The organism is Mesorhizobium sp. WSM3873, assembly GCF_001672445.1.
Lineage (GTDB): Bacteria > Pseudomonadota > Alphaproteobacteria > Rhizobiales > Rhizobiaceae > Mesorhizobium.
Genome location: NZ_LYTM01000002.1, coordinates 108983 through 165473 on the forward strand (window position 1 = coordinate 108983; position 56491 = coordinate 165473).

General features: G+C 63.3%; 53 protein-coding genes (2 of these 53 cut by a window edge). 38 read left to right on the forward strand and 15 right to left on the reverse strand.

Features of this window, described 5'->3' with window-relative positions; genetic code table 11:
- Nucleotides 1-1851: the 3' portion of an MFS transporter gene (locus A9K71_RS02085; RefSeq protein WP_066989625.1), read on the forward strand. Its footprint begins 39 nt before the window's first position; 1851 of the gene's 1890 nt are visible here — the last part of the coding sequence; its start codon lies beyond the left edge, outside the window; it ends in the stop codon at nt 1849-1851.
- Between the two features lie 77 nt (nt 1852-1928).
- On the opposite strand, the gene A9K71_RS02090 is transcribed toward A9K71_RS02085, so the two are convergent.
- A complete protein-coding gene (locus tag A9K71_RS02090) occupies nt 1929-2123 on the reverse strand; it encodes a DUF2735 domain-containing protein (protein ID WP_066989627.1) in 195 nt (64 codons plus the stop codon).
- 308 nt (nt 2124-2431) lie between these two features.
- On the opposite strand from A9K71_RS02090, the gene A9K71_RS02095 reads away from it, so the two are divergent.
- Nucleotides 2432-3472: a glutamine synthetase beta-grasp domain-containing protein gene (locus A9K71_RS02095; RefSeq protein WP_066989630.1), complete on the forward strand. Its 1041-nt coding sequence runs from the start codon at nt 2432-2434 to the stop codon at nt 3470-3472.
- Between the two features lie 238 nt (nt 3473-3710).
- Here the strand turns inward: A9K71_RS02095 and glnA are convergent, their stop codons facing one another.
- Together glnA and A9K71_RS02105 are read right to left on the reverse strand one after the other, a co-directional pair.
- Complete coding sequence (gene glnA, locus A9K71_RS02100) at nt 3711-5120, reverse strand: type I glutamate--ammonia ligase (protein WP_066989632.1); 1410 nt, start codon at nt 5118-5120, stop codon at nt 3711-3713.
- Nucleotides 5121-5181: 61 nt separating this feature from the next.
- Complete coding sequence (locus tag A9K71_RS02105; protein WP_006205430.1) at nt 5182-5520, reverse strand: P-II family nitrogen regulator; 339 nt, start codon at nt 5518-5520, stop codon at nt 5182-5184.
- A gap of 345 nt (nt 5521-5865) precedes the next feature.
- Between A9K71_RS02105 and A9K71_RS02110 the strand changes: the two genes are divergently transcribed.
- Together A9K71_RS02110 and A9K71_RS02115 are read left to right on the forward strand one after the other, a co-directional pair.
- On the forward strand, nt 5866-7392 hold the full coding sequence (locus A9K71_RS02110; RefSeq protein WP_066989913.1) for a bifunctional ADP-dependent NAD(P)H-hydrate dehydratase/NAD(P)H-hydrate epimerase: 1527 nt from the start codon (nt 5866-5868) through the stop codon (nt 7390-7392).
- On the forward strand, nt 7389-9395 hold the full coding sequence (locus A9K71_RS02115; protein ID WP_066989634.1) for a hypothetical protein: 2007 nt from the start codon (nt 7389-7391) through the stop codon (nt 9393-9395). Before A9K71_RS02110 ends, A9K71_RS02115 begins: the two co-directional genes overlap by 4 nt.
- Nucleotides 9396-9397: 2 nt before the next feature.
- Here A9K71_RS02115 and waaF read toward each other — a convergent pair whose 3' ends face one another.
- The 3 genes from waaF to A9K71_RS02130 all read right to left on the reverse strand — a co-directional run bounded on the left by waaF (nt 9398) and on the right by A9K71_RS02130 (nt 13197).
- Complete coding sequence (waaF, locus tag A9K71_RS02120; RefSeq protein ID WP_245299505.1) at nt 9398-10465, reverse strand: lipopolysaccharide heptosyltransferase II; 1068 nt, start codon at nt 10463-10465, stop codon at nt 9398-9400.
- A 12-nt stretch (nt 10466-10477) separates the two neighbouring features.
- The gene (locus A9K71_RS02125) at nt 10478-11254 is read right to left on the reverse strand and encodes a glycosyltransferase (protein ID WP_245299506.1); all 777 of its coding nucleotides are present in this window, start codon (nt 11252-11254) and stop codon (nt 10478-10480) included.
- Nucleotides 11255-11664: 410 nt separating this feature from the next.
- Complete coding sequence (locus A9K71_RS02130) at nt 11665-13197, reverse strand: acyl-CoA carboxylase subunit beta (protein WP_066989638.1); 1533 nt, start codon at nt 13195-13197, stop codon at nt 11665-11667.
- A gap of 397 nt (nt 13198-13594) precedes the next feature.
- Here A9K71_RS02130 and A9K71_RS02135 point away from each other — a divergent pair, with 397 nt between their 5' ends.
- Nucleotides 13595-15043, forward strand: a complete 1449-nt coding sequence (locus tag A9K71_RS02135; protein ID WP_066989639.1) for a DEAD/DEAH box helicase — start codon at nt 13595-13597, stop codon at nt 15041-15043.
- Between the two features lie 65 nt (nt 15044-15108).
- Here the strand turns inward: A9K71_RS02135 and A9K71_RS02140 are convergent, their stop codons facing one another.
- Both A9K71_RS02140 and A9K71_RS02145 read right to left on the reverse strand, forming a co-directional pair.
- The gene (locus A9K71_RS02140) at nt 15109-16098 is read right to left on the reverse strand and encodes an alpha/beta fold hydrolase (RefSeq protein WP_066989641.1); all 990 of its coding nucleotides are present in this window, start codon (nt 16096-16098) and stop codon (nt 15109-15111) included.
- A 163-nt stretch (nt 16099-16261) separates the two neighbouring features.
- Nucleotides 16262-17107: an SDR family oxidoreductase gene (locus A9K71_RS02145; protein WP_066989643.1), complete on the reverse strand. Its 846-nt coding sequence runs from the start codon at nt 17105-17107 to the stop codon at nt 16262-16264.
- 194 nt (nt 17108-17301) lie between these two features.
- Between A9K71_RS02145 and A9K71_RS02150 the strand changes: the two genes are divergently transcribed.
- From A9K71_RS02150 to A9K71_RS02170, 5 genes are all read left to right on the forward strand, one after another.
- A complete protein-coding gene (locus tag A9K71_RS02150; protein WP_066989645.1) occupies nt 17302-18336 on the forward strand; it encodes a cysteine synthase A in 1035 nt (344 codons plus the stop codon).
- Nucleotides 18336-19076, forward strand: coding sequence for an alanyl-tRNA editing protein (locus tag A9K71_RS02155; RefSeq protein ID WP_066989647.1), 741 nt, complete (start codon nt 18336-18338; stop codon nt 19074-19076). The genes A9K71_RS02150 and A9K71_RS02155 overlap by 1 nt, the downstream gene beginning before the upstream one ends.
- 46 nt (nt 19077-19122) lie before the next feature.
- A complete protein-coding gene (gene sseA, locus A9K71_RS02160) occupies nt 19123-19974 on the forward strand; it encodes a 3-mercaptopyruvate sulfurtransferase (RefSeq protein WP_066989648.1) in 852 nt (283 codons plus the stop codon).
- A gap of 5 nt (nt 19975-19979) precedes the next feature.
- Complete coding sequence (locus tag A9K71_RS02165) at nt 19980-20543, forward strand: GNAT family N-acetyltransferase (protein ID WP_066989919.1); 564 nt, start codon at nt 19980-19982, stop codon at nt 20541-20543.
- A gap of 369 nt (nt 20544-20912) precedes the next feature.
- Nucleotides 20913-21380, forward strand: coding sequence for a DUF1203 domain-containing protein (locus A9K71_RS02170; protein WP_066989650.1), 468 nt, complete (start codon nt 20913-20915; stop codon nt 21378-21380).
- A gap of 505 nt (nt 21381-21885) precedes the next feature.
- Here A9K71_RS02170 and ald read toward each other — a convergent pair.
- The gene (gene ald / locus A9K71_RS02175) at nt 21886-23001 is read right to left on the reverse strand and encodes an alanine dehydrogenase (RefSeq protein ID WP_066989922.1); all 1116 of its coding nucleotides are present in this window, start codon (nt 22999-23001) and stop codon (nt 21886-21888) included.
- Between the two features lie 213 nt (nt 23002-23214).
- Between ald and A9K71_RS02180 the strand changes: the two genes are divergently transcribed.
- Nucleotides 23215-23688: an Lrp/AsnC family transcriptional regulator gene (locus A9K71_RS02180; RefSeq protein ID WP_059188527.1), complete on the forward strand. Its 474-nt coding sequence runs from the start codon at nt 23215-23217 to the stop codon at nt 23686-23688.
- 105 nt (nt 23689-23793) lie between these two features.
- On the opposite strand, the gene A9K71_RS02185 is transcribed toward A9K71_RS02180, so the two are convergent.
- The gene (locus A9K71_RS02185; RefSeq protein WP_082980300.1) at nt 23794-24453 is read right to left on the reverse strand and encodes a 5-formyltetrahydrofolate cyclo-ligase; all 660 of its coding nucleotides are present in this window, start codon (nt 24451-24453) and stop codon (nt 23794-23796) included.
- A gap of 174 nt (nt 24454-24627) precedes the next feature.
- Between A9K71_RS02185 and A9K71_RS02190 the strand changes: the two genes are divergently transcribed.
- The gene (locus A9K71_RS02190; RefSeq protein ID WP_066989653.1) at nt 24628-25893 is read left to right on the forward strand and encodes an NAD(P)/FAD-dependent oxidoreductase; all 1266 of its coding nucleotides are present in this window, start codon (nt 24628-24630) and stop codon (nt 25891-25893) included.
- Between the two features lie 128 nt (nt 25894-26021).
- Nucleotides 26022-27995, forward strand: a complete 1974-nt coding sequence (locus A9K71_RS02195; protein WP_066989655.1) for a bifunctional 2',3'-cyclic-nucleotide 2'-phosphodiesterase/3'-nucleotidase — start codon at nt 26022-26024, stop codon at nt 27993-27995.
- A gap of 29 nt (nt 27996-28024) precedes the next feature.
- On the opposite strand, the gene A9K71_RS02200 is transcribed toward A9K71_RS02195, so the two are convergent.
- Nucleotides 28025-28321: a hypothetical protein gene (locus A9K71_RS02200; protein ID WP_095827660.1), complete on the reverse strand. Its 297-nt coding sequence runs from the start codon at nt 28319-28321 to the stop codon at nt 28025-28027.
- Nucleotides 28322-28580: 259 nt separating this feature from the next.
- Here A9K71_RS02200 and A9K71_RS32820 point away from each other — a divergent pair, with 259 nt between their 5' ends.
- The 16 genes from A9K71_RS32820 to A9K71_RS02275 all read left to right on the forward strand — a co-directional run bounded on the left by A9K71_RS32820 (nt 28581) and on the right by A9K71_RS02275 (nt 41999).
- Nucleotides 28581-28715 carry a hypothetical protein gene (locus tag A9K71_RS32820; RefSeq protein WP_259979787.1) on the forward strand — a complete coding sequence of 45 codons (135 nt, stop codon included), beginning with the start codon at nt 28581-28583 and terminating at the stop codon, nt 28713-28715.
- Between the two features lie 104 nt (nt 28716-28819).
- The gene (locus A9K71_RS02205) at nt 28820-29110 is read left to right on the forward strand and encodes a Dabb family protein (protein WP_066989660.1); all 291 of its coding nucleotides are present in this window, start codon (nt 28820-28822) and stop codon (nt 29108-29110) included.
- A gap of 70 nt (nt 29111-29180) precedes the next feature.
- A complete protein-coding gene (locus A9K71_RS02210) occupies nt 29181-30056 on the forward strand; it encodes a VOC family protein (protein ID WP_066989662.1) in 876 nt (291 codons plus the stop codon).
- On the forward strand, nt 30053-30895 hold the full coding sequence (gene kdsA / locus A9K71_RS02215) for a 3-deoxy-8-phosphooctulonate synthase (protein ID WP_066989664.1): 843 nt from the start codon (nt 30053-30055) through the stop codon (nt 30893-30895). Before A9K71_RS02210 ends, kdsA begins: the two co-directional genes overlap by 4 nt.
- Before the next feature lie 79 nt (nt 30896-30974).
- Nucleotides 30975-31340 (forward strand): PRC-barrel domain-containing protein, encoded by a 366-nt coding sequence (locus A9K71_RS02220; RefSeq protein ID WP_066989666.1) that lies wholly within the window; start codon nt 30975-30977, stop codon nt 31338-31340.
- 391 nt (nt 31341-31731) lie between these two features.
- A complete protein-coding gene (gene eno, locus A9K71_RS02225) occupies nt 31732-33006 on the forward strand; it encodes a phosphopyruvate hydratase (RefSeq protein WP_066989668.1) in 1275 nt (424 codons plus the stop codon).
- A 167-nt stretch (nt 33007-33173) separates the two neighbouring features.
- Nucleotides 33174-33497 carry a septum formation initiator family protein gene (locus A9K71_RS02230; protein ID WP_066989670.1) on the forward strand — a complete coding sequence of 108 codons (324 nt, stop codon included), beginning with the start codon at nt 33174-33176 and terminating at the stop codon, nt 33495-33497.
- Between the two features lie 178 nt (nt 33498-33675).
- On the forward strand, nt 33676-34722 hold the full coding sequence (gene pdhA, locus A9K71_RS02235) for a pyruvate dehydrogenase (acetyl-transferring) E1 component subunit alpha (RefSeq protein WP_066989672.1): 1047 nt from the start codon (nt 33676-33678) through the stop codon (nt 34720-34722).
- Between the two features lie 13 nt (nt 34723-34735).
- Nucleotides 34736-36127, forward strand: coding sequence for a pyruvate dehydrogenase complex E1 component subunit beta (locus A9K71_RS02240; RefSeq protein WP_066989674.1), 1392 nt, complete (start codon nt 34736-34738; stop codon nt 36125-36127).
- 18 nt (nt 36128-36145) lie between these two features.
- Complete coding sequence (locus A9K71_RS02245; RefSeq protein ID WP_066989676.1) at nt 36146-37510, forward strand: pyruvate dehydrogenase complex dihydrolipoamide acetyltransferase; 1365 nt, start codon at nt 36146-36148, stop codon at nt 37508-37510.
- A 16-nt stretch (nt 37511-37526) separates the two neighbouring features.
- Nucleotides 37527-37952 (forward strand): hypothetical protein, encoded by a 426-nt coding sequence (locus A9K71_RS02250; RefSeq protein WP_066989679.1) that lies wholly within the window; start codon nt 37527-37529, stop codon nt 37950-37952.
- On the forward strand, nt 37949-38587 hold the full coding sequence (locus A9K71_RS02255; protein WP_066989681.1) for an SGNH/GDSL hydrolase family protein: 639 nt from the start codon (nt 37949-37951) through the stop codon (nt 38585-38587). The genes A9K71_RS02250 and A9K71_RS02255 overlap by 4 nt, the downstream gene beginning before the upstream one ends.
- 26 nt (nt 38588-38613) lie before the next feature.
- A complete protein-coding gene (gene lpdA, locus A9K71_RS02260) occupies nt 38614-40059 on the forward strand; it encodes a dihydrolipoyl dehydrogenase (protein ID WP_066989683.1) in 1446 nt (481 codons plus the stop codon).
- A gap of 102 nt (nt 40060-40161) precedes the next feature.
- On the forward strand, nt 40162-40419 hold the full coding sequence (locus A9K71_RS02265; protein WP_066989685.1) for a GlsB/YeaQ/YmgE family stress response membrane protein: 258 nt from the start codon (nt 40162-40164) through the stop codon (nt 40417-40419).
- 130 nt (nt 40420-40549) lie between these two features.
- Nucleotides 40550-41515 carry a lipoyl synthase gene (gene lipA, locus A9K71_RS02270; RefSeq protein ID WP_066989925.1) on the forward strand — a complete coding sequence of 322 codons (966 nt, stop codon included), beginning with the start codon at nt 40550-40552 and terminating at the stop codon, nt 41513-41515.
- Nucleotides 41516-41522: 7 nt separating this feature from the next.
- Entirely contained in the window at nt 41523-41999 is a 477-nt protein-coding gene (locus tag A9K71_RS02275; protein WP_066989693.1) for a type II toxin-antitoxin system RatA family toxin, read from the forward strand.
- On the opposite strand, the gene A9K71_RS02280 is transcribed toward A9K71_RS02275, so the two are convergent.
- Together A9K71_RS02280 and A9K71_RS02285 are read right to left on the reverse strand one after the other, a co-directional pair.
- Nucleotides 41996-42478 carry a CinA family protein gene (locus tag A9K71_RS02280; RefSeq protein WP_066989696.1) on the reverse strand — a complete coding sequence of 161 codons (483 nt, stop codon included), beginning with the start codon at nt 42476-42478 and terminating at the stop codon, nt 41996-41998. The two genes, A9K71_RS02275 and A9K71_RS02280, sit on opposite strands and share 4 nt — an antisense overlap.
- The gene (locus tag A9K71_RS02285; protein ID WP_066989699.1) at nt 42475-43692 is read right to left on the reverse strand and encodes a bifunctional 2-C-methyl-D-erythritol 4-phosphate cytidylyltransferase/2-C-methyl-D-erythritol 2,4-cyclodiphosphate synthase; all 1218 of its coding nucleotides are present in this window, start codon (nt 43690-43692) and stop codon (nt 42475-42477) included. Before A9K71_RS02285 ends, A9K71_RS02280 begins: the two co-directional genes overlap by 4 nt.
- A 138-nt stretch (nt 43693-43830) precedes the next feature.
- Here A9K71_RS02285 and dusB point away from each other — a divergent pair, with 138 nt between their 5' ends.
- The 8 genes from dusB (at nt 43831) to hflX (ending at nt 54015) form a co-directional block, all read left to right on the forward strand.
- Nucleotides 43831-44859 carry a tRNA dihydrouridine synthase DusB gene (dusB, locus tag A9K71_RS02290; protein ID WP_066989702.1) on the forward strand — a complete coding sequence of 343 codons (1029 nt, stop codon included), beginning with the start codon at nt 43831-43833 and terminating at the stop codon, nt 44857-44859.
- Nucleotides 44856-45998 carry a nitrogen regulation protein NR(II) gene (locus A9K71_RS02295; RefSeq protein ID WP_066989706.1) on the forward strand — a complete coding sequence of 381 codons (1143 nt, stop codon included), beginning with the start codon at nt 44856-44858 and terminating at the stop codon, nt 45996-45998. The genes dusB and A9K71_RS02295 overlap by 4 nt, the downstream gene beginning before the upstream one ends.
- Entirely contained in the window at nt 45995-47455 is a 1461-nt protein-coding gene (gene ntrC, locus A9K71_RS02300; protein ID WP_066989709.1) for a nitrogen regulation protein NR(I), read from the forward strand. Before A9K71_RS02295 ends, ntrC begins: the two co-directional genes overlap by 4 nt.
- A gap of 119 nt (nt 47456-47574) precedes the next feature.
- On the forward strand, nt 47575-49866 hold the full coding sequence (locus A9K71_RS02305) for a PAS domain-containing sensor histidine kinase (protein WP_066989713.1): 2292 nt from the start codon (nt 47575-47577) through the stop codon (nt 49864-49866).
- A complete protein-coding gene (locus A9K71_RS02310) occupies nt 49856-51217 on the forward strand; it encodes a sigma-54 dependent transcriptional regulator (RefSeq protein WP_066989715.1) in 1362 nt (453 codons plus the stop codon). The genes A9K71_RS02305 and A9K71_RS02310 overlap by 11 nt, the downstream gene beginning before the upstream one ends.
- A 156-nt stretch (nt 51218-51373) precedes the next feature.
- The gene (locus A9K71_RS02315; protein ID WP_066989718.1) at nt 51374-52237 is read left to right on the forward strand and encodes a D-amino-acid transaminase; all 864 of its coding nucleotides are present in this window, start codon (nt 51374-51376) and stop codon (nt 52235-52237) included.
- A gap of 143 nt (nt 52238-52380) precedes the next feature.
- Complete coding sequence (gene hfq, locus A9K71_RS02320) at nt 52381-52626, forward strand: RNA chaperone Hfq (protein ID WP_066989720.1); 246 nt, start codon at nt 52381-52383, stop codon at nt 52624-52626.
- A complete protein-coding gene (gene hflX / locus A9K71_RS02325; protein ID WP_066989724.1) occupies nt 52627-54015 on the forward strand; it encodes a GTPase HflX in 1389 nt (462 codons plus the stop codon). It abuts the gene before it with no gap.
- Here the strand turns inward: hflX and mazG are convergent.
- Nucleotides 54012-54848, reverse strand: coding sequence for a nucleoside triphosphate pyrophosphohydrolase (gene mazG, locus A9K71_RS02330; protein WP_066989727.1), 837 nt, complete (start codon nt 54846-54848; stop codon nt 54012-54014). The genes hflX and mazG overlap by 4 nt on opposite strands.
- An 82-nt stretch (nt 54849-54930) precedes the next feature.
- Nucleotides 54931-56115, reverse strand: coding sequence for an amino acid aminotransferase (locus tag A9K71_RS02335; protein WP_066989729.1), 1185 nt, complete (start codon nt 56113-56115; stop codon nt 54931-54933).
- Nucleotides 56116-56384: 269 nt separating this feature from the next.
- Here A9K71_RS02335 and A9K71_RS02340 point away from each other — a divergent pair, with 269 nt between their 5' ends.
- Nucleotides 56385-56491 carry the 5' portion of a hypothetical protein gene (locus A9K71_RS02340; protein ID WP_156752568.1) on the forward strand. 742 nt of this gene lie beyond the right edge of the window, so only the first 107 of its 849 coding nucleotides appear in the window; its start codon is at nt 56385-56387; its stop codon lies off the right edge, out of view.

Sequence of the window (56491 nt, forward strand, 5' to 3'; positions counted from 1 at the left end):
ATGACGCGGGAGGAAAAGAAGGTCATCTTCGCCTCCTCGCTCGGTACCGTTTTCGAATGGTACGATTTCTATCTTTACGGTTCGCTGGCCGCCTTCATCGGCGCGACCTTCTTCAGCCCGACCATCCCCGAGGCGACGCGCAACATCTTCGCGCTGCTGGCTTTCGCCGCCGGCTTCCTCGTCCGTCCCTTCGGCGCGCTTGTGTTCGGCCGCATCGGCGACCTCGTCGGCCGCAAATACACCTTCCTCGTCACCATGACGATCATGGGCCTGTCGACCTTCCTGGTCGGCCTGCTGCCCGGCTATGCCAGCTGGGGCATCGCGGCGCCGGTGATACTGATCGGGCTGCGCATGCTGCAGGGGCTGGCGCTTGGCGGCGAATATGGCGGTGCCGCAACCTATGTCGCAGAGCACGCGCCGGACGATCGCCGCGGCTTCTACACCTCCTGGATCCAGACGACGGCAACGCTCGGCCTATTCCTGTCGCTGATCGTCATCCTCATCGTCCAGGGTTCGCTCAGCAAGGAAACCTACGCTGCCTGGGGCTGGCGCATTCCCTTCATCGTCTCCTTCCTGCTGCTTGCCATTTCGATCTGGATCCGGCTGTCGCTTTCGGAGTCGCCGACCTTCCAGCGCATGAAGGAGGAGGGCAAGGGCTCCAAGGCGCCGCTGTCAGAAGCATTCGGCCAGTGGAAGAATGCCAAGATCGCGCTTTTGGCGCTGCTCGGCCTCACCGCAGGCCAGGCCGTGATCTGGTACAACGGCCAGTTCTACGCGCTGTTCTTCCTGCAGAACGTACTGAAGGTCGACGCGTGGTCGGTCAACGTCATGATCGCGATCGCGCTTGCCGTCGGCTCGATCTTCTTCGTCGTGTTCGGCTGGCTGTCCGACAAGATCGGCCGCAAGCCGATCATCATGGCCGGCCTTGCTTTGGGAATCGTCTGCACCTTCCCGCTGTTCAAGGCGCTGACCTGGGCCGCCAATCCGGCGCTGGCCACCGCACAGCAAAACACGCGCGCGACGGTGACCGCGGCACCCGGCGACTGCAGGTTCCAGTTCAATCCGGTCGGCACGGCGAAGTTCACGACATCCTGCGATATCGCGACCTCGTTCCTGACCAAGAACTCGGTGCCTTACGACGTCGTTTCGACGGCGGCACCCGGCACCGCCGCCACGGTCAAGATCGGCAACGAGACGGTGCAGTCCTATGACGCCGTCGCCGCCGGCGATCAGGCCAAGGCCAAGGAGGCCGCCTTCCAAAAGGCAGTCAACATGTCTCTGCAGGATGGCGGTTATCCGCTGAAGCGGGCCGCGGCCAAGGTGCCGGACCAGAAGCTCGACGCCTTCGTCGGAGCCAATCCGGAATTGAAGCTCGATGCGGCGGCGATCCGCGGCGGCGAGAAGACGACCGTTCCGACCGACAAGGCGGTGGCCGACAAGCTGCTGACCAAGGAGGAAGCGGCCGGCGCCCCCGAGGTCACCGTATACAACATTCCGGGTGGTGGTGCCTTTGCCATGGTCGCCGATCCGGAGGCGGTGAATTGGCCGGTGACGATCGGCATCCTGTTCATCCTGGTCGTGTTCGTGACCATGGTCTACGGGCCGATCGCCGCGATCCTGGTCGAGATGTTCCCGACCCGTATCCGCTATACCGGCATGTCGCTGCCTTACCATATCGGCAATGGCTGGTTCGGCGGCCTGCTGCCGGCAACGGTGTTCGCACTCAGCGCCTATAAGGGCGACATCTATTACGGCCTCTGGTACCCGGTGGTGATCGCCGCGATGTCGCTGATCATCGGCATGATCTTCGTCAGGGATACGCTGGGCACCGATCTGGACGCCAAGCAGTAGCCGATCCTCGGCAAATGAAGAGCCCGGCGCGAGCGATCGCGCCGGGCTTTTTCTCGTCTCGAGCTGGAAAGAATTGGTCAGCTCTTGCGCTGCTTGTGTTCTTCCTCGATTGCCGCCTGATGGTACCAGCCGTCGAAATCTGCGTGCGTATTGCGCAACGAGGCAAGCTCTGCCGCGAATTTCGCCTTCGCGCCTAAATTTGAGGCAGACGCCCGGCCTGCAAGCGGGAACATCAGGATCTTTGCCGACGGACGGGACGTGGTGACTTCCATTGGCGGCCTCCTACCTCTTCAGGAGCAAGTCGATTCAAATCTGTTCCCAAGATAGGTTCTGCGATTCATTTAGGCAATATGCTCACAAAAAGATCAATCGTTGCACAATATTTATGCAGAAAGCGCGCCTGAACGATCGCCGCGCATTGCTGCGCAGGCTCAGCAAAATCAACGCTTTGCGATGACCATTTTGCCGCACCCTGGACGAGGAGAGTGGCATATGAATTGCATTTTAGCGCACGGCAGGCCGGCTCGGTCCGGCCATGCGTTGATGCCGCCCCGGCGTCCAAGCAACGAGAGGCACTGGAATGACCAAATACAAACTCGAGTATATTTGGCTCGACGGCTACACCCCGACCCCCAATCTGCGCGGCAAGACCCAGATCAAGGAGTTTGCCGAGTTCCCGACGCTTGAGCAGCTGCCACTGTGGGGCTTCGACGGCTCTTCCACGAACCAGGCCGAAGGCCGCAGCTCCGACTGCGTGCTGAAGCCGGTCGCGCTCTATCCGGATCCGGCGCGCACCAACGGCGTTCTCGTCATGTGCGAAGTCATGATGCCCGATGGCGTCACCCCGCATGCATCGAACAGCCGCGCGACCATCCTCGACGACGAGGACGCCTGGTTCGGCTTCGAGCAGGAATATTTCTTCTACAAGGATGGCCGCCCGCTCGGCTTCCCCGAGAGCGGCTATCCGGCGCCGCAGGGACCCTATTACACCGGCGTCGGCTACAAGAATGTCGGCGATGTCGCGCGCCAGATCGTCGAGGAGCATCTCGACCTCTGTCTCGCCGCCGGCATCAATCATGAAGGCATCAACGCCGAAGTGGCCAAGGGCCAGTGGGAGTTCCAGATCTTCGGCAAGGGTTCCAAGAAAGCCGCCGACCAGATCTGGATGGCGCGCTACCTGCTGCTGCGCCTTACCGAAAAGTACGGCATCGACATCGAGTTCCACTGCAAGCCGCTTGGCGATACCGACTGGAACGGCTCGGGCATGCACTGCAACTTCTCGACCAAGTACATGCGCGAAGTCGGCGGCAAGGCCTATTTCGAGGCGCTGATGGCCCAGTTCGAAAAGAACCTGATGGATCACATCGCCGTCTATGGTCCGGACAACGACAAGCGCCTGACTGGCAAGCATGAGACTGCGCCGTGGAACAAGTTCTCCTATGGCGTTGCCGACCGCGGCGCCTCGATCCGCGTGCCGCACTCCTTCATCAAGAACGACTACAAGGGCTATCTGGAAGACCGCCGCCCGAACTCGCAGGGCGACCCCTACCAGATCGCCTCGCAGGTCTTGAAGACGATCTCGGAGGTCGCGACCGACGCGAAGGTCTCGGCTGCGGCGTGATGCCTTAACTGCGTGGGCGGCATTCCCCGCCAGACCATCGAAGATTAAAAAGCCCTGGCGAAATGCCGGGGCTTTTTTAGTCCTGGCTTGCTTGGCGGCGATGAGATCCGCGCTCTCGCGACAGTGCTGGCCTGCTGTTCTGACGAGGCCCGTCCTGCGGCCTTCCGCCCTCTGGCGAGCTGTTCACGAAAAAACCCCGGCTTTCGCCGGGGTTGTTTTCTGTCGGGAATGCAGTCGCTTACACCGAATAGTACATGTCGTATTCGACCGGGTGCGGGGTCATTTCGAAGCGCATCACCTCGGCCATCTTGAGCTCGATGTAAGAGTCGATCTGGTCGTCGTCGAACACGCCGCCTGCCTTCAGGAAGCCGCGGTCCTTGTCGAGGTTCTGCAACGCTTCGCGCAGGGAGCCGCAGACCGTCGGGATCTTCTTCAATTCCTTCGGCGGCAGGTCGTAGAGATCCTTGTCCATCGGCTGTCCGGGATGAATCTTGTTCTTGATGCCGTCGAGACCCGCCATCAGCATGGCGGCAAAGCCGAGATAGGGGTTCGCGCCCGGATCGGGGAAGCGGACCTCGACGCGCTTCGACTTCGGCGAGGAGCCGAAAGGAATGCGGCAGGAGGCCGAACGGTTGCGCGCCGAATAGGCGAGCAGCACCGGCGCTTCGTAACCCGGCACCAGACGCTTATAGGAGTTGGTGAGCGGGTTGGTGAAGGCGTTGATCGCCTTGGCGTGCCTGATGATGCCGCCGATGTAGAAGAGGCAGGTTTCCGACAAGCCGGCGTATTCGTTGCCGGCGAAGGTCGGCTTGCCGCCCTTCCAGATCGACTGGTGCACGTGCATGCCCGAGCCGTTGTCGCCGAACACCGGCTTCGGCATGAAAGTCGCCGTCTTGCCATAGGCATTGGCGACCTGGTGCACGACATACTTATAGATCAGCATCTTGTCGGCGTTGCGCACCAGCGTGTCGAACTTGATGCCGAGTTCGTGCTGGGCGGCCGCGACCTCGTGGTGATGCTTTTCGACGCGCACGCCCATTTCGGCGAGCACTGTCAGCATCTCGGAACGCATGTCCTGGCAGGAGTCGATCGGCGGCACAGGGAAGTAGCCGCCCTTGATGCGCGGCCGATGGCCGAGATTGCCGGTCTCATAGTCGGTGTCGTCGTTGGACGGAAGCTCGGTCGAGTCCAGGCGGAACCCGGTGTTGTAGGGGTCGGCCTTGTACTTGACGTCATCGAACACGAAGAACTCGGCTTCGGGGCCGACATAGATGGTGTCGCCGATGCCTTCCGACTTCATGTAGGCTTCGGCCTTCTTGGCGGTGCCGCGCGGGTCGCGATTGTAGGCCTCGCCCGAGATCGGATCGAGGATGTCGCACAGGATGACCATGGTCGACTGGGCGAAGAACGGATCCATGTGGACCGTATCCGTGTCCGGCATCAGCACCATGTCGGACTCGTTGATCGCCTTCCAGCCCGCGATCGAGGAGCCGTCGAACATGACGCCGTCGGCGAACATGTCTTCCTCGACCTCGACGACGTCCATCGTCACATGCTGCAGCTTGCCCCTCGGATCGGTGAAGCGCAGGTCGACGAATTTTACATCGTTGTCCTTGATCTGCTTCATGATGTCTTTGGCTGTCGTCATGTCATGTATCCCTGTGTGCTGACGTTTTTTTGATGATGACGGTTCAGGAAGACGGGCGGACTCAGACCGCGTCCATGCCGGTCTCGCCGGTGCGGATGCGAACGACTTCCTCGATGTTGGAGACGAAGATCTTGCCGTCGCCGATGCGGCCGGTCTGCGCCGCCTTGCGTATGGCTTCGATCGCGCCTTCGACGGCGTCGTCGCCGAGCACGACCTCGATCTTCACCTTGGGCAGGAAGTCGACGACATATTCGGCGCCCCGATAAAGCTCGGTATGGCCCTTCTGCCGACCGAAACCCTTGGCCTCGGTGACGGTGATGCCTTGCAGCCCGGCCTCCTGAAGCGCTTCCTTCACTTCGTCGAGCTTGAATGGCTTGATGATCGCTTCGATCTTTTTCATGTAGAAAGTGGCCTCCACTGCCAAAGAGACGGGTTGCGCGCCCCGCTTGCGCCTTCAGCAAGCACGAAGCGTGCCAATTACCAGAGGTTGAGGGCGGTATCGGGCGATTTCCATGCCTTGCCGCACCCGAATGCAAATCCGCGTCATCCGCTGCATCGGATGCGTCATCGACGCCCAAAGCCTATACATCGCTCCTCCATCCGTCTGCGCAAAACTTGAGCAGATAGCGCAATTTGCAGGCAGATTCCCCTCCGGGCGCCACCGCTTTGGGATGCATTCGGCCGCCGCTGTTTGCTTCGAGCCGCAAATCGGACAATGCTTGATCGGATGGAGATCGGCAATCCCATGCGCAATGAACTTCTGTCGCCGTCCGAAATGGCCGAAGCCGATCGGCTGGCGATCGCACAAGGCCCGCTCGACGGCTACGGATTGATGCGCCGGGCCGGCGAGGCCGTGGCGGCCGTGCTGCTGGCACGCTATCCGGCGGCGGCACGGGTGCACGTGCTTTGCGGACCCGGCAACAATGGCGGCGACGGCTATGTCGTGGCGAGCCTGCTCCGGAAGAGCGGTGTCGACGTTGCGTTGTGGAGATCGGGCGAACTGCGCGCGGGCAGCGATGCCGCGCTGGCTGCAGCTGATTGCCCGTTGGAGCCACGACCGCTATCTGCCTTCGCGGCCGAACCGGGATCGCTGGTGATCGACGCGCTGTACGGAGCGGGGCTCTCGAAGGCACTGTCGGGCGATGCCGCCCGGGCCGTCCAGGTCGTTACGGATCTCGGCTTGCCGGTCGTCGCCGTGGACCTGCCCTCGGGCGTTTCCGGCGAAAGCGGCGCCATCCTCGGCAGCGCATTTCGCGCGGTCGTTACCGTGACGTTCGCACGAAAGAAGCCGGGGCATCTGCTGCTGCCGGGGCGGGAAATGAGCGGCGAGATCGTGCTCGCCGATATCGGCATCGGTGACGACATCATCGCTCGAGTCGCGCCGCGCAGTTTCGAGAATGCGCCGGCGCCCTGGCTGCCTGTCTTTCCGGTTCCGGCCGTCGATGCGCACAAATACAAGCGCGGTCATGTCAGTGTCTTTTCGGGCGGTCCTGCGGCCACCGGTGCCGCGCGCCTGTCGGCGCTCGCAGCCGCAAGAAGCGGGGCAGGGGCGGTGACGGTGCTGTCGCCGGCGAACGCCATGCAGGTCAATGCCGCGCATCTGACATCGATCATGCTGCGCAAGGTCGACGCGGTTGCCGATCTCGGTGCGTTCCTTGCCGACCGCCGCCCCTCGTCCTTTGTGCTCGGCCCGGGGTTTGGCATCGGCGAAAAGGCGCGCGATTTTGCCGTTGCGCTGCTCGGCGCCGGGCACGCGCAGGACACCGGCGTTGAAGGGCTGGTGCTCGACGCCGACGGCATCACCTCGTTTCGCGACGAGCCTGAGACGCTTTTCCAGGCTGCCCGAAAGTCCGGCGCCCCGGCGCTGGTGATGACGCCGCATGAAGGCGAGTTCGGCAGGCTGTTTCCTGAGATCGCGGGCGACAAGGCTCTGTCCAAACTCGGCAAGGCCCGCGCGGCGGCGGCGCGAGCCAACGCCGTCATCGTCTACAAAGGCGCCGACACGGTGATCGCAGCACCAGACGGCCGCGCCGCGATCAACGGCAATGGCGCGCCGTGGCTTGCCACCGCGGGTTCGGGCGACGTGCTGGCGGGCATCATCGCCGGGCTCCTGGCACAAGGCATGCCGGCGTTCGAAGCGGCCTGCGCGGCTGTCTGGATACACGCCGAAGCCGGCAGCCGGTTCGGACCCGGCCTGATCGCCGAGGATTTGCCTTTGGCGATGGTGCCTGTGCTGCACGCGTTGGTCGAGAATGGGATGGCTGCCCGATGATGAGGCTGGCGATCCTTGTCGCGGTCGCTGCCATCGCTGTTCTTGGCCTGCGGGCGGCTGATGCTGCCGGTCGTCCGGTCACGGTCGTGGACGATCCGCAGGTGCTCGCCAAGCTCGACGCCGATGGCTTCGGATTCGCCGGTATTTTTGGCATCAGCGGCAAGGACGATCTGAAAACGCTCTATGACGCGGCGCCGGCCTACCACGCCATCGTCGAAACCGTAGCGGCCGATGTCGCGGCACTGCGCGCCGACATGAAAGCAGGCGGCCGGTCGCTCTATGAGGTGACCGACGGCAATGTCGGCCGCATCATCGACATGCGCTGGCTGAAGACCGACGCGGCGCGTTTCCGGCTGGTCGGCGTCGTCAACCGGCTCGACCGGCGTGACTTCGCAAAGCTCGGTGGGGAAGCGGGCTGCGGCGAGGTGCGCTTCATCTACCGCCTTGCCTATAGTTTCAGGAAGAACGGCAAGGTGTTGGCCTCGAGGCTGCCGTTCAATTTCAGTGCCATCTACCGCGCAGCTCCCGACGCCGACGGCGGCTGTACCGGCGTCGCCGGGCGCTGGACGCCGCAGATCGACGAAGCGGCGGATGCCGGGTGGCTGTCCGGCGGACCGCTGGATAAAGCGAGCCTCTCCTTCAAGCAGCTCGAACTCAACGCTCAGGTGGTGCGCTTTCCTTCCGGCCAGGAGACCGAATTTGGCGGTCAGGCCGCCTATCTCATGCGCATCTTCGGTATCGACGGCGCCACAATCAGCCAGAAACCGCTCGATAATACGCCGGACACCATCCGCCTTGCGCAAGACGCGCGGTTGAAGGCCAGGCTTACGGACTATGTCCGTGCCAACGCCGGTGCAATCGATCTCGGCGTTTACGAAATCCCGGATGAATTCCTGGCGAAGAAGGTCATCTCCTGGTCGACCTTCGGCAGTGCCAGGCAGGCCAATCATCCATTCACGCCACTGTTCGAACCGGAGGCGTTTGCCGGGGTCGACTATTCGAAACTGACATTGGCGCGCACGGCCGAAGCCCTGATCGAGCGGCTCGACAATGGCGCCTGCCAAGGCTGCCATCAGGCGGGCTCGACCGCCGGATTCCATTTCATCGGCCTCGACGATAGCACGACCTCGCCGCTCAACCGCATCGAGGTCGGCATCTCGCCGCATCTCCATGCCGAGATTCCGCGCCGCGAGGCGTGGCTGCAGGCGACCGCGGAAGGCAGAGAAGCGAATGGGTTTCGCCCGTTGTCCTTCGCACCACCCGCCGCGTGGAAAGACACCGCCGAGATCGCCTATACGCCGGCCGAGACGACCATGCCGTGCCTGGTGCCGGAAGACGCCGCCCGCTTCGGCAGCAGCTGGCAATGCGGAGCCGGCACGGTCTGCACACCGATCGCGACCGCTACAGGGGTTAGGACGAAACTGGCGCAATGCCTGCTGCCGAAGGAGAGCCGGAACATCTTTTCCGGCCATCCCTGCTTGACCGGAACGATTGCCAGCGACACCGCGCAGCCCTTCAACGACCGTTACAACGTCACCGGCCAGTTCGCGGCGTTCGCGCCCGCCATTTCACGCACCGCCTATACCTGCCGGCCGCCCAAGATCGGTGTGCCAGGCGGCTTCGCCTATCGCGGCTGCGACGCCAAGGATCTGGCCTTCTCCGCTTTCAAGGCTGGCAAGCCGATGCCGAGCGAAATCTGCGGCCTTGTCGGCGGCAAGAAGTTCGATATTTGCGTGGCGACCAACAATTTCGACCAATGCCTCGGCGGCGCCGTCAACCGCGGTAACCGTCCGGCCTGCTCGGCCGATCGCTTCTGCCGCGAGGACTATATGTGCCAGTCGCTGCCGTCCGACACGCCCGGTGCCTCCAGGGTCAAGGGCATCGGCTTCTGCTCGCCGACCTATTTCCTGTTCCAGATGCGCATCGACAACCATGCGACGCCGTGGACGAACACCGGCCGCGCCAGCATGAGCGCGGGCTTTGGCGCCGCCACCGAGGAATAAGGTCATGCCTGCTGCGGTGCGTATTTTTCGACGCTTGTCGCCAGCGCTTCGAGCACACGCTGCTCACTGATACCGCGCGTGTTCAGGACCCAGCTCGGTATCGAGATCGGAGGCTCGATGAAGGTTACCTGCTCGTTCAAGGGTCCATGCACGTAGGATCGGTTCGAGCCGAAGATGAGCACGCTTGGAATGCCTAAGGCGCCGGCTGCATGGGACACACCGCCATCGACACCGAGAAAGACGGTGGAGGCCGCGATCTGGTGCATGGCCTCTGCAATGTCGGGCGTCGAGGTGAAGTCGATCGCCTCAGGCAACAAGGCGCGAATCTGGGCGGCAGCCTGGCGTTCGCGCGGACCGCCGACAAGCCAGACGGACCAGCCCCGTTCCATATGCTTTCGCGCGACCGAGACGAAGCGCTCGGGCGGCCAGGAGCGCATGTTCTCGAAATCGGAAGTATAGAGGGAAAGCACCGGCCTTGCCGGATCGATGCCGTTGCGCCGGCGCCACTTGGCAACGTCTTCGGACGAAATCGCCAGCCGCGGGGCCGGCAGCTGTTTTTCCTCGGCGGGCTGCTTGCCGAGGAGCGCGATCGCACAGACCTGTTCGACGAGCCTTGTCTTGCGCGGGCCGAAGGCCACGAAGGTTTTCAGCCATCCCGCCGGTAGCCGGTTGACGATGCCGAACTGGAGCTCGCGCGGATATCCGATGCGCTCGGGAATGCCCGCCAGCCACGGCACCAGGGCCGCCTTGGTGCTGCTGGTGAGCAGATAGGCTGCCTGATAATTCTCCTGGCGGAGTTCGCGCGCCAGCCGCGCCCGCTCCTTGAGACCGGGGTTCCAATGCCTTTCAACGGTCCAGGCCTTCCGGACATGCGGCATCAAGCGCGCCAGGGGCGCGGCGAGCGGCGAGGTGATGACGTCGATCGGCTGTCCGGGAAACATCGCTGCTATGATTTGAATTGCCGAATGGCAGCGGATGAAGTCGCCGATTGCCGGCAAGCAGAACACGAGAATGGGGCGCAACGCGCGATACCTTTTCGATCCGACGCAGTCGCCGCGAACGGCGAGCATGCCGGTTCCTTGTCACGGAAGCGCTTCGCCATCAAGGATGCGGGCATAGAGTTCCAGATAGGCCTTCGCGGTTTTCGCGATCGGAAATCTGTCGGCGGCAGATTCACGGCATTTGCGCATGCACAGGTCTGCGACCTCGGCAAGACCTTCGGCGAACTCCTCGTCGCTCTCGAAGAATCGGCCCGTATCCGTGTCCACCGTCTCCGGCAGGGCGCCGCGCGCTGTGGTCAAAACGGGCGTGCCGCACAGCATCGCCTCGACCGGCGCATTGCCGAAAGGCTCTTCCCAGGCGATCGGATTGAGGAAGGCCTTCGATGCGCCCAGCAGGCGCAGCTTGTCGTCGCCGTCGACGACGCCGTTGAAGCGATAGCGGCGGGAAAGACTCTTGAAAAAGACCCCCTCGCGGCGGGTCCGACTTCGGCCGAGCAATTTCCACCGCGAGCCGCCGGCGATATCGAGGGGAAAGTCGAATTTCCTGGCGAGCTCGACTGCCCGGTTCAAGCCCTTTCCGGCGCGTGCGATGGCCGCCATGAAGAGGAGGCGATCACTCTTCGATTCGGCCAGCCGATAGTCATCCACCGGAAAGCCGTTGTAGACGAAGGTCTTGCGGCCGTGCATCTGGGCGTGCCGTGCGCTGATGAAGCTCCAGTTCGGTTGCGGCCGCGGATAATCCGGTAAATGGCCCCGCTCGGTGTTGAGGGTCGGGAAGTCAACCTCGACCTTCCACGCATGAAGGTGGACGATTTGGGTGTCCTTGGGGATCGCCGCGCGGCACTCGGCATCGCTCACAGCATGCCGGACTTCGCACAGTGGATGTGACGATCCAGGGCCCGCCACGAGGACGACATGGTGGCCCTGCCTGACCAGTTCAGTGGCCAGCCAGTCGACCTGACGTTCTATCCCGCCGTAGCCTTTGCACGGAACGACGCCCTTTGTTGCAAGGGTTATTAGCATTCAGCACCGTCATCACATTGATGTGATTTCAATGTGATTAGAGGTTGCCAGTTGTCAACCTCCGACGACGGATTGCGTAAACCAGAGTTCCAGCCGCCGGCCGGCTTTCGAGGTTCCACCGATTGAGATGGTCGGCGACTCCCCGTCGCGAGGCCAAGCGGAAGGAGAGGGGCTAAGCAACGAGAATAACGGCGAACCTGCCGAAATGCTTGCCAGCTACAAGGACCAGTCGCGACACCACCGCCTCACAGCGGAATGTTGTCGTGCTTCTTCCAGGGGTTCTGCATATCCTTGTTGCGCAGCATGCGCAGCGCCCGCGCGATCCGGCGGCGCGTCGAATGCGGCATGATCACCTCGTCGATATAGCCGCGTTCGGCCGCTACGAAGGGCGACAGGAACCGATCCTCGTATGCTTTGGTGTGGGCGGCGATCTTCTCCGCGTTGCCGATGTCCTTGCGGTAGATGATCTCGACCGCGCCCCTTGCGCCCATCACCGCGATCTGCGCCGTCGGCCAGGCATAGTTCATGTCGCCGCGCAGGTGCTTCGACGCCATCACGTCATAGGCGCCGCCATAGGCCTTACGGGTGATCACGGTGATCTTCGGCACGGTGGCTTCGGCATAGGCGAACAGCAGTTTTGCGCCATGCTTGATCAGCCCGCCATATTCCTGCGCGGTGCCTGGCAGAAAGCCTGGAACGTCGACCAAGGTAACGATCGGGATCGAGAAGCAGTCGCAGAAGCGCACGAAGCGCGCCGCCTTGCGGCTGGCGTCGGAGTCGAGCACGCCGGCCAGAACCATCGGCTGGTTGGCGACGAAGCCGACGGTTCGCCCCTCCACACGGCCGAAGCCGGTGACGATGTTCTTGGCGAAGCTCGCCTGGATCTCGAAGAAGTCGCCTTCGTCGGCAACCTTCAGGATCAGTTCCTTGATGTCGTAGGGCTTGTTGGCGTTGTCCGGAATCAGCCGGTCGAGCGACATGTCATGGTCCGTCACCGACTGGTAGCATTCGATCTCGGGAATCTCTGCGGTATTGGACGCCGGCAACAGGTCAATTAGCCGGCGCATCTGCAGCAGCGCCTCGACGTCGTTGTCATAGGCGCCGTCGGCGATGGAGGATCGGGTCGTGTGTACCGTGGCGCCGCCGAGGCTTTCGGCCGTCACCGTCTCATTGGTCACCGTCTTCACCACGTCCGGCCCGGTGACGAACATGTAGGAGGTGTCGCGCACCATGAAGATGAAGTCGGTCATGGCCGGCGAATAGACATCGCCGCCGGCACACGGGCCCATGATAAGCGAAATCTGCGGGATGACGCCCGAGGCGAGCACGTTGCGCTGAAAAATCTCGGCATAGCCGCCGAGCGCGGCCACGCCTTCCTGGATGCGTGCGCCGCCCGCGTCGTAGAGGCCGATGATCGGCGCGCGATTGCGCAGCGCCATCTCCTGCACCTTGACCACCTTCTCGGCATGCGCCTCAGACAGCGAGCCGCCGAAGACGGTGAAATCCTTGGCAAAAAGGTAGACTGGACGGCCGTTGACGGTGCCCCAGCCTGTGACGACGCCGTCGCCCGCGATCTTGGTTTTCTCCATGCCGAAGTCGGTTGAGCGGTGCTCGACATACATGTCGAACTCCTCGAACGAACCCTCGTCGAGGAAGACGTCGATGCGCTCGCGGGCGGTGAGCTTGCCCTTCTTGTGCTGGGCCTCGATCCGTTGCTTGCCGCCGCCCATCCGGGCGATCTCGCGGCGGCGCTCGAGTTCCTTCAGCACGTCCTTCATCGCTGCCCCCACAATAGAAAGGTGGTTTGTGGTAATCGTGAGGGCGGCGCAGCGCAAGCGTCGCTTTTCGATCGGCGTTTTGTTGCGCTGCAACATCCACCCTTGCATTTTGCGGCGGACTCGGCCATATGCGGTCGCATAGGCGCTTGGGCCGAACTTCGGCTTTCTCCACCAATTGAGACTGGTTGCGTCTGTTTTCCCTCTTTCCGGTGGGCCCTCCCGTCGATCGGCAAGCTGGCGAAAGAGCCCCGGGGCATGACGCCTGCGGGCACGACAGCGCAGCCGCGCGGACGCTCCCCGTCCGCCGCCTTGTCGTTTCCTGACAATTTTTCGACGGCAGGTTGCGCCCTGCCGCCATGATGTTTGCGGCCACAGGGCCGCGTGAAAGAAGACTATTTTGACCAATGAAAATCAGGCGGACCAGAACGGTTTCGCTACCCTTGGAATCACCGGAGCGCTGCTCAAGGCCGCCAATGCCGCCGGCTTCACGGATCCGAAGCCGATCCAGGTGCAGGCGATCCCGCCGCAGATCGAAGGCCGCGACATATTCGGCATTGCTCAGACCGGTTCGGGCAAGACGGCGGCTTTCGCGCTGCCGATCCTGTCGAAGATCATCGGGCTCGGCACGAAGCGCCGGCCAAAGACGGCGCGCGCGCTGATCCTGGCGCCGACACGCGAGCTAGCGGTACAGATCGAGGACACCATCAAGCTGCTCGCCAAGGGCGCGCACATCTCGACCGCGCTCGTGCTCGGCGGCGTCTCCCGCTACAGCCAGGTGAAGAAGATCGCACCCGGCGTCGATATCCTGATCGCCACGCCCGGCCGGCTGACCGATCTGGTGCGCGAAGGCGACCTCATCCTTGCCGATACCAAATGGCTGGTGCTCGACGAGGGCGACCGCATGCTCGACATGGGCTTCATCAACGACGTCAAGCGCATCGCCAAGGCGACCGCGCCGAACCGCCAGACCGCGCTGTTCTCGGCCACCATGCCGAACGAAATCGCGGAACTCGCCAAGGGCTTGCTGAAGGACGCCGTCCGCATCGAAGTCTCCCCGCAGAGCACGACGGCGGCTGAGATCGTGCAAAGCGTGGTGCTTGCCCGCACCAAGCAGAAGCGCCAAGTGCTGTCCAAGATGCTGGCCGACGAGGCGATGCGCTCGGTCATCGTGTTCTCGCGCACCAAGCATGGCGCCGACCGCGTCACCAAGGACCTTGCCCGCGACGGCTTCGACGCCGCAGTGATCCACGGCAACAAGTCGCAGAACGCGCGTCAGAAGGCGCTCAACGATTTCCGCGACGGCTCGGTGCGTATTTTGGTGGCGACCGATATCGCCGCGCGCGGCATCGACGTCCCAGGCATCAGCCATGTCGTGAATTTCGACCTGCCGGACGAAGCGGAGAGCTATGTCCACCGTATCGGCCGTACCGGCCGCAACGGCAGGGACGGCATCGCGATCACGCTTTGCGATCCATCGGAGAACGGCAAGCTGCGGCAGGTCGAGCGCATCATCCGCATGAAGCTTCCGGTCATTGCCGATCATCTCGGCAGTCCCGACCCGCAGCGCGATCCGAAGGAAAGGACCGAGCGTCATTTCGAGCCGGCCAATGACCGCGAGCACCATGGCGGCCGTCGTGATGGCCGCCGTCCCGGCAGCGGCAACAACGGCAAGAAGCGCTTCGGCGGCAAGCCCGGTGGCGAGCGCCAATTCGCGCCCAAGCCGCAAGGCGAACGTCCTGCGGGCGCCAAGCCGAATGGCGAGCACAAGCCTGACGGCTTCAAGCGCTTCAAGGGCAACAACAAGCGCCGCTTCGGCGGCAAGCGGCCGGCGAACCGGGCCGCTTAAAGTCCCACCGAGGTTTGATTGAAATCGCATAACGGCCGGAAGCAACGCTCCGGCCGTTGGTCGTCTCAAGGACTTGATTGCTGCTGCATCAGCGCCTTCACCCACACCACGATCCGCTCTGTCAGAAAGCCCGTGGTCTGCGGCGATAGCGCATCGCCTGCAATGACGTGGTTGTCCGGATCGCCCGTATCGTCGACCGGCACCAGTTCGTGCGGACCGCCCCAGCGGCCGGCGACCTCGCGCGTGCGGTCCGGCCGCACCACCTTGTCGGCATCCGAGAAGATGAACAGGGCAGGGATGGTCGCCTTCTCGACCGGCGCGCGATAGGCGAGCTCGGTGAGCGCAGCCATCGGCAAGGCCGCCGCGATCGGATATTTGGTGGTCCAGAATTTTTCGTGCAGCGCATTGCGCGCCGGAAAACTGCGCTCCCTGCCGCCGACGAGCTCGGCAATCTCTCTGCCCCAAGGCAGGGTAAGGACCTCGGCGCCCGACGCCTTGACGCCGAAATTAGGCGAGATGAATGCGATTGCCGCGACGCCGTCGGAAGCACCAGGCTGGGTTGCAGCCCATGTCGCCAGTGAGGCGCCGGTCGAGGTGGCGATAACGATCACCTTCTCGCCGATCGCGCGGCCGATCGCCAATGCCTCCTCATAGTCGTTGATCCAGGCATTCACGCTGCCTTCCGCCATGGCCGCGCCGTCCTGCCCGTGGCCGGTCAGGCGGGTGTAGAAGAGATTGGCCTCGAGCTCCCCGGCGACATCGTCCGGCAGCGGCCGGATCTCGCCCTTGGAAGCCGAAAACCCGTGGATGTAGACGATCGCAAGCTTGGTCTTGGCGTGAACCAACGGGTTCGCCCAGATGATCTCCTTGTCCAATCCGTCACGGATATTGGGCACGGCCGCTTCTTCGCGCGCCAGATAGGCCTGCGGATCGTCGCCGATCGCCGAAGGATCGAAACGGATCGTCGTATCGACCGCCACGCGTGGGCCGAGGTAAAAGCCTGAGAGGAGGATAACGACGAGACCCAGTACCGCAAGCAAGATCCGTCGCCCCATGACCGACTCCAAGCAACAATTCTCAACCTATGGCGGTGCCCACCGAGAGGCAATCTCTCCCGGATCAGCGGATGTCGTGCAAAAGCCTGCGACGGTTTTGCGAAACGACTTGCATAGAAAGGCATAAAGCGCGTTGCCTGAATGCGTTTCAGCGCGAGGCGCTTTACGCCGCTTTGTCCGTTGGACTTTTTTCGCCCGGCGTCTTGCGGTCGAAATACAACGGCCGTCCCCGCCAGCTGGTGGTCAGCCCGATCACCAGTCGGCCTACGGGTCGCGGCAACAGGCCCAGCAGCTTCAGCGGCCAGCTTATGTGATAGGGGAAGGTGACTTCGAAGCCTCCCCTCCGGATGCCGCGCGCCATGCGGCGCGATGCCCGGTGAACAGGCATCAGGCCCGGCATCGGCAGCATGTTCTTCTCGGTCAGCGGCGTGTCGACGAAGCCCGGATTCATCACCTGGATGCGGATGTTCATCTTGTCGAAGTCGTATTTCAGCGATTCCGCCAAGATGTTGATTGCCGCTTTGGTGCCGCCATAGGCGGCGGTGGTCGGCCAGCCGGAATAGGCCGTGACCGACCCGACCAGGACGACATGCCCGCGTCCTCGCGTGCGCATATAGTCGACCGCAGGCACCAGTCCGTTGACGATGCCGAAATAATTGACGGCGAAGGAACGATGAAAATCGCGCACCACGAGATGCTCACCGGGGGTGGCGATGTAGTTGCCGGCGTTGAAGACGGCGAGCACGATCGGCCCCATGTCTTTCTCGATCGCCGCGACAGTGCGTGCCATCCCTTCTTCGTCGGTCACATCGCAGGGAAAGGATTTCACGTGGCCGGCCATCTGCGCGGTCTCGACCAGCAGCGTGTCGGCTGGGTCGCTGGCCAGCGCCGTCACCGCGACGGCATAGCCTTGCCTCGCCAGGTCCTTGGCCAGCGCCCGGCCGAGGCCGCTGCTGCCGCCCGTGATCCAGGCGACACCGTCTTTCGGGTTGGCCCGGTAGAGTGTCATTGGAAGTCCTGCGAATTATCTGGGCTAGTGCTCTAGCGGCGAAGAAATGGGATGAAAAGAGCGCTTTTGGATGACATCGTTGAAATGCTCGGGAGCATTGCAGCGTCCCGAATGCGACTGGACCAGGCAAAATCTTGCCTTGAAACCGCGGCTTCCGGTTTTTAGGGTCTCGCCGCACGCATAAAGGAATCCCCATGCCCCGTAATGTGATCGAAGCGATCGGCAACACCCCCCTGATCCGGCTCAACAAGGCTTCGGACGCAACCGGCTGCGAGATCCTGGGCAAGGCCGAATTCATGAATCCGGGGCAATCGGTCAAGGACCGTGCAGGCCTCTTCATCATCAGGGACGCCGAACAGCGCGGCTTGCTGAGGCCCGGTGGGGTCATCGTCGAAGGGACCGCCGGCAATACCGGCATCGGCCTCACCCTGGTCGCCAAGGCGCTCGGCTACCGGACCGTCATTGTCATCCCCGACACGCAAAGCCAGGAGAAGAAGGACACGATCAAGATCCTGGGAGCCGAGCTGATCGAAGTGCCGGCCGTGCCGTACAAGAACCCGAACAACTATGTGAAGCTTTCGGGGCGGCTCGCCGAGCAGATGGCACGGTCGGAGCCGAACGGCGCGATCTGGGCGAACCAGTTCGACAATGTCGCGAACCGCGACGGCCACATCCGCACGACTGCCGAGGAGATCTGGACCCAAACCGGCGGCAAGGTCGACGGCTTCGTGTCCGCCGTCGGCTCCGGCGGCACGCTCGCCGGCGTTGCGCTCGGGCTCAAGGCCAAGAGCAGGCACGTCAAGATCGCACTTGCCGATCCGTTGGGTGCTGCGCTCTACAGCTTCTATACCAGCGGTGAGCTGAAAGCCGACGGCAGCTCGATTACCGAAGGCATCGGCCAGGGTCGCATCACCGCCAATCTCGACGGCTTCACGCCGGACTTCTCCTACCAGATACCGGACGAGGAGGCATTGCCGATCATCTTCGATCTGGTCCAGGAAGAGGGACTGTGCGTCGGCGGCTCGACGGGCATCAACATCGCCGGCGCCATTCGGCTGGCGCGCGAGCTTGGCCCCGGCCATACCATCGTGACGATCCTCGCCGACTACGGCACGCGCTACCAGTCGAAGCTGTTCAATCCCGAGTTCCTGCGAAGCAAGAACCTGCCGGTCCCAGGCTGGATGGACGAAAAAACCAGCATCCCGGTGCCGTTCGAAAAGGTGGCCTGATGGCGCAGAGGACCGAAGCGCTGTTTCGCGACGACGCCTATCTGAGCACGGCGGAGGCGCAAGTCGTCGCCATCAATGACCGCGGCGGCATCCTTCTCGACCGCACGATCTTCTATGCCACGTCGGGCGGGCAGCCAGGCGATACGGGCATGTTGGAGCGCGCCGACGGCCGCATCGCGATCGCCGCCACCATCACCGGCGAGACCAAGGACGAGATCATCCATGTGCCGGCGCCTGAACAGGCCCTGCCGGCCGTCGGTGAAAAGCTGAAGCTCGCCATCGACTGGCGGCGGCGGCATCTTCTGATGCGTATGCACTCCGCCTGTCATCTGCTCACCGTCGTCTGCCCGTTTCCGATCACCGGGGCAGCGGTCGCCGAGGACGACAGCCGAGTCGATTTCGACATTCCCGATGCCGGCTTCAGCAAGGAGGACGTGACAGCGCGATTGATGGAGCTTGTGCGGGCCGACTATCCCGTCTTCACGCGGCTGATCACCGACGAGGAACTTTCGGCCAATCCCGGGCTTGTCAAATCGAAGAACGTGCGGCCGCCCGTCGGCACCGGCCGCATTCGCCTTGTCTGCATCGGCGAGAATGCCTCAATCGACAGTCAGCCTTGCGGCGGCACCCATGTGAAGAGCACCGGCGAAATCGGCGAGATCCATATCGGCAAGATCGAAAAGAAGGGCCGCGAGAACCGGCGCTTCCGCATCCGCTTCGGGCCGATGCCGGCGAATTGACGAGCAACACCTACCAAAGTCGCGAGGAGCGGGCAGGAGAGGAAAAATGGCCGAGGACAGCCCATTCATCGTCGACGCGGATTGGCTCGAGAAGCGGTTGGGAACGCCAGGACTGACCGTCATTGACGCGTCCTGGTACCTGCCGGCGCAGAAACGCGACGCCCGCGCCGAGTATGACGACGCCCATATTCCAGGTGCGCGCTTCCTCGATCAGGACGCCGTTTCGGACCCGGATTCCAAGCTGCCGCACACATTGGCGTCGCCCCAATATTTCGCGCAATATGTCGGCTCGATGGGCGTTTCGGCCGACGACACGATCGTCATCTATGATGGTCCAGGCTATTTCTCGGCGCCGCGCGCCTGGTGGATGTTCCGCGTCATGGGCGTTTTCCAGGTCTATATCCTGAATGGCGGCTTCGACCGCTGGAAGGCGGAAGGGCGGCCGGTGACGGCGGAGCAGACCCGGATCGCGCCTTGCGTCTTTTATGCCGATTTCGATGCAAGCCGGGTCGTCAGCCTCGACGAAATGCGTCGGATCGTTGGAAGCGGAGAAAGCCAGATCGCCGATGCGCGCTCACCCGGGCGTTTCGCCGGTACCGATCCCGAACCGCGTCCCGGCGTCCGTTCCGGCCATATGCCGGGCGCTCGCAACGTTCCGGTTGCCGCGCTTGCCGAGAATGGCGAACTGCTGCCCAAGGACCGCTTGCGCAAGGTCATTGAGGAAGCCGGCATCGATCTTACAAAGCCGGTCGTCACCTCGTGCGGATCTGGCATCACCGCGGCGGCGATCACGTTGGCGCTGGAGACGCTTGGCCATACCGACAACAGGCTGTACGACGGCTCGTGGACCGAATGGGGTGGGCTGAGCGACATGCCCGTGGCGACGGGCAAGGAATGACGGCGATGGAAAACGGTGGACCGAAGGATATCGACGTCACGGTCACATTCCTCGAAATGCACGCACCGCCGACCTCATCTCCCCCGCTGCCCTACAACCGGCAGATCGCGTTGCTGAGGACCAAGGACATTCCGCTGCATTTCTACCGCTACCTGATGGATCGCGTCGGGCGCAAATGGCACTGGGTCAACGTGCTTAGACTGAGCGACGAGGAACTGGCCGCCGGCCTGCATCGTGAGGACCGCGACATCAGCGTGCTCTACCTCGACGGCTCTCCCGCCGGCTTCTTCGACCTCAAGCCACATCTGCCCGAAGAAGTGGAACTCGCCTATTTCGGTATGATGGAACATGCGCACGGCCAGGGTATCGGCCGCTGGTTCCTGGGTGCGGCCATCTCGGCTGCATGGTCGTATGGGCCGAAGCGCATCACGGTGCAGACCTGCACGCTCGACCACCCGGCGGCGCTGCCGCTTTACCAGAAGCTTGGCTTTACGCCGGTTGCGCAAAAGAAAGAGGTCGTGCATCCGCTGACCTTCGCCGAGCGCTCGGCAAGCGTCATGCGACCGTAGCTAAAGGGAAGCGCGGCGCAGTCGGCTGCCTCGACGCCTACGCAAGCGGCGGCGGCTGGCCCTCGAAGTTCGGCAGCGACGTGTCGATGCAAGCCCAGCGGGGCGCCTTGGTCGTCCAGATCGTCGCTGCGGGCCGTATCATGCTCGGATCATCGCCAGACTCAGCCGCCCGCGCGCCGCACCCTTCTTCTGCGATCATCATGGCGCGGAGCGCGGTCCATGGCGGGTCCGATAAGTCTAGCATCGTGATTTCGGGTTCGTAATTCGATACTGCGCTTCGAGCGACGCACGAAGCGCTTGGCAGGAATCGGGTGGGAGACGCTGTCGGCTCGGCATAGTTTTCGGCCAAGGACACCGGAGAATTTTGCCATGAGCATCCAGTTCAAAGCCCTGCCGACCGAAGCCGTGCGCGCCTTACAGCGGGGAGGGCCCGACGCTTACGGCCACACGCCAGAGCGAAGGATTTCGGATGGCGATGGCGTGCCGTGCCGGCATTGCATGAAGAACGTCGCAACCGGCGATAGCTATCTCATCCTCGCCTACCGGCCGTTCCCGGAGCTTCAGCCTTACGCGGAGACCGGACCGATCTTCCTGCATGCGGACGAATGCCAACGCCCCGCGGAGGCGGATGCACTGCCCGAGATGCTCCAAAGCAGCGACTACATAGTGCGCGGTTATGGCAAGGACGACCGCATCGTCTACGGCAGCGGCGCCGTCGTCCCGACTGGCGATATCGCGGCCCGCGCCGAGACTTTGTTCGAGCGCGACGACATAGCCTACATTCACGTCCGCTCGGCACGGAACAATTGCTACCAGTGCCGCATCGAACGAGCTTGATCGCCGGCAAAAAATGCCCGCCGGTGGTCTGGCGGGTCGTTGGAAGTCTGTGACAGAAGCCTTCGGCCCGAGCCGCCGGCGGGGCCGGTTTTCACCGGAACCGAGGGCGACCGTAGCCATCAGGTAGCGAAATCTCTCTAGGCAGGTTTCTCGGGTCCCGAATGTGAAGCATTTCACACAAGAGGCACCGGATTCGCTCGCATGGCTGAGCGGCGGCCCGCATGCCCCCGCAAACTGTCGTACTCCCGTCGCATAACCGCGCTAGAAGGGCAGTCGTTGATCGATGGCCGACCGCGGATGGACCGGCGGCACATCGCAACATCGAGGAAGCGGGGCTCTGGCTCCGCTTTTTTGTTGCCCGGATTCTTCGCGCAAAGGACCGGACTGGAAACACGAGAAAAAACGCCCGCCGGAAGAACCGGCGGGCGCGACAGGAGGAAGCTTTTGTCGAGGGCAATTCCAGGAAAGGTCTTTAGCGGTTCCGTCCGGAATTGCGTGACTGGTTTCAGGCGGCCAGCACCGCCTTCGGTTCGACCATCTCGTAACCGAGCGCTTCGGCGACGGCACGATTGGTGATCTTGCCCTTGTGGACATTGAGGCCGTTGCGCAGGTGATGGTCGTCGACCAGCGCCTTCAGGCCCTTGTCGGCGAGCTGCAGGCCGTGATGCAGAGTGGCGTTGTTCAGCGCGTGCGCCGAGGTGACCGGAACCGCGCCCGGCATGTTGGCGACGCAGTAGTGGATCACGCCGTCGACCTCATAGGTCGGGTCGGCATGGGTCGTGGCGTGCGAGGTTTCGAAGCAGCCGCCCTGGTCGATGGCCACGTCGACCAGCACCGAGCCCTTCTTCATGCCGGAGAGCATTTCGCGGGTGACCAGCTTGGGTGCGGCGGCCCCCGGGATCAGCACGGCGCCGACGACGATGTCAGCCGAAAAGCATTCGTCTTCGAGCGCTTCGACGGTCGAATAGCGGGTATGGACACGGCCGCCAAAAATGTCGTCGAGCTGGCGCAGGCGCGGGATCGAGCGGTCGATGATGGTGACGTCGGCGCCGAGGCCGGCAGCCATCTTCGCAGCATGCAGGCCGACGACGCCGCCGCCGAGCACGGTGACCTTGCCGGGCAGCACGCCGGGAACGCCGCCGAGCAGCACGCCGCGGCCGCCATTGGCCTTCTGCAGCGCGGTCGCGCCGGCCTGGATCGACAGGCGGCCGGCGACTTCCGACATCGGCGCGAGCAGGGGAAGACCGCCGCGGTCGTCGGTGACCGTCTCATAGGCGATCGCCGTGACGCCCGAAGCGAGCAGGCCCTTGGTCTGCTCCGGATCCGGGGCGAGGTGGAGGTAGGTGTAGAGGATCTGGCCGTCGCGCAGCTGCACCCATTCGTTGGGCTGCGGTTCCTTGACCTTGACGATCATGTCCGACCTGGCGAACACGTCGGCGGCCGTCTTGGCGATCGTGGCGCCGGCGGCGCGATAGGCGTTGTCGTCGGCGCCTATGCCGGCGCCGGCGCCGGCCTCGACAAGCACTTCGTGGCCGTGCGCGACATATTCGCGAACCGAGCCGGGCGTCAGACCGACACGGTATTCATGGTTCTTGATTTCCCTGGGGCAGCCGACGCGCATCTTCTTCTCCTGTCCGGCCCTTGAAAGGGCGCTCTCCCTGACCTTTCCGGGCATGCCGCCATTCCAAAAACCGACGCGCAGTTTTGGGCGACATGCATCAGACGCAGTGAAGCATGAATCGTTCCGTATGTGTTTGCGAATGCACTTGCGGTAGCGTCCGGTCTTCGATAATCGTTGCGCAAAATGCCGGAATATTCGCAGGAATCACGAAAAATGCCGCTCGATAGGATTGATATCGCCATCCTGGAGACTTTGCAGAAGGATGGCCGGATACCCAATGCTGCGCTTGCCGAAAAGGTTGGGCTGTCGCAGTCGGCCTGCTCCAGGCGCCTGGACAATCTGGAGAAATCCGGAACCATCCGCGGCTATCACGCGCGGCTGTCTAATGCCGCGCTTGGCCATCAAATGACGGCGATCGTGCATATATCGTTGTCGGGGCAGTTCGAGAAGACGCTGTCCGATTTCGAAGCGGCGATCAAACGCTGCCCGAACGTGCTTTCCTGCCATCTGATGTCGGGCGAATACGACTATATCCTGCGTATAGCGGCCAAGGACCTTGCCGACTATGAGCGCATCCACAAGGAATGGCTGTCGGCGATGCCGCATGTGACGAAGATCAACTCATCCTTCGCCCTGCGCGAGATCGTCGACAGGACAGCGGTGGGGTTGAGGCCGGAAATGGCTTAGCTGAGGTCAGAGCGTTTCAGCGTTCCACCGCAACCCGAACCGCTCAATCTCTTTGCTTTGCGCAATTGCGGACGGAAACCGCTACACACTTTTCGTGGAACTGCCTTAGGCTCCGGCCGCCTCGGTGACCACCTTGGTCATCGGGATGTCGTGCGGTTGCGGATAGATGGTGGGAATGCGCTGCAATTCGTAGCCGACGCCGATCACCAGCGGCCTGAACGACATGGCGGCGAGCGTACGATCGTAGAAACCGCCGCCATAGCCCAGCCGGTAGTTGCTGGGATCGATGCCGACCACCGGCGAGATCACGATATCGGGCAGCACAGGATCACCCTCGGCCGGGATCGGGATGTTCCAGACGCCCTTCTCCAGCCGGTCGCCCGGCGCGTAGGCGCGGAACACCAAAGGCCGGCCCTTCTCGATGACGACGGGCAGCGCGGTGCGGCCGCCGCGCGCATTGATCGACGCCATAAAGCCGCGCAGGTCCGGCTCGCCACGGAACGGCCAGTAGAGGCTGACCATAAGGCCGGCAACCTTGCCGACCAGCATATCGAGGCCCTCGGCAATCCGCTGTGACATTGCCGCGCGTGCATCTGCGGAAACCGCAAGCCGCGCGCCGATCAGCCGCTCACGCTCCGCCTTGCGCCAGCGCCGGACATCGGTCCAGTCGGACAGCGGCATCTGATAGTCCGGGTCGAGCTCATGCATGAAACAAGGCGGCGAAGCGTATTGGGCCGGGCCGTCGTCATCGCGTTTGTCAGACATGCTCCACTCCTATCGTTCTGCTCCACGCTATACCCGGCGTTCCGGAGGCGACATGCGCGTACACGACACCGGGCGACGACTCCCGGGCAGTGACGGGCCAGCGGTGGCGTTGTTGCGGTGCACAAAAATGCTTACATCTAAGCAATCGGGTTGCTTTGGGCGAGGTGGCTGAAAATGGACGAAGCCAACCATCATGTCGTGATCGTCGGCGCCGGGTTCGGCGGTCTCGAACTTACCCGCGCGCTGGCTGGCGCACCGGTGCGCATCACCATGATCGATAAGCGCAATCACCACTTGTTCCAGCCGCTGCTCTACCAGGTGGCGACCACCGCGCTGGCGACTTCCGAGATCGCCTGGCCGATCCGTCATCTGTTACGCAAGCGCAAGGATGTGACGACGCTTCTGGGTACGGTCATCGGTGTTGACCGCGCAGGCAAACGCGTGCTGCTCGATGACGGGAGCGCAGTCAGCTACGACACGCTGGTGCTCGCCACCGGCGCGCGCCACGCCTATTTCGGCCATGACGAATGGGAGCCATTCGCGCCCGGGCTGAAGACGCTGGAAGATGCCACCACCATCCGGCGCCGCATCCTGCTCGCCTTCGAGCAAGCCGAGCGCGAGACCGATCCCGCCAGGCGCCAGGCATTGCTGACGCTGGTCATCGTTGGCGGCGGACCGACCGGCGTGGAGCTTGCCGGTACCATTGCAGAGCTTGCGCAGGACACGCTGCGCGGCGAATTCCGCAATATCGACACGCGGAAGGCGCGCGTTGTGCTGATCGAAGCCGGTGACCTTGTGCTCGCCAATTTCGCACCGGAGCTCTCGGCCTATGCTCAAAAAGCGCTGGAGCGGCTTGGCGTGACGGTCGAGCTTGGCCGTGCCGTCACGCAGTTGGATGTCGAGGGCGTCGTCTTTGGCGATACCTACCTGCCGGCAAAGACGATTTTATGGGCAGCCGGCGTCGCCGCTTCGCCTGCGGCGGAATGGCTGGGAGCGCCCGCCGACCGGGCGGGCAGGGTGCTGGTCGAGCCCGATCTCACCGTGCCGGGCAGCCCCGACATATTCGTTATCGGCGATACGGCGCATCTGCTGCGACCGGACGGCAAGCCGGTACCGGGCGTGGCGCCGTCCGCCAAGCAGGAGGGCAGGCATGTTGCGGCGACGATCAAAGCGAGACTCGATGGCGACGCAGCGCCACGCCCTTTCCGCTACAAGCATGCCGGCGACCTGGCGACGATCGGCAAACGCGCGGCCGCCATCGATTTCGGCTGGATCAAGCTCACCGGCTGGCTCGCATGGTGGCTCTGGGGGATAGCGCACATTTATTTCCTGATCGATTTTCGCAATCGGCTCGCGGTGTCGCTCAGTTGGCTGTGGATATATTTTACCGGGCAGCGCAGCGCGCGCCTGATCACTCAGGGTGACGACGACAAGAGCTGATTGCTTTTCATCGACGCGTCACCGTGTCGTGATCAACAGGCATCCAACAGACATGGACTCGAAATGCCTTCGACGGCATGTTCCGATTGGGGGGCAGGGCATGTCGCGTTGTCTTAGAGGAGGAAACAATGTCACTTTTGCCCGTCTCCCGCCGCGAATTCCTGGCCGGAGCCGCCGCCAGCGGAGCGCTGATCATGCTGCATCCGTTCTCCGCCCGTGCCGCAGCCAATCAGGCGCATCTGAGGATCATGGAGACGACCGACATCCATGTGAATTTGCTGCCCTATGATTATTACGCCGACAAAGCGAACGACACGATGGGCCTGTCGCGCACGGCCTCGCTGATCGACGGGGTGCGCAAGCAAGCCACCAATGCGATGCTGATCGACAATGGCGACCTGTTGCAGGGCAATCCGATGGGCGACTACATCGCCTATGAAAAGGGCATGAAGGACGGCGACCTGCATCCGATCATGAAGGGCATGAACCTGCTCGGCTATGAATGCTCGACGCTCGGCAACCACGAATTCAACTACGGCCTGTCCTTCATGGACAAGGTGTTGGCCGGCGCCAATTTCCCCTTCGCGTGCGCCAACCTGATCCGGGGTACGACGCTCGCCACGAACCCGCGCGACGACAAGCTCTACCTCAAGCCTTATGTCATCCTCGACAAGAAGATCAAGGACGGTTCCGGCGCTGAGCAACCGATCAAGATCGGGGTCATCGGTTTCGTGCCGCCGCAGATCATGGTCTGGGACCTGAAAAACCTGGAAGGCAACGTCCAGACCCGCGACATTGTCCAGGCGGCCAAGGCCTGGGTACCGCAAATCCGCGAGGAGGGCGCCGACATCGTCATTGCGCTTTCGCATTCCGGCATCGATATCAAGCAGGGCGAAATGATGGAGAACGCCTCCTTCTTCGTCGCCGGCGTCGAAGGCATCGACGCGGTCTTCACCGGGCACCAGCATCTCGTCTTCCCCGGCAAGAAGGATTTCCAGGCGCTGGAAGGCGTCGACACCGAAAAAGGCACTCTGCAGGGCAAGCCGGCGGTGATGGGCGGCTTCTGGGGCTCGCATATGGGCCTGATCGACCTGCTTCTTGAGCGCGACGGCTCGAAATGGCGCGTCGTCTCGGCCACCTCCGAGGCGCGGCCGATCTATGAGCGCGTCGACAGCAAGAACAAGGCTACGGTCGGCGACGACAAGCGCATCATCGCGGCGCTAGAGCAGGATCACGAGGCGACGCTCGCCTATGTCCGCCGCCCCGTCGGCAAGACGTCCGCGCCGCTCTATTCCTATTTCGCTTTGGTTGCCGACGATCCATCGGTGCAGATCGTCAATCAGGCGCAGAGCTGGTATCTCAAGGATATTTTGAAGAGCACAGAGTGGAAGGACGTGCCGCTCCTCTCTGCGGCGGCACCGTTCAAGGCAGGCGGCCGCAACGGCGCCGACTACTATACCGACGTCCCTGTCGGCGATATCGCCATCAAGAACGTCGCCGATCTCTATCTTTATCCGACCACCGTGCGCGCGGTCGAAATCACCGGCTCGCAAGTCAAGGAATGGCTGGAGATGTCGGCCGGCATCTTCAACAGGATCGAGCCCGGGAAGGCGGATCAGCCGCTGATCAACACCGATTTCCCCTCCTACAATTTCGACGTCATCGATGGCATCACCTACAAGATCGACCTGTCGCAGCCGCCGAAATACGATACCAAGGGCGCCGTCGCCAATGCCGGCTCCAGCCGTATCGTCGATCTTAAATTCGCCGGCAAGCCACTCGATCCGGCAGCGAAATTCGTGGTTGCCACCAACAACTACCGCGCTGGCGGCGGCGGCAATTTCCCCGATATCAATGCTTCAAAGATCATCTACGAGGCGCCGGACACCAACCGCGACGTGATCGTGCGCTACGTCATCAGCGAGGGCACGATCAATCCGTCGGCGGACGACAACTGGTCGTTCGCGCCGCTGCCTGGAACCAGCGTTGTCTTCGAGACCGGACCCAGGGCCAAGGATTTCATCGGTCAGGTGAAGTCGCTGAAGATCGAGCCGGCGGGCGAGGGTGAGGCGGGGTTTGCCAAATACCGCATTGCCCTTTGATGTTGCGCGGCCGGGCCGGCCTGATTTGGCTAAGGCGAAGGGGTGGTCGCGGGCGTGGTGAGCGGCCCGGGGAAGGCCGGCTGGATCGACGTGCCGAGCGGATCGCTGGGCACGGTCAGCGGCGCCATTCCTCTCGGGTGGCGAATCTCCTGGATGGTCGATGTCGGCGTGTTGTTGACAAGGTCGCTGGCCCCCGGTGTCAGCGTCGGGGCGGTCAGCGCGCCCAGCGGGTCATTGGTGACCGTGGGCAAGGATACTTTTGCGTCAGCCGCACTTGCCGAGATCACGGCAAGCAGCAGCACGGCGACGGTTACGGTGCGGTTCAAGGAAGCCTCCTGTTGCGAACGACGCTCGGCGCTCGCGCGAGGATGCAGTGACGGCGCCGGACAGCCGGAAAAATGCCGGATGTCCGATCGCGGTTGCATCACGTTCGCATGAGACATTTGTGCTCGCACCGCAGCTCTCCAGGTAGGCCTGGCTGGGTCCCATGACGCCGGAAAGGTGCGTCGATTACAAAGCGGTGAATTGGAACGATTGCCGTGAAGGCGCTCTGGTTCGGTTTGAGGACATACGCTAGCTTTAGCCATGCGTTATGTGATCGTTATCGTCGCCATCACGTTCTTCCTGATCTGGGACGGCCTCTACAACCAGGGCCAATATCTCGACGCGACCGTCAGGGAGATGTCGCGCATCGTGCGTTACGTCACCGGCGCTGCCTGAGGCCCCGACGCTGCCGCTCGAACAGCGGGCGCGACATCGTTGCCGGTTGACGCGACGGCCTTGCTCCCACAAAACGCGTTCATCCGTCGATCAAGGAGGCTGGGTTGATCCGGCACATCGTTTTCTTCAGCGTGCGGCGCAAGGAGGATGTGGAGGCCGTCCGGTCAGGTCTTCAGGAACTGGGCAAGATTCCACATTCGAAACACTTCGAGGTGACGCTCAATACCAAGGTCGATTTGTTCTCAAACGCGATCGACGTGGTCGTCTATGCCGAATTCGAGGACGAGGCAGCGCTCGCGGCCTACCGGGCGCATCCGATCTATGCGGAGACGACCGGCAGGGTTAAACCGTTGCGCGAGCTGCGTTATTCGGCCGACGTCGTGGCCGCCGCCTGAGCCACGCCGTCCGCTCGCCTTCGACGCCAGGCCTTGAACCGATTTCCGCAATGGTGCACACCGCGCCGGCATGACGAAAACTTCGCCCCATCCGCTCGACCATCTCGTTCTGCCCACGCAGAGCCTCGACATTGCAAGGCAGCGCCTCTCGTCGCTCGGCTTCTTCGTCGCGCCGACCGGCGTCCATCCTTTCGGGACTGAGAACGCTTGTGTTTTCTTCGCCGACGGCACCTTTCTGGAACCGCTGGCCGTCGGCGATGACAAAACGGCCGATCGGGCGATGGGCGAGGGCAACGTCTTCGTCGCGCGCGACCGCCTTTACCGCAGCAGGCTTGGCGACGAGGGCTTCTCCGCGGTCGTCTTCGGGACCGCCGATGCAGATGCCGACCACGCGCGCTATGTCGAAGCGGGGCTGTCGGCAGGCAACATGTTGAGCTTTTCGCGCGCCTTCACCGACACCGCGGGCAAAAGCGACACGGCATCGTTCAAACTGGCATTCGCGGCCGATAGAAAAGCACCGGACGCATTCCTGTTCGCCTGCCAGCGCATCAACGCGCCGCAGATCGACCGCACCGCACTGCAGGCACATGCCAATGGCGTGACCGGCATCGTCGAGATCGTGGCGGTGAGCGACGAGCCTTCGAGCCAGAGGGGACTGATATCGATCGCTGCCGGCCAGGGCGCGAGCGACGGCGACAGGACTGACCTGCCAAACGCGACCCTGGCCGTTCTGACGCCCGACGCTTTTGTCGCACGGTTCGGTGCTTCGGCAGGGCAGCCTTCGGACCTGCGTTTTGCGGCCGTCATCTTTGCGATACACAGCGTCGCCGCAGCCACCCAGCTACTTGCGGCCAACGCCATAGAGCACGACATGAGCGGCGACGATGTCGTCGTGCCGTCGGCACCCGGTCAGGGCGCAGCCTTCATCTTTCGGGAGATCCCATGAGCGAGCCCCTTGCGCCCAATGCCGCGGTAAGCGTCGGCAAGGTCGTTTTCGCCAACAATGCGCCCCTGTCGCTGATCGCAGGCCCCTGTCAACTCGAGTCGCGCCAGCATGCCTTCGACATGGCCGGCGCGCTGAAGGAACTGACCATCAGGCTCGGCATCGGGCTGGTGTACAAGACGAGCTACGACAAGGCCAACCGCACCTCGCTCGGCGGCGCGCGCGGTGCTGGGCTCGAGGCGGCGATGCCGATCTTCGACGCTCTGCGCAAGGAGTTCGGACTGCCGGTGCTGACCGACGTCCACACCGAGGAGCAATGCGCATTGGTCGCGCCGCATGTGGATGTGCTGCAGATACCGGCCTTTCTCAGCCGGCAGACGGATCTGCTGATTGCGGCGGCGCGCACCGGCAAGGTGGTGAACGTCAAGAAGGGTCAGTTCCTGGCGCCATGGGACATGAAGAATGTCGTCGCCAAGGTCACCGGTTCCGGCAACGCCAACGTGCTGGTCACCGAGCGCGGCGCCTCCTTCGGCTACAACACACTGGTGTCGGACATGCGAGCGCTGCCGATCATGGCCGAGATCGGCGCGCCGGTGATCTTCGACGCCACCCATTCCGTGCAGCAGCCGGGCGGGCAGGGCGGCTCGACCGGTGGCGAACGACGCTTCGTCGAGACCCTCGCGCGCGCCGCCGTGGCGATCGGCGTTGCCGGCGTGTTCATCGAAACCCACCAGGATCCGGACAACGCCCCCTCCGACGGCCCCAACATGGTGCCCTTGAAGAATCTTCCCACATTGCTGGAAAGGCTGATGGCGTTCGATCGGATCGCCAAGAGGCCGTAGCAGGGCAGCCGAAAATCTGGAACCTTCGCCCGCTCCCCTCATTGTCCACAACGGACAAGCAAATGAGAGGAGCACAACAATGACCACTCCGTCTGGCCACACCGAAGCCATTGCCGCCTCGCGCGTCATCGGCACCTCGGTCTACAACACCGCCGGCGACAGCATCGGCAGCATCGAGGACGTGATGCTCGACAAGATGTCGAACGGGATCATGTTCGCGGTCATCGGCTTCGGCGGCTTCCTCGGCATGGGCGAGAAGTATCACGCCATTCCGTGGGCAAGCCTCGACTATGATGAAAACATGGGCGGCTACGTCGTGCCTTTCACGAAGGAACAGCTCAAGGCGGCACCGGCCTACTCGATCGAGGAATTGACCGGCGCCGATGGTGAAGCGGCCCGCGATGCATCCTTCGAATACTACCACGTGAAGCCTTACTGGCACTGATCGGCCTGAGCGGCTGCTTCCAGAATCGAGAAGGCCCCCGGGTCCGGGGGCCTTCGAGCGTTGAGGAACCTATTCAGCGGTCCGAAGGGTGGATAGCTCCGTGGAGTTCTGCTGAGGCTTCTGGGTGTCGCAGGACGTTAGGAATGCCGCCGCGATCAGGAACAAACTCACGATACCGCTCAACTGGGACATGGCGAAACTCCTCGTGTTTCGCCCCGCGCAAACACGACCATAAATCAGAAGGGTGAGTCGTGCGCATGACTAATGATGACAAAGATTTGCGCTTCGTGAATCTTGTCACCGGCAATTATTGCGGACCGCCCAATTGCCTTTTGCCGGGCTTTGGCTAAGAGGGGCGCGACGCTTCAATCGATCAATCGGGGACATCGCAATGACCGCCATCATCGACATTGTCGGGCGTGAAATCCTGGACAGCCGTGGAAATCCGACCGTCGAGGTCGACGTGGTGCTGGAAGACGGCTCGATGGGCCGCGCCGCCGTTCCGTCGGGCGCCTCGACCGGCGCGCATGAGGCGGTCGAGCTGCGCGACGGCGGGCCGCGCTATCTCGGCAAGGGAGTCCAGGGCGCCGTCGAGGCCGTGAACGGCGAGTTATTCGAGGCGATCGGCGGCATGGAAGCCGAGAACCAGATCCATATCGACCAGACGATGATCGAGCTCGACGGCACTCCGAACAAGAGCCGGCTCGGCGCCAACGCCATCCTCGGCGTGTCGCTGGCGGTGGCCAAGGCCGCCGCCGAGGCCGCCGGGCTGCCGCTCTACCGCTATGTCGGCGGCGCCAAGGCGCACATCCTGCCGGTGCCGATGATGAACATCATCAATGGCGGCGCTCATGCCGACAACCCGATCGACTTTCAGGAATTCATGATCCTGCCGGTCGGCGCGCCGACGCTGCGCGACGGCGTGCGTTGGGGCTCTGAAATCTTCCATACGCTGAGGAAGAAGCTGAAGGATGCCGGCCACAACACCAATGTCGGCGACGAGGGCGGTTTCGCCCCCAACCTGAAGAGCGCGCCGTCGGCCCTCGATTTCATCATGGAATCGATCGAGAAGGCCGGCTTCAAGCCGGGCGAGGACGTGGCGCTCGGCCTCGACTGCGCGGCGACCGAGTTCTTCAAGGACGGCAACTACGTCTATGAGGGCGAGAAGAAGACCCGCGATCCGAAGGCGCAGGCCAAATACCTCGCCAAGCTCGCTTCCGATTATCCGATCGTCACCATCGAGGACGGCCTTGCCGAGGACGATTGGGAGGGCTGGAAATACCTGACCGATCTGATCGGCAAGAAGACCCAATTGGTCGGCGACGATCTGTTTGTCACCAACACGGCGCGACTGCGCGACGGTATCCGCATGGGCGTCGCCAACTCGATCCTGGTCAAGGTCAACCAGATCGGCTCGCTCACCGAAACGCTCGACGCGGTCGAGACCGCGCACAAGGCCGGCTACACCGCCGTCATGTCGCACCGCTCGGGCGAGACCGAGGATTCGACCATTGCCGACCTCGCAGTCGCCACCAACTGCGGGCAGATCAAGACCGGCTCGCTGTCGCGCTCAGACCGCATGGCCAAGTACAACCAGCTCATCCGGATCGAGGAAGAGCTCGGCCGGCAGGCGCGCTACGCCGGCAAGTCGGTGGTCAAGGGCTGATCCGGACAAACTGTCTTGGTTGTTGAAAGAGGCGGAGAGGCGGGTTTCCCCGCCTCTTTTTGTTTCGGCAAGTCTCAGTCCAGCCAACCGTAACCGTCCATTAAGCACAATCGGGCGAAAAAAGACTCGAACAGCCGCTTGCGCTCGCGGCCGAAAGGGTTCGGGTCATGTGGACACGTCAGCACAAGCAGAGAAACACCGGCAAGCTGATCGTTCCGTCGCTCTGCGTGCTGTTTCTCGCCTATTTCGGCTTCCATGCCTATCACGGTGAGTTCGGCATCTACTCCAAATATCGGCTGCAGGCCCAGGCGGCCGAACTCCAGACTCAGCTCGACGCGGTCAAGGCGCGCCGGATCGACTTCGAACGTCGTGTCCAGCTCATGCATGAAGGCACGCTGGAAAAGGACATGCTTGACGAGCAGGCCCGAAAGGCGCTCAATCTGTCCCATCCGGACGAAATCACCATCATGCTGCCGGCTTCGGCAAAATAACCGAATTTCGGTTAATCAAACTTATTTGCAATGATTCTAATCGCTTAGGATGCATGTCAGCCATGCATTTTTCAGCATGGCGCATTGCATTCTTGCGTGTTAGCCTCGCTCAAATCGGTGGGGAGACGGGTCGCTCTCCCTTGAATGTCCGCGAAGAGACGCCAACAGGGAGTGATGTATGGCCACCGCCGCCAGAAAAGCGCCTGCCAAGTCCAAATCCAGATCCGACGGCAAATCGTCGGCCCTTTCCACCCCCAAGCCAGCCGACTTCACCAAAGAAGAAGAGCTCTCCGCCTACCGGCACATGCTGCTCATTCGCCGCTTCGAGGAGAAGGCGGGCCAGCTTTACGGCATGGGCTTTATCGGCGGCTTCTGCCACCTCTATATCGGCCAGGAGGCCGTCGTTACCGGCATGAAGATGGCGCTGATCGAGGGCGACCAGATGATCACCGCCTATCGCGACCATGGCCACATGCTGGCGATGGATCTGTCGCCGCGCGGCGTGATGGCCGAGCTCACCGGGCGCCGTGGCGGCCTGTCGAAAGGCAAGGGCGGCTCCATGCACATGTTCTCGAAGGAGAAGCATTTCTATGGCGGCCACGGCATCGTCGGCGCGCAGGTGTCGCTGGGCACAGGCCTGGCCTTCGCCAACCGCTACCGCGACAACAAGAATGTCTCGCTGACCTATTTCGGCGACGGCGCCGCCAACCAGGGCCAGGTCTATGAAAGCTTCAACATGGCCTCGCTGTGGAAGCTGCCGGTAATCTACATCATCGAGAACAATCGCTACGCCATGGGCACATCGGTGTCGCGCTCATCCGCCGAGACCGACTTCTCCAACCGCGGCGCTTCCTTCAAGATTCCCGGCATCCAGGTCGACGGCATGGACGTTCGCGCGGTCAAGGCAGCCGGCGACGTCGCCGCCGAATGGTGCCGCGGCGGCAACGGCCCGCTGATCCTCGAGATGCAGACCTATCGCTATCGCGGGCATTCGATGTCCGACCCGGCGAAGTATCGCTCCAAGGAAGAAGTGCAGAAGATGCGCTCGGAGCACGACCCGATCGAACAGGTCAAGGCGCGCCTGATAGATAAGAAGTGGGCGAGCGAAGACGATCTCAAGGCCGTCGACAAGGAGGTCCGCGACATCGTCGCCGACGCCGCCGAATTTGCCCAGCACGACGCCGAGCCGGATCCGTCCGAGCTCTGGACCGACATCGTACTCTAAGGAGGGCACGGACATGCCGATCGAAATTCTCATGCCCGCTCTCTCGCCGACGATGGAAGAGGGCAATCTTTCCAAGTGGTTGAAGAACGAAGGCGACAAGGTCGTCGCCGGCGACGTCATCGCCGAGATCGAGACCGACAAGGCGACGATGGAAGTCGAAGCCGTCGATGAAGGCACGCTCGCCAAGATCGTTGTTCCGGCCGGCACCGAAGGCGTCAAGGTCAACGCGTTGATCGCCGTGCTTGCGGTCGACGGTGAAGACGTCGACAAGGCCGGCGAAGGCATCGGCGAAGAAGAGCCCAAGGCTGAAGCGGCCGCGCCGGCACCGGCGCCCGCCGCGGCCAAAAGCGAGGCGGCTGCGCCTGTCGCCGCCGCGCCGAAGGCGGAAGTCGCGGCCGATCCGGACATCCCTGCCGGCACCGAAATGGTCTCGACCACGGTGCGCGAGGCGCTGCGTGACGCGATGGCCGAGGAAATGCGCCGCGACGGCGACGTCTTCGTCATGGGCGAGGAAGTTGCCGAATACCAAGGCGCCTACAAGATCACACAAGGCCTGCTGCAGGAATTCGGCCCGCGCCGCGTCGTCGACACCCCGATCACCGAGCACGGCTTTGCCGGCGTCGGCGTCGGCGCAGCCATGGCAGGCCTGAAGCCGATCGTCGAGTTCATGACCTTCAACTTCGCCATGCAGGCGATCGACCAGATCATCAATTCGGCCGCCAAGACGCTCTATATGTCCGGCGGCCAGATGGGCGCACCGATCGTCTTCCGCGGCCCGAACGGTGCGGCCGCCCGCGTCGCCGCCCAGCACTCGCAGTGCTACGCCGCCTGGTACAGCCACATCCCCGGGCTGAAGGTGGTGATGCCCTACACGGCAGCCGACGCCAAGGGCTTGCTCAAAGCCGCGATCCGCGATCCGAACCCGGTCATCTTCCTCGAGAACGAAATCCTCTACGGCCAGTCCTTCGACGTGCCGAAGCTCGACGATTTCGTGCTGCCGATCGGCAAGGCGCGCATCCACAAGCAGGGCAAGGACGTCACCATCGTCTCCTTCGGCATCGGCATGACCTATGCGGTCAAGGCCGAGGCCGAACTGCGCGGCATGGGCATTGATGCCGAAATCATCGATTTGAGAACCGTCCGTCCGCTCGACTTCGATACCATCATCGCTTCAGTCAAGAAGACCAACCGGCTGGTCGTGGTGGAGGAAGGCTTCCCGCAGAGCTCGGTCGGTGATCACATCGCCAGCCAGGTGTCGCAGCGCGCCTTCGACTTCCTCGATGCGCCGGTCATCACCATCGCCGGCAAGGACGTGCCGATGCCTTACGCGGCGAATCTCGAGAAGCTGGCGCTGCCCAATGTCGGCGAGGTCGTCGAGGCGGTCAAAGCCGTCACCTATCGCTGAGCCGGTCGGGAGGACAACATGCCAATCAACATCACCATGCCGGCTCTCTCGCCCACCATGGAAGAGGGCAATCTCGCCAAGTGGCTGGTCAAGGAAGGCGATCATGTTGCGCCCGGCGACGTGATCGCCGAAATCGAGACCGACAAGGCGACGATGGAGGTCGAAGCCGTCGATGAGGGCACAGTCGCCAAGCTCGTCGTTCCGGCAGGCACCGAAGGCGTCAAGGTCAATGCGGTGATCGCCATCCTGGCCGGCGAAGGCGAGGACGCCGGTGCTGCCGCAAAGAGCGATGGCGGGGCGGCGCCCAAGGCGGAGGCTCCGAAAGCGGACCCTGCGAAGGCCGAGGCGCCCAAGGAAGCGCCGAAGCCGGCACCCGCGCCGGCGAAGGCCGAGCCTGCACCGGTCGCCAACGGCCACGCCGGCGGCGAGCGCGTGTTCGCCTCGCCGCTCGCCCGCCGCATCGCCAAGGATGCCGGTGTCGACGTGAAGGGGCTTAGTGGCTCCGGTCCGCATGGCCGCGTGGTGAAGGCCGATGTCGAGGCGGCGATCGCTTCCGGCGGCGCCAAGGCTGCGCCTGCCGCCAAGGCTCCTGCCGGTGCGCCCGCAGGCGCTCCTGCCCCCGCGCCGAAGCCGATGTCGGACGATCAGGTGCTGAAGCTGTTCGCGGAAGGCTCTTACGAACTCGTTCCGCACGACAATATGCGCAAGACCATTGCGCGCCGCCTGGTCGAGGCCAAGAGCACCATTCCGCATTTCTATCTGACGCTCGACTGCGAGCTCGATGCGCTGCTCGCGCTGCGCACGCAACTCAACGCCGCGGCCCCAATGCGGAAAACCGAGAAGGGCGAGGTCCCGGCCTACAAGCTCTCGGTCAACGACATGGTGATCAAGGCGATGGCGATGGCGCTGATGGCGGTGCCGGACGCCAACGCCTCCTGGACCGAAAACGCCATGGTCAAGCACAAGCACGCCGATGTCGGCGTCGCCGTGTCGATACCGGGCGGCCTGATCACGCCGATCATCCGCCATGCCGACGAAAAGACGCTGTCCGTCATCTCCAACGAGATGAAGGATCTGGCAAGCCGCGCACGCGGCCGCAAACTGAAGCCCGAGGAGTACCAGGGCGGCACCACGGCCGTGTCCAATCTCGGCATGTTCGGCGTCAAGGATTTTGCCGCCGTTATCAACCCGCCGCACGCCACGATCCTTGCGGTCGGCGCCGGCGAGGAGCGCGCCATCGTGAAGAAAGGCGAGATCAAGATCGCCACCATGATGTCGGTGACGCTGTCGACCGATCACCGCGCCGTCGACGGCGCGCTCGGTGCGGAGCTGCTCGGCGCCTTCAAGCGCATGATCGAAAACCCGATGGGCATGCTGGTGTAAGGAAGGGAAAAAGGCGGTGCGGAATTTCTTCACCAGCCTTTTCGCCTTCATTCTTTCCGGTCTGGCCGGCGTACTTGTCGTTCAAGAGCTGGCGGTCATCACCGGCGCGACAGAGGAATGCATTCTGGTCTTCGCGGCCACGGTGATGATCGTCGTTGTGGTCACGGTCGCCTTCTTCCTCGTTCAATTCCGAGGCAAGCCGGTGCGGGCGCTCGATGGGATGCTGTGGCTGCTGCTTGCGCTTTTCTGTCTCGGGCTGCTGGCGCTGGTGGGCTGGACGTTTTCGGTGCCGGCCGAGAGCCGGGCGACCGCAGATGACCTTTCGATCGTTGCCGGGGTGATCCTGCCGGGCGTAGCGGCGATCATCGTGCAATGGCTGTTCGTGCGCTGGCGGCTCAAGCGCTCGGCGGCGGGGTTCGGCAGGGGTGGGGCAAGCGCATGAAGACTATTCTCTGTTACGGCGACTCGCTGACCTGGGGCTACGACGCTGCCAACCTCGGGCGCCATGCGCTGGGGGACCGCTGGCCCAGCGTGCTCAAGACGGCGCTGGGCGACGGCATCGAGGTCATCGCCGAAGGGCTGAACGGCCGCACCACCGCCTTTGACGATCACCTCGCCGGTGCCGACCGCAACGGCGCGAGAACGCTGCCGACGATCCTTACGACGCACGCGCCGCTCGACCTGATCATCATCATGCTGGGCGCCAACGACATGAAGCCGTGGATCCACGGCAATCCCGTAGCCGCAAAGCAGGGCATGCAGCGCCTGATCGATATCGTGCGCGGCCACGACTATCCGTTCGACTGGCCGGCTCCGCAGATTCTCATTGTCGCGCCGCCCGCGGTGACGCGCACCGAGAATGCCGAATTCAAGGAAATGTTCGCCGGCGGCGATGACGCCTCGAAGCGGCTGGCGCCGCAGTACTCTTCGCTTGCCGACGAGGCCGGCTGCGGCTTCTTCGACGCCGGCACCGTGGCGACGACCACGCCGCTCGACGGTGTCCATCTCGATGAGGAAAACACGCGGCGGATCGGTCAGGCACTGGCCCCCCTCGTGCGTGTGATGCTTTCATTCTAACCCCAAGAAAAATCAGGGAGAAACCCGTGGCTGAGAACTACGACGTCATCATCATCGGCTCAGGCCCCGGCGGCTATGTCACCGCGGTGCGTTCCGCCCAGCTCGGCTTCAAGACGGCGATCGTCGAGCGCGAGCATCTCGGCGGTATCTGCCTCAACTGGGGTTGCATCCCGACCAAGGCGCTTCTGCGCTCGGCGGAGATCATGCATTATTCGGACCATCTCAAGGATTACGGCCTGAAGCTCGACGGCAAGGTCAGCCCCGACACCGCTGCCGTCGTCGACCGCTCGCGAAAGGTTTCGCTCAGGCTGAATGGCGGCGTCGCCTTCCTGATGAAGAAGAACAAGGTCGACGTCATTTGGGGTGAGGCGAAACTCTCAAAGCCGGGTGAGATCGTCGTCTCCAAGACCGCCAAGAAGCCGATGGAGCCGCAGCCGCCGGTGCCGAAAGGCGTCAAGGTCGAGGGAACCTATACCGCCAAACACATTATCCTGGCGACCGGCGCCAGGCCGCGTGCGCTGCCGGGCATCGAGCCGGACGGCAAGCTGATCTGGACCTATTTCGAGGCAATGGTGCCGAAGGAGATGCCGAAGTCGCTGCTGGTGATGGGCTCGGGCGCCATCGGCATCGAGTTCGCTTCCTTCTACCGCACCATGGGCGCCGAGGTGACGGTTGTAGAGCTGCTGCCGGCGGTGATGCCGGTCGAGGATGCCGAGGTCTCGAAATTCGCGCAGAAACAGTTCGAGAAGCAAGGCATGAAGATCCTGCTCGAGGCCAAGGTGACCAAGGTCGAGAAATCTGCCAACTCGGTCACCGCGCATGTCGAGATGAAGGACGGGAAGGTCGAGAAGATCACCGCCGACCGCATGATCTCGGCCGTCGGCGTGCAAGGCAATATCGAGGGCCTCGGCCTCGAGGCGCTTGGCGTCAAGACGGATCGCGGCTGTGTCGCGGTCGACGGCTACGGCAGGACGAACGTGCCCGGCATCTATGCCATCGGCGATGTGGCCGGGCCGCCGATGCTCGCCCACAAGGCCGAGCACGAGGGCGTGATCTGCGTCGAGAAGATCGCCAATATCCCGGGCGTGCACGCCATCGACAAGCTGAAGATCCCGGGCTGCACCTATTGCAGCCCGCAGGTCGCCTCGGTCGGCCTGACCGAAGCCAAGGCCAAGGCCGAGGGCAAGGACATCCGCGTCGGTCGCTTCCAGTTCGGCGCCAACGGCAAAGCCATCGCGCTCGGCGAGGACCAGGGCTTCATCAAGACCATCTTCGACAAGAAGACCGGGCAGCTGCTGGGCGCGCATATGATCGGCGCCGAGGTGACCGAACTCATCCAGGGTTTCGTCGTGGCGATGAACTTGGAGACCACAGAGGAAGAGCTGATGCACACGATCTTCCCGCATCCGACCCTGTCGGAGATGATGAAGGAAAGCGTGCTCGACGCCTATGGCCGCGCTTTGAACGCATGATAGACTGCTTGCGCGAGACTCAGACGCGGCAGCCGGAGGATTCTGAGGGCAAAGCAGTTCGTATCCGGATGCATTTTCACCTGATCAAGGAGGAATTGGCATATGGACGTGAATGGCGTGGGCTGGATAGCAGCCATCATCATTGGAGGCTTGGCCGGATGGCTCGCCGAAATGGTCATGAAGAGCAACACCGGCATCCTCATGAACATCATTTTGGGTATCGTCGGCGCGATCGTTCTCAATGCGATCTTACAGGCTCTCAACATCCAGTCCTTCGGCGCCGGCTGGTTCGCGTATTTGATCACCGGTTTCATCGGCGCCTGCCTGCTGATCTTTGTCGGCCGGCTGGTACGGCGCTGAGCCCCAGCGAAGTCCGTTATGCGAAAATGGCCGTGGCGGCATGCGCCGGCGTGGCCTTTTTCTTTATTCCGAAAAGTCCTAGATGACGCAGACAGGCGGCCGCGATGCGGGCGGCCGCGAAGGGTTCGAAATGGTCACTGTTCTCGACACGATCGCCAATGCGCCGCGCCCGCGGCATCCCGAAAAGGCGCACAGGCCGGACCAGGAAGTGCTGCGCAAGCCGGACTGGATCCGCGTCAAGGCGCCGGTTTCGAAGGGTTACGCCGAGACGCGCGAGATCGTGAAGTCGCACAAGCTGGTGACGGTGTGCGAGGAGGCCGGATGCCCGAACATCGGTGAATGCTGGGACAAGAAGCACGCCACCTTCATGATCATGGGCGAGATCTGCACGCGCGCCTGCGCCTTCTGCAATGTCGCCACCGGCATCCCGACCGCCCTCGACGCGGATGAGCCGGCGCGTGTCGCCCATGCGGTCAAGCAGATGGGCCTCAGCCACGTCGTCATCACCTCTGTCGACCGCGACGACCTCGACGACGGCGGCGCGCAGCATTTCGCCGACGTCATCCACGCCATCCGCGCCGCCGCGCCTTCAACGACGATCGAGATCCTGACGCCCGACTTCCTGCGCAAGGACGGCGCACTTGAGATCGTCGTTGCGGCCAAGCCCGACGTCTTCAACCACAATCTGGAAACCGTGCCGTCGAATTACCTGACGGTGCGGCCGGGCGCCCGCTACTTCCACTCGATCCGGCTGCTGCAGCGCGTGAAAGAACTCGATCCGTCGATCTTCACCAAGTCCGGCATCATGGTCGGCCTCGGCGAGGAGCGGAACGAAGTGCTGCAGCTCATGGATGACCTGCGTTCGGCAAATGTCGACTTCATGACCATCGGCCAATACCTGCAGCCTTCGAAGAAGCACCATCCGGTGATCCGCTTCATCACGCCGGACGAGTTCAAGTCCTTTGAGACGATCGGCAAGACGAAGGGCTTCCTGCTGGTCGCTTCGAGCCCGCTGACGCGCTCCTCGCATCATGCCGGCGAGGATTTCGCCAGGCTGCGCGCGGCGCGCGAGGCGCAGCTCAAGAAAGCCAGCTGACGCTTTCATGCCGAAATTCGAAGCCACCCGCCGCGTCGCCTACACGCCGGAACAGATGTTTGCGCTGGTGGCGGATATCGAGACCTATCCGCAATTTCTGCCGCTCTGTGAGGCGCTGACGGTGCGCTCGCGCAAGGAGCGCGACGGCCGCACCATCCTCGTCGCCGACATGAGCATCGGCTACAAGGCGATCCGCGAAACCTTTACGACCCAGGTGCTGCTCAAGCCCGACGAGAACGCCATCGACGTCAAATACATCGACGGCCCGTTCAAATATCTCAGCAACATCTGGCGCTTCGATCCGGCCGATGGCGGCTGCGAAGTGCATTTCTTCATCGACTACGAATTCAAGAGCCGCATTCTCGGCGCGCTGATGGGCACGATGTTCGATCGCGCCTTCCGCATGTTTTCCGAAGCATTCGAGAAGCGAGCGAACGTGATCTACGGCGCAGCGCAAGGCACGCCTGATCCGCGGATAGCCTAGGCCAGCGCTCGCAGGCCGAGCTGCAGCGCGTGCCGGACCGTCTCGTGGCGGATGAATTCCCGCCCCTTATGACCAAACAGCTGGCACTCGACGACGACCGGCTGGCCGGCAAATGCTATCCCGAACCAGACGAGACCCACCGGCTTTTCCGACGAGCCGCCGCTCGGGCCGGCAATTCCGGTGACCGCAAGGGAGAGGCTCGCGCGCGAATGCGTCAGCGCACCCGCCGCCATCTCCCTGACCGTCTCACCCGAGACCGCGCCATGCGCCTCAAGCGTTGCCGCGGAGACGCCGAGCATCTCCATCTTGGCTTCGTTGGAATAGGTGATGAAGCCGCGATCGACCACGGCGGAAGAGCCGGCAATGTCGGTCAATGCTGCAATGATCAGACCGCCGGTGCAGCTCTCGGCCGTAGCCAGCATGATGCCGCGCTGCTGACAAGCCTGGAGCAGGGCGTTGGCTAATTCCGCGTTGCTCATGCCGGCACGTCTCCCGGATAGACGACGCTGGCCGTCGCGATCGCCGCAATGCCTTCGCCGCGCCCGACAAAGCCGAGCTTCTCGTTGGTCGTCGCTTTGATCGAAATGCGTTCCGGCGCAATGCCGAGCATCGCCGCCAGCGCCGCCGTCATCGCCTCGCGATGCGGCCCCACCCGCGGCGCCTCGCAAATCAGCGTGATATCGGCATTGGCGATGCGCCCGCCGTGCTCGCGCACCAGCTTCGCGGCATGCTCGACGAAGATCTTCGAGGCAGCGCCCTTCCATTGCCGGTCCGATGGCGGAAAATGCGTGCCGATGTCGCCGGCGCCGCAGGTGGCGAGCAACGCATCGGTGAGCGCATGAAGCCCGACATCGGCGTCCGAATGACCGGAGAGTTTCCGGTCATAGGGGATAGTGACCCCGCACAGAGTGACGTGGTCGCCCGCTTCGAACGCGTGCACATCATAGCCATTGCCGGTGCGGATGTCCGGAAAGCGCGGCAGCGCATTTGAGAGCCGCTGGTCGGCCATCGCGATATCCCTTGCCCAGGTGAGCTTGATGTTGTCCGGCGAGCCCTGGACGATCTTGACCGGAATATGCGCCCATTCGGCGATCGCCGCGTCGTCGGTGAACTCGCTTTTGCCGAGATGATGCGCCTTCTCGTGCGCCGCCAGCAACGGCCAGAACGGGAAGCCTTGCGGTGTCTGCGCCGCGTGCAGGCCGGCCCTCGACACCGTCTCCTCGATCATGCCCTCGGCCGATTCCCGCTTGAGCGTGTCGGCGACGGGCAGCGCCGGCAGGGCGCCCTGGCGCTTGCCGATGGCCTCGATGGTTCGGTCGATGAGCCCATGATCGACAAACGGGCGCACCGCATCATGCACCAGCACCTTTGCCGGCGCCTGCTCCCTCAGCGCCAAAAGTCCCAGCCGGACGGAAGCCTGGCGGGACGGACCGCCCATGACGATGAGCGTGCGCGTAGCATTAGCTCCCGCCGCGCGCTCGAACAGCTCGCGGTCGTCGGCGTGGATCGCCACCACCACTGGCCCGACGGCTGGATGTGACAGGAATCTTTCCAGCGTATGCGCAATGACGGCGCGTCCGCCGATGCGCTGATACTGCTTCGGCCCCTCGGCCTGTCCGGCACGGGCGCCGCGGCCGGCGGCGACAATGACCACGCCGACCTTGCCGTCCGGTTTTTCACTTGTGTCAGTCATGGCGAGAGGCTTAGTCGCGGCTCGCAGGGAAGGCCAGCATTTTCCAAAATGCGCTTAATGTGACGTCATTGCGCGTTGCACAATGGCTTGCATCTGGCTACACAATGTGCAGCAATCGAATATGCTTGGTTTTTGTGCATGCCTGAATTGACCACATTGGCTTCGCCGCTCGACGTCGGCGGCGTAAGGATACGCAACCGCGTGTTCCTGGCGCCGATGTCCGGCATAACCGACGAGCCGTTCCGTCAGCGTGCGCATGCGCATGGTGCCGGGCTGGTCGTGTCGGAAATGGTGGCGAGCGGCGAACTGGCCAAGGGCAGGGCCGGCTGCGATCTGCGCATCCGCCATTCCGGGCTGCCCGTCCATATGGTGCAGCTTGCTGGCCGCGAGGCAGCGCACATGGCCGAGGGCGCGCGAATCGCGGCGGGCGAGGGCGCCGACATCCTCGACATCAACATGGGCTGCCCGGCAAAGAAGGTGACGGGCGGCTATGCCGGCTCGGCGCTGATGCGCGATCTCGATCACGCGCTCTCGCTGATCGAGGCGGTGGTCGGTGCGGTCTCGGTGCCGGTGACGGTCAAGATGCGGCTCGGCTGGGACGAAAGCGCGCTCAACGCGCCCATGTTGGCGCGCCGCGCCGAGCTGGCCGGCGTGCGCATGGTGACCGTCCACGGCCGCACGCGCTGCCAGTTCTATCAGGGTAAGGCCGATTGGCGCGCCATTGCGCGCGTCAAGGAAGCGGTCTCGATCCCGGTGGTGGCCAATGGCGATGTCGGCTCGCCGGAAGAGGCTGCGACGATCCTGGATCAATCAGGCGCCGACGCGGTGATGATCGGCCGTGCCCATTACGGCGCGCCGTGGACCGCCGGTAGCATCGCGGCAGCCGCCGCTGGCATGTCTGCAACCGATATTCCCCAAACGCCCCAGACGCTCGCCGACTACGTGGTTGCGCATTACGAGGACATGCTCTCGCTCTACGGCGTCGAAAGCGGGCTTCGCCAGGCGCGCAAGCATCTCGGCTGGTATCTGGACAGCCACGCGACTGGTGTTTCGGCGGAACGGCGCAAGCATATCCTCACTTCCTTCGAGCCGGCTGAAGTGATCGCCGGGCTGCGTCAAGCTTTTACCGAAAGCGCGGCATCGCCAGAATTGCGGAGCGCGGCATGAATACGAACCTCCCACAGCCGGCCGACACCGCGGATGCCGCCAATATCGTGCTGAACACCATTCGCCGCCCGGTGATCATGGTCGATGCCGACGGCTTCATCACCTTCGCCAACGCGGATGCAGAGGATTTCTTCCGCTCCAGCGCGACCATGCTGGCGCGCAACACGTTGTCCAAGCTGGTCCCGTTCGGCAGTCCGCTGCTGACCTTAGTCGACCAGGTGCGCGAGCGCCGCGCGCCGGTCAACGAATACCGCGTCGACGTCTCTTCGCCGCGCCTCGGCATCGAGAAGATGGTCGACCTCTATGTCGCCCCGGTGCCGGAGTTTCCCGGCTCGGTCGTGGTGATGTTCCAGGAGCGGTCGATGGCCGACAAGATCGACCGGCAGATGACACATCGGGGCGCCGCCCGTTCTGTCACCGGCCTGGCGGCCATGCTGGCGCATGAGATCAAGAACCCGCTCTCCGGCATCCGCGGCGCGGCGCAACTGCTCGAGCTCTCAGCCTCCGACGAGGACCGTGCGCTCACCCGCTTGATCACCGACGAGACCGACCGCATCGTGTCGCTGGTCGACCGCATGGAGGTGTTTTCCGACGAGCGGCCGATCGAGCGCTTTCCCGTCAACATCCATGTCGTTCTGGATCATGTGAAAGCGATCGCCAAGAACGGCTTCGCAAAAAAAATCAAGATCTTGGAGGAATATGATCCATCGCTTCCTCCAGTCTATGCCAACCGTGACCAGCTGATCCAGGTGTTCCTCAACTTGGTCAAGAACGCCGCGGAGGCGATCGGCGCCGACCCGCAGGGCGAGATCGTGCTGTCGACGGCTTTCCGGCCCGGCATCCGCGTTTCCGTGCCGGGAACGCAAGACCGCGTCTCGCTGCCGCTGGAATTCTGCGTGCACGACAACGGCCCCGGTGTTTCAGAGGACATCCTGCCGATCCTCTTCGATCCGTTCATCACCACCAAACCGAACGGCTCGGGCCTCGGGCTGGCCCTGGTCGCCAAGATTGTCGGCGAGCATGGCGGCATCATCGAATGCGATTCGACGCAGCGTGGAACCACTTTCCGCGTCTTGATGCCGGCCTGGAAGGACACTTTGCCCAACGCCGGCGACGAAGCTGAAGGAGACCGCAAATGACCGTTCGCGGCAATATCCTCGTCGCCGACGACGATGCGGCGATCCGCACCGTGCTCAACCAGGCGCTGTCGCGCGTCGGCCATGAGGTGCGCGTGACCTCGAACGCCTCGACGCTGTGGCGCTGGGTAGCTGCCGGCGAGGGCGACCTCGTCATCACCGATGTGGTGATGCCGGACGAGAACGCCTTCGACATGCTGCCCCGCATCAAGAAGGCGCGGCCCGAGCTGCCGGTCATCGTCATGAGCGCGCAGAACACTTTCATGACCGCCATCCGCGCCTCCGAGACCGGCGCCTACGAGTATCTGCCGAAGCCGTTCGATTTGACCGAGCTGCTCAACATCGTCAACCGCGCGCTTGCCGAGCCGAAGCGGCCGAAGCTGGATTCCCGCGCCGACGACCAGCCGGAGACGATGCCGCTGGTCGGCCGCTCGGCGGCCATGCAGGACATCTACCGCATGCTGGCCCGCATGATGCAGACCGACCTGACGGTGATGATCAGCGGCGAATCCGGCACCGGCAAGGAGCTGGTGGCGCGCGCGCTGCACGAATACGGCCGCCGCCGCGGCGGGCCTTTCGTGGCCATCAACATGGCCGCGATCCCGCGCGACCTGATCGAATCGGAACTGTTCGGCCATGAGAAGGGCGCCTTCACCGGCGCGCAGAACCGCTCCACCGGCCGCTTCGAGCAGGCCGAAGGCGGCACGCTGTTCCTCGACGAGATCGGCGACATGCCGATGGAGGCGCAGACGCGCCTGCTGCGCGTGCTCCAGCAGGGCGAATACACCACCGTCGGCGGCCGCACGCCGATCAAGACCGACGTGCGCATCGTCGCCGCCACCAACAAGGATTTGCGGACCCTGATCAACCAGGGTCTGTTCCGCGAGGACCTGTTCTACCGCCTGAATGTCGTGCCGCTGCGACTCCCGGCGTTGCGAGAGCGTTCTGAAGACGTGCCTGACCTTGTCCGGCATTTCTTCAAGCAGGGCGCCAGCGAAGGCCTGCAGACCAAGCGCATTTCCGCCGGTGGCATCGAGCTGATGAAGCGCTATCCCTGGCCCGGTAATGTGCGCGAGCTGGAAAATCTGGTGCGCAGGCTCGCCGCGCTCTATTCGCAGGACGAGATTTCGGCCGAGATCATCGAGGCCGAACTGAAGACCGGCGAGCGATCTGTCGTGCCGGACGGCGGCGCGCTGATCCCCGACGATCTGTCGATCGGCCAGGCGGTCGAGCATTTCCTGCAGCGCTATTTCGCCTCGTTCGCCGGCGATTTGCCGCCGTCCGGGCTCTACCAGCGCATCCTCGCCGAGGTCGAATATCCGCTGGTGCTGGCTTCGATGACCGCGACGCGCGGCAACCAGATCAAGGCGGCCGAGCTTCTGGGCCTGAACCGCAACACGCTGCGCAAGAAGATCCGCGAGCTTGGCGTCAACGTCTACAAGGCCGCCAGGCAGCCCTGAGTTGCCCTTCACTTTTGGGAATTAAGTCGGGGAAAGATTTCCGTCCCGGCCACACTTGTTGCATAATCGCCACAATGCGTTGCATACATCCGACGCAATGACCGACTCTAGACGGCGATATGGCTGCTGAGGCTCCGACACTGAACCAACCGCTTTTCAGCCGGGCCGGCGTTCGCGACGGTCGCCGGCTGCTGGCGCTGCCCGGCGTGGTCGCGATCGTCGGCGCCATGATCACCGCAGCGATCTCGTTTGCGATCCTTGTCGGTGCGACCCCAATCGCGCCGAATGCAAACGCCACCTGGGCGCTGATCGCGCTCAACGCCGTCTTCGTCCTGTTCCTGATCGCCCTGATCAGCCGCGAGATCCGCCGCATCGTCATGGCGCGCAGGCACGGCCGTGCAGCATCGCGGCTGCATGTGCGCATCGTCGCCATGTTCGCGCTGGTCGCCGCCATCCCGGCGATCATGGTCGCGATCATCGCCTCGATCACGCTCGATATCGGCCTCGACCGCTGGTTCGAGATCCGCACCAAAACGATCGTCAATTCGTCGCTGTCGATCGCCGATGCCTATGTCCAGGAAAATGCGCGCAACCTGCAGGGCACGACCCTGTCGATGGCCTACGACCTCGACGCCTCGCGCACGCTCTACGGGCTCGACCGCACCGGCTTCCTCGATCTCATGAACAAGGAGGCCGTTGGCCGCGGACTGGCGCATGCGGCGCTGATCAAGCCTGACGGCTCTTTCGTCATGAGCGCCAAGACCGACGCCGACTTCGCCATGCCGGAGCCGCCCCCTGGCGCGGTCAACACGGCCGCCGACGGCAAGCCGGTGCTGATCGAGCCGCGCACCCGCAACATCATGGGCGCCATCGTCAAGTTGCGCGAGATCGAAGGTCTTTATCTCTACACGATCCGGCTCGTCGACCCGGACGTTATCAAGGCGCGGCAGATCGTTCGGTCGAACACCGACGAGTATCGCGGACTGGAAGAGAACCGTCGCACTTCGCAAGTCGCGTTCGCGCTGCCCTATCTGTCGCTGACCCTGATCGTCATCCTGTCGGCGATCTGGACCGGCATCGCCGTGGCCGATCGCATTGTCCGGCCGATCCGCCAGCTGATCGGCGCGGCCGACGAGGTGGCGACCGGCAATCTCGACGTCGCCGTGCCCGTGCGTCAATCGGACGGCGACGTCGCTTCGCTCGGCGAGACCTTCAACAACATGATCCTCGAGCTCAAATCGCAGCGCAACGAGCTGCTGTCGGCCAAAGACCTGATCGACGAGCGGCGGCGGTTCTCGGAGGCGGTGCTGGCCGGCGTGACCGCAGGCGTCATCGGCGTCGATCCCTACGGCGTCATCACCATCGCCAATCGCTCGGCCGAAACGATGCTGGCGATCTCGGCGAGTGCCGCGCTCGGACAGAACCTCTCCGCCATCCTGCCGCATGTCGGTCGCGTCTTCGAGATCGGGCGCCAATCCGGCAAGCCGGTCTATCGCGAGCAGGTGACCTTCTTCCGCGCCGGCATGGAACGGACTTTCAATGTCCAGGTCACCGTCGAGGCCGGAGACGACGGCTCGGAAGAAAAATCCTATGTCGTCACCATCGACGACATTACCGATCTCGTGCAGGCGCAGCGGTCTTCGGCCTGGGCCGATGTGGCGCGGCGCATTGCCCATGAGATCAAGAATCCACTGACGCCCATCCAGCTCTCGGCCGAGCGCATCAGGCGCCGTTACGGCAAGGTCATCACCGAGGACCGCGAAGTCTTCGATCAATGCACCGACACCATCATCCGTCAGGTCGAGGACATCGGCCGCATGGTCGACGAATTCTCGGCCTTCGCCCGCATGCCGAAGCCGGAGATGAAGGTGATAGACCTGCGCGAGTCGCTGCGCGAAGCTTCGTTCCTGGTGGAAGTCAGCCGCTCCGACATTGCTTTCCAGCGTGATTTCGGCAACGAGCCGCTCAAGGGAACGTTCGACAGCCGCCTGATGGCGCAGGCCTTCGGCAACGTCATCAAAAACGCCGCCGAGGCCATCGACGGACTTGATGCGCAAGACCGTTCCGACGGCACAATCCGGATTCAAGCCGGGCGCCAAGATGGCGCCATAAGAATCGATGTTATCGACAACGGCAAAGGGCTGCCGCGCGAGAATCGGCAGAGACTGCTCGAGCCCTACATGACGACGCGCGAAAAAGGCACCGGCCTTGGCCTCGCTATCGTCAAGAAGATCGTGGAGGACCATGGCGGCCGGCTCGAATTGCACGACGCGCCGCCCGATTTCCACGGCGGCCGGGGCGCGATGATCTCGATCATCTTGCCACCGGCGGCGGTCGTCCCCGCGCCGCCACGCGGCGAAGGCCGCGACGAACACGAACGAGAAACTGAAAAGGTCGGTAATGGCGTCTGACATTCTCATCGTCGATGACGAGGAAGACATCCGCGAACTGGTCGCCGGTATCCTGAGCGACGAAGGTCACGAAACCCGCACGGCACACGATGCCGACAGCGCGCTAGCGGCGATTGCCGATCGCGCGCCACGGCTGATTTTCCTCGATATCTGGCTGCAGGGCTCGCGCCTCGACGGTCTGGCGCTGCTCGACGAGATCAAGACGATGCATCCGAACATGCCGGTGGTGATGATCTCCGGCCACGGCAACATCGAAACGGCGGTGTCGGCCATCCGGCGCGGCGCCTATGATTTCATCGAGAAGCCGTTCAAGGCCGACCGTCTCATCCTGATCGCCGAGCGCGCGCTGGAAACTTCCAAATTGCGGCGCGAGGTCTCGGACCTCAAGCTGCGCAGCGGCGAGACCTTCGACCTGATCGGCATGTCGTCAGCGATGAGCCAACTGCGGCAGACCATCGAGCGTGTCGCGCCCACCAACAGCCGCATCATGATCATCGGACCGTCGGGTTCCGGCAAGGAACTGACGGCGCGCGCCATCCACGCGCTTTCGGCGCGCAAGAACGGGCCGTTCGTGACGCTGAGCGCCGCCACCATCACGCCGGAACGCATGGAGATCGAGCTGTTCGGCACCGAATCGAACGGCACCGAACGCAAGGTCGGCGCGCTGGAGGAGGCGCATCGCGGCATCCTCTACATCGACGAGGTCGCCGACATGCCGCGCGAGACGCAGAACAAGATTCTGCGCGTGCTGGTCGAGCAGCAGTTCGAGCGGGTAGGGGGCACAAAGCGGGTCAAGGTCGACGTCCGCATCATCTCCTCCACAGCGCAAAACCTGGAGGCCATGATTGCCGATGGCCGCTTCCGCGAGGACCTTTATCATCGCTTGGCGGTGGTCCCCGTCACTGTGCCGGGTCTCGCCGAACGGCGAGAGGATATTCCGTATCTCGTCGACAATTTCATGAAGCAGATCGCGCGTCAGGCCGGCATCAAGCCGCGCCGCATCGGTGACGACGCGCTGGCCGTGCTGCAGGCGCACAACTGGCCGGGGAACGTGCGCCAGCTGCGCAACAATGTCGAGCGGCTGATGATCCTGGCGCGAGGCGGCGACGTCGACGCGCCGATCACCGCTGACCTTCTGCCCTCCGAGATCGGCGACGTCATGCCGCGCACCCCCAACCAGTCGGACCAGCACATCATGGCGCTGCCGCTGCGCGAGGCGCGCGAGCAATTCGAGAAGGACTATCTGATCGCCCAGATCAATCGCTTCGGCGGCAACATCTCGAAGACGGCCGAGTTCATCGGCATGGAGCGATCAGCTTTGCACCGCAAGCTGAAGTCGCTGGGCGTGTAAAGGCAATCCAGGAAAAGTGGGCAGCGCCGGTTGGGGTCGGCGGCTTCGCCGTACCATTCCGTCTGGAATTGCCCAAAGCCGGCTGGCCCACGCGATTGTTCATTACGGCAGCGGCGGAATCGCTTAAGAGAGCCGGACATTTCCCTGAGGTAGCCCATGCCGCGCATTGCCTATGTCAACGGGCGCTACGTTGCCCATGCCGACGCCCGCGTCCATATCGAGGATCGCGGCTATCAGTTCGCTGACGGCGTCTATGAGGTCTGCGAGGTGGCGCGCGGCTTTATCGTCGACATGCCGCGCCATCTGGCCCGGCTTAAGCGCTCGCTCAAGGAATTGTCGATCGCATGGCCCGTCTCGGAAGGCGTCCTGCCGATGCTGCTGCGCGAGGTGGTGCGCCGCAACAACGTCGTCAACGGCCTCGTCTATCTCCAGGTGACGCGCGGCGTCGCCAGCCGTGAATTCGTCTTTCCCGCAGTCGGCACCCGCCCGTCCTTGGTTATAACCGCCCGGAAGGCCGACCCCTCTGCTGCCGCCAAGCGGGTTGAGACCGGCATCAAGGTCATCACCGTCCCGGAGAATCGCTGGGACCGCGTCGACATCAAGAGCACCGGCCTGCTTGCCAATGTGCTCGCCAAGCAGAAGGCCAAGGAAGCCGGCGCCCAGGAGGCCTGGTTCGTCGACTCCGACGGCACGGTCAAGGAGGGCGGCTCGTCCAATGCCTGGATCGTCACCCGCGACGGCGTTCTGGTGACGCGGCCGGCCGAACACGGCATCCTGCGCGGCATCACCCGCACGACACTGTTCGACGTCGCCGAAAAGCTCGGTCTGAAGATCGAGGAGCGTGGGTTTTCGATCGCCGAAGCCAAGGCAGCGCGCGAGGCTTTCATCAGTTCCGCGACCACGATCGCCATGCCGGTAGTCGAAATCGACGGCGCGCCGATCGCAAACGGCCACCCCGGTTCCATGACACTTTCGTTGCGGCAGGCATTTTTTGACATTGCGGAAAAAAGTCCAGCCTGATAACCGCAAAGGTGGAATGAACCTCAACTATCTCGTTCTGCTTGTCGTTTAGGCGGCAAGAGGGGGTTTGCGCGCTTGACAGGCGCCGCGTAATTTGGCGCATTGGCCTGCAGACCGAAGGGGATCGGCGAAAGACAAAAACAATGGCGGAACGATCGCAAAACCTTCAGGACCTGTTCCTGAATTCAGTTCGCAAGAGCAAAAATCCACTTACCATCTTTCTCATCAACGGTGTGAAGCTGACCGGCGTGGTCACTTCGTTCGACAATTTCTGTGTGTTGTTGCGGCGCGACGGGCATTCCCAGCTCGTCTACAAGCACGCCATTTCCACGATCATGCCGAGCCAGCCGGTTCAGATGTTTGATGGCGAGGAAGGCCAGGGCGCCTGATTGGCACGTGAGCAGGACGCGGACCGCAGAGTTCGCGGGAAACAAGGACATCAACTCGGGCCGGAAGCCAAGGATCCGACCCGGGCCGTTGTCATTGTGCCGGTGCTTGCGCGCCAGCCGCGCGGCGATGAGGATTCGAGCCGCCCGCGCCTGAGCCGCTCGGCGGATGCCCGCCACGACGAGGCGGTCGGGCTTGCCAGCGCCATCGACCTGGACCCGGTCCACACCGCGGTGGTGACGGTCACCGATCCCCGCCCGGCAACGCTGCTCGGCAGCGGCAAAGTGGCGGAATTCGCCGACATCGTGAAGGAACGCAAGGCGGAATTGGTCATCGTCGACCATCCGCTCACGCCGGTGCAGCAGCGCAATCTCGAGAAGGAACTGAACGCCAAAGTGCTCGACCGCACCGGGCTTATCCTCGAGATCTTCGGCGAGCGCGCCAGGACCAAGGAAGGCACCCTGCAGGTCGAGCTGGCGCATCTCAACTATCAGAAGGGTCGGCTGGTGCGCAGTTGGACCCACCTCGAACGGCAGCGCGGCGGCGCGGGTTTCCTGGGCGGTCCCGGCGAAACGCAGATCGAATCCGACCGGCGGATCCTGCAGGACAAGATCACCAAGCTCAAACATGAGCTGGAAACGGTTCGCCGCACCCGCGACCTGCACCGCGCAAAACGCAAGAAGGTGCCATTTCCGGTAGTTGCGATCGTCGGCTACACCAATGCCGGAAAGTCGACGCTGTTCAACCGGCTGACCGGGGCAGGGGTGCTGGCGGAGGACATGCTGTTCGCCACGCTCGATCCGACGCTGCGCCGCGTGCGCCTGCCGCACGGCACGCCGATCATCCTGTCGGACACGGTCGGCTTCATCTCGGACTTGCCGACTCATCTGGTCGCGGCCTTCCGGGCGACGCTGGAAGAGGTCGTCGAGGCCGATCTCGTGCTACATCTGCGCGATATCTCTGATCCGGACACGGCAGCGCAGGCCGAGGATGTCGAGCGCATCCTTGGCGATCTCGGCGTCGATGCCGCGGACACCAGCCGCGTGATCGAGGTGTGGAACAAGATCGACCTGCTCGACGAAGGCAATCGCGAGCGCCTGCTTGCCGAGAGCGCCGGCGGCAAGGCGCCGCCGATCGCGATATCGGCAGCGACCGGCGAGGGGATCGATGCGCTCAAGGCGCTCATCGAGGCCAGAGTGTCGGGCGAGTTGGAAACGATGACGGTGACGTTGAGCCCTGCTGAGCTCGGCCAGGTCGACTGGCTCTATCGCAATGGCGATGTCGTCTCGCGGAGCGACAATGAGGACGGCAGCGTCACCATCTCACTGACGGCCACGCACAGCGCCCGCCAGGAGATCGAGACCCGGCTGAACCGCAGGAACCACGGCTAGACCGCTGCTTTTCTTGCGTTTTTGGCCTGCTGCCAGAGGGTTTCCATCTCGTCCAAAGTCGCCTGTTCCAGCGACCTCCCGGAAGCCTCCAACTCCCGCTCGACATAATGGAAGCGCGAGCGGAACTTCTCGTTGGTGCCGCTCAGCGCGGCTTCGGCATCAAGTCTCAAATGGCGGCCGAGATTGACGACGGCAAACAGCATGTCGCCGAACTCATCCTTGATGGGTGCCGCGTCGCCCGTGACCAGCGCCTCGCGCAGCTCGCCGATCTCTTCCTCTATCTTGTCGAGGATGGGTGCTGCCTCGCTCCAGTCGAAGCCGACGCGCGCAGCCTTCTCCTGCAGCTTCAACGCGCGGGTCAGCGCAGGGAGCGCAACCGGCACGCTATCGAGATAGCCCTTGCCGTGATCTTCCGGGTCGAGGCCGCGCGCGATGCGGGCGTTGCGCTTGTCGGCCTTCTCCACCGCCTTGATCTTCTCCCACATGCCCTTGGCCATGCCGGCGCTGCGCGCCTTCTCGTCGCCGAAGACATGCGGGTGACGGCGGATCATCTTGGTGGTGATCGCCTCGACAACGTCGCCGAACGCGAACTCGCCAATCTCCTGCGCCATCTGCGCGTGGTAGACGACCTGCAGCAGAAGGTCGCCCAGTTCCTCTCGCAGATCGTCGAAGTCGCCGCGCGCGATCGCATCCGCCACTTCATAGGCTTCCTCGATCGTGTAGGGGGCGATGGTGGAAAAGTTCTGCTCGATGTCCCAGGGGCAGCCGGTCTTCGGCGCTCTCAGTGCCGCCATGATCTCGATCAGACGGGAGATGTCTTTGGAGGGTTTCATGCAACAAACCCTAGCGCGCGCCGCGGCGGGCAACCAATCCCGCCGGCTGGCAAAAGCCGATTGTCCACAGTTGCGCCGGCGCTCAGTCGAGCACCGAAACGATCGCCTTGGCGAGCTCGTCCATGCCGTCCTCAGGTAGACCTGCCACATTGATGCGGCTGTCACCCACCATATAGACGGCGTGCTTGGTGCGCAGCCGCTCAACCTGCGCTTCGGTGAGCCCCAGGCGGGAGAACATGCCGCGATGGCTGGCGACGAAATCGAAGCGATCGGAGTTGGATTGCCGACGCAACGCCTCGGCGAAGGCGACACGCAGCCTGAGCATGCGCAGCCGCATGTCCTCGAGTTCCGTCTCCCAGACCTTCTTCAGATCGGCGTCTTCCAGCACCATGCGTACGGCCGCAGCGCCATGGTCCGGCGGCATCGAATAGAGCGCTCGCGCCGCTGCCAGCATCTGGCTCATCGCCACGTCGGCCTGTGCGCCGTCCTTGGCCATGATCATGGCGGAACCGACGCGGTCGCGATAGACGGCGAAATTTTTCGAGCAGCTCGAGGCGACGACCATCTCGGGCACCTTGCCGGCGAGCAGCCGCAGGCCGGCGGCATCGGCGTCGAGCCCTTCGCCAAAGCCCTGATAGGCGATGTCGACGAAAGGCAAAAGGCCGCGCTCAAGCAGAACGTCGGCAACGTTCGCCCATTGCGCAGCATCCAGGTTGGCACCGGTCGGGTTATGGCAGCAGCCATGCAGCAGCACGATATCCCCGCTATTGGCGGTCTTGAGCACCGCCAGCATGTCGTCGAAACGGACAGCGCCGGAAACAGCGTCGAAATAAGGATAGTCGCGCACCTGTAGGCCGGCGGCGCGCATCACCGGCAGGTGGTTCGGCCAGGTCGGATCGGAGAGCCACACCGTCGCGCCTGGGCGCGTGCGCTGCAGAAGCTCGGCCATCAGCCTGAGGGCGCCCGATCCGCCCGGCGCCTGCGCTGCGCGGATGCGCGAATGATCGGCCCTCTCGCCGAAGGCAAGCTTGATCATGGCGGCGTTGAAGCCGGTGTCGCCGGCGAGGCCGAGATAGGTCTTGGTGTCCTGGCCCGCGAGCAGCCGCTTCTCGGCCTCGCGCACGGCCCGCATCACCGGCGTCCTGCCGTCACGATCCTTGTAGACGCCGACACCCAGGTCGACTTTGCCGGGGCGCGTGTCGGCGCGGTAAAGGCCGATCAACGCAAGGATCTTGTCGGCGGGCGCGGGCTGCAGGGTCTCGAACATCGATCGGGCTCCAGTGGCGGCGGAGTGATACGCAAATCGGCCGCGCTTCGCCAGCGGTTTCGCTTAGCATCACGTCTGCGAGCATGACTGTCGCAGCAAAGATGCCGGTTGGGGCTTCGCCAAGTCCAAGCAGGCGCCGCACTGGTTCTGCCGTGCGCACCTCGGCTGGTTGGTTCGTCTTCGTGCTGTCCTTTATTGTGGAAGAGGCCAATACCTCGTTGGAGGTCCGCTTCCAAGTGCGATAATGTTTCGACACACGGGGGACAAGCATGAAAAAGCGCCTAACTGATGGCTTGCGATACCTTGGCGACATGCGCGGGGTAGCTAATCGCGTTTCGAAAGCAATAATTCTGTCGATTATCTTCGTTCTAGTTAC

What these genes read in the sequence shown, in the direction of transcription:
- A9K71_RS02090 (WP_066989627.1), bottom strand. Translation starts at nt 2,123, where the DNA reads ATGGAAGTCACCACGTCCCGTCCGTCGGCAAAGATCCTGATGTTCCCG.
- A9K71_RS02095 (WP_066989630.1), top strand. Translation starts at nt 2,432, where the DNA reads ATGACCAAATACAAACTCGAGTATATTTGGCTCGACGGCTACACCCCG.
- glnA (WP_066989632.1), bottom strand. Translation starts at nt 5,120, where the DNA reads ATGACGACAGCCAAAGACATCATGAAGCAGATCAAGGACAACGATGTA.
- A9K71_RS02105 (WP_006205430.1), bottom strand. Translation starts at nt 5,520, where the DNA reads ATGAAAAAGATCGAAGCGATCATCAAGCCATTCAAGCTCGACGAAGTG.
- A9K71_RS02110 (WP_066989913.1), top strand. Translation starts at nt 5,866, where the DNA reads ATGCGCAATGAACTTCTGTCGCCGTCCGAAATGGCCGAAGCCGATCGG.
- A9K71_RS02115 (WP_066989634.1), top strand. Translation starts at nt 7,389, where the DNA reads ATGATGAGGCTGGCGATCCTTGTCGCGGTCGCTGCCATCGCTGTTCTT.
- waaF (WP_245299505.1), bottom strand. Translation starts at nt 10,465, where the DNA reads ATGCTCGCCGTTCGCGGCGACTGCGTCGGATCGAAAAGGTATCGCGCG.
- A9K71_RS02130 (WP_066989638.1), bottom strand. Translation starts at nt 13,197, where the DNA reads ATGAAGGACGTGCTGAAGGAACTCGAGCGCCGCCGCGAGATCGCCCGG.
- A9K71_RS02140 (WP_066989641.1), bottom strand. Translation starts at nt 16,098, where the DNA reads ATGGGGCGACGGATCTTGCTTGCGGTACTGGGTCTCGTCGTTATCCTC.
- A9K71_RS02145 (WP_066989643.1), bottom strand. Translation starts at nt 17,107, where the DNA reads ATGACACTCTACCGGGCCAACCCGAAAGACGGTGTCGCCTGGATCACG.
- A9K71_RS02150 (WP_066989645.1), top strand. Translation starts at nt 17,302, where the DNA reads ATGCCCCGTAATGTGATCGAAGCGATCGGCAACACCCCCCTGATCCGG.
- A9K71_RS02155 (WP_066989647.1), top strand. Translation starts at nt 18,336, where the DNA reads ATGGCGCAGAGGACCGAAGCGCTGTTTCGCGACGACGCCTATCTGAGC.
- sseA (WP_066989648.1), top strand. Translation starts at nt 19,123, where the DNA reads ATGGCCGAGGACAGCCCATTCATCGTCGACGCGGATTGGCTCGAGAAG.
- A9K71_RS02165 (WP_066989919.1), top strand. Translation starts at nt 19,980, where the DNA reads ATGGAAAACGGTGGACCGAAGGATATCGACGTCACGGTCACATTCCTC.
- A9K71_RS02170 (WP_066989650.1), top strand. Translation starts at nt 20,913, where the DNA reads ATGAGCATCCAGTTCAAAGCCCTGCCGACCGAAGCCGTGCGCGCCTTA.
- ald (WP_066989922.1), bottom strand. Translation starts at nt 23,001, where the DNA reads ATGCGCGTCGGCTGCCCCAGGGAAATCAAGAACCATGAATACCGTGTC.
- A9K71_RS02180 (WP_059188527.1), top strand. Translation starts at nt 23,215, where the DNA reads ATGCCGCTCGATAGGATTGATATCGCCATCCTGGAGACTTTGCAGAAG.
- A9K71_RS02185 (WP_082980300.1), bottom strand. Translation starts at nt 24,453, where the DNA reads ATGTCTGACAAACGCGATGACGACGGCCCGGCCCAATACGCTTCGCCG.
- A9K71_RS02190 (WP_066989653.1), top strand. Translation starts at nt 24,628, where the DNA reads ATGGACGAAGCCAACCATCATGTCGTGATCGTCGGCGCCGGGTTCGGC.
- A9K71_RS02195 (WP_066989655.1), top strand. Translation starts at nt 26,022, where the DNA reads ATGTCACTTTTGCCCGTCTCCCGCCGCGAATTCCTGGCCGGAGCCGCC.
- A9K71_RS32820 (WP_259979787.1), top strand. Translation starts at nt 28,581, where the DNA reads ATGCGTTATGTGATCGTTATCGTCGCCATCACGTTCTTCCTGATCTGG.
- A9K71_RS02210 (WP_066989662.1), top strand. Translation starts at nt 29,181, where the DNA reads ATGACGAAAACTTCGCCCCATCCGCTCGACCATCTCGTTCTGCCCACG.
- kdsA (WP_066989664.1), top strand. Translation starts at nt 30,053, where the DNA reads ATGAGCGAGCCCCTTGCGCCCAATGCCGCGGTAAGCGTCGGCAAGGTC.
- A9K71_RS02220 (WP_066989666.1), top strand. Translation starts at nt 30,975, where the DNA reads ATGACCACTCCGTCTGGCCACACCGAAGCCATTGCCGCCTCGCGCGTC.
- eno (WP_066989668.1), top strand. Translation starts at nt 31,732, where the DNA reads ATGACCGCCATCATCGACATTGTCGGGCGTGAAATCCTGGACAGCCGT.
- A9K71_RS02230 (WP_066989670.1), top strand. Translation starts at nt 33,174, where the DNA reads ATGTGGACACGTCAGCACAAGCAGAGAAACACCGGCAAGCTGATCGTT.
- pdhA (WP_066989672.1), top strand. Translation starts at nt 33,676, where the DNA reads ATGGCCACCGCCGCCAGAAAAGCGCCTGCCAAGTCCAAATCCAGATCC.
- A9K71_RS02240 (WP_066989674.1), top strand. Translation starts at nt 34,736, where the DNA reads ATGCCGATCGAAATTCTCATGCCCGCTCTCTCGCCGACGATGGAAGAG.
- A9K71_RS02245 (WP_066989676.1), top strand. Translation starts at nt 36,146, where the DNA reads ATGCCAATCAACATCACCATGCCGGCTCTCTCGCCCACCATGGAAGAG.
- A9K71_RS02255 (WP_066989681.1), top strand. Translation starts at nt 37,949, where the DNA reads ATGAAGACTATTCTCTGTTACGGCGACTCGCTGACCTGGGGCTACGAC.
- A9K71_RS02265 (WP_066989685.1), top strand. Translation starts at nt 40,162, where the DNA reads ATGGACGTGAATGGCGTGGGCTGGATAGCAGCCATCATCATTGGAGGC.
- lipA (WP_066989925.1), top strand. Translation starts at nt 40,550, where the DNA reads ATGGTCACTGTTCTCGACACGATCGCCAATGCGCCGCGCCCGCGGCAT.
- A9K71_RS02275 (WP_066989693.1), top strand. Translation starts at nt 41,523, where the DNA reads ATGCCGAAATTCGAAGCCACCCGCCGCGTCGCCTACACGCCGGAACAG.
- A9K71_RS02280 (WP_066989696.1), bottom strand. Translation starts at nt 42,478, where the DNA reads ATGAGCAACGCGGAATTAGCCAACGCCCTGCTCCAGGCTTGTCAGCAG.
- A9K71_RS02285 (WP_066989699.1), bottom strand. Translation starts at nt 43,692, where the DNA reads ATGACTGACACAAGTGAAAAACCGGACGGCAAGGTCGGCGTGGTCATT.
- dusB (WP_066989702.1), top strand. Translation starts at nt 43,831, where the DNA reads ATGCCTGAATTGACCACATTGGCTTCGCCGCTCGACGTCGGCGGCGTA.
- A9K71_RS02295 (WP_066989706.1), top strand. Translation starts at nt 44,856, where the DNA reads ATGAATACGAACCTCCCACAGCCGGCCGACACCGCGGATGCCGCCAAT.
- ntrC (WP_066989709.1), top strand. Translation starts at nt 45,995, where the DNA reads ATGACCGTTCGCGGCAATATCCTCGTCGCCGACGACGATGCGGCGATC.
- A9K71_RS02305 (WP_066989713.1), top strand. Translation starts at nt 47,575, where the DNA reads ATGGCTGCTGAGGCTCCGACACTGAACCAACCGCTTTTCAGCCGGGCC.
- A9K71_RS02310 (WP_066989715.1), top strand. Translation starts at nt 49,856, where the DNA reads ATGGCGTCTGACATTCTCATCGTCGATGACGAGGAAGACATCCGCGAA.
- A9K71_RS02315 (WP_066989718.1), top strand. Translation starts at nt 51,374, where the DNA reads ATGCCGCGCATTGCCTATGTCAACGGGCGCTACGTTGCCCATGCCGAC.
- hfq (WP_066989720.1), top strand. Translation starts at nt 52,381, where the DNA reads ATGGCGGAACGATCGCAAAACCTTCAGGACCTGTTCCTGAATTCAGTT.
- mazG (WP_066989727.1), bottom strand. Translation starts at nt 54,848, where the DNA reads ATGAAACCCTCCAAAGACATCTCCCGTCTGATCGAGATCATGGCGGCA.
- A9K71_RS02335 (WP_066989729.1), bottom strand. Translation starts at nt 56,115, where the DNA reads ATGTTCGAGACCCTGCAGCCCGCGCCCGCCGACAAGATCCTTGCGTTG.